Raw genomic sequence first — 56218 nt, 5'->3', positions numbered from 1 at the left:
TCGCGGGCGTCCAGCGCCCGGCCCGCGGCCCGGCCGGCCAGGCTCTGCGGAGTCAGCTGCCGGGTCATCCGGGTGACCTTGCGGGTGACCCACACTCCGGTGCCGGCGCCGACGGCGAGCCAGAACATGCGTCTCACCGGCGCCCCCTGCCTTCGGCGGCGCGGCGGGCCGGCAGTTCGGCCCGGGAGGAGCGCCGGGTGGTGTCCCTGGTGTACCCCAGGGCCTTGCGCACCCCGTAGGAGAAGGCGGCGGCTTTGATCACCGGACCGCCGAACACCGAGGAGACCACCGTGGTGACCGCCGAGACGTTCTGGGTGATCCCGGCGGCCTGCCGGGTGATGACGTCGGTGCGGCCGAGCTGCTCGTTGGCGCGGCGCACCGCCACGGTCATGTCCTCCAGCAGCGGAGCGGCCCGATCGGTCAGGTCCGACACCAGCTCGCTGGTCTCCCTCAGCAGCCGGGCCAACCGCAGCAGCGCATAGGCCAGGAAGGAGACCAAGATGGCCCAGAACAGGGCCACGATCAGGCCTGCCAGCTGTTCTGCAGTAAGCATCCGGATTTTCCGTTCGCGTCGCCGTCCGTCTCCCGGCCAGGTGCGGTGTTGCAGACCCTACCGCGCTCCCGGACGGTGGCCGTACCGGGTTTCCCCGCCGCGCGGCGTGCCGCGCGCCCTGCGCGAAAGCCGCGTCACGTTCCTACCGGCAGGTTAGCCGGTCCGGGCGGCGTTCATGGCCCACCCGGGGGTGTTGCGGCGTGCCCGCGGGTGACGTTTCCGCGACGTTTTCCGCAAGGAACGGCCGTCACCTGCCGTCGCGGGGGCCGCGCAGCACCGCGCGGATGCGTTCCAGGACCTCTGAGAACCTGGCCTCGGCGCCGTGCCGGGTCGGCCGGTAGTAGCGCCGGTCGCGGACGGTGTCGGGGGCGTACTGCTGGCGCACCACGCCGCCGGGGAAGTCGTGGGCGTACTTGTAGCCCTCGCCGTGGCCGATGCGCGCGGCGCCCTTGTAGTGGGCGTCGCGCAGGTGCGGCGGCACCGGCCCGGCCAGTCCCTTGCGGACGTCGCCGATCGCCTGGTCGATGGCGGTGATGACGGCGTTGGACTTGGGGGCCAGCGCCAGGTGGATCACCGCCTGGGCCAAGTTGATGCGGGCCTCGGGCAGTCCCACGAATTCCACGGCGTGGGCGGCGGCGACGGCGGTCTGCAGCGCGGTGGGGTCGGCCATGCCGACGTCCTCGCTGGCGTGGACGATCAGCCGCCGGGCGATGAAGCGGGGGTCTTCCCCCGCCTCCAGCATCCGGGCCAGGTAGTGCAGGGCGGCGTCCACGTCGCTGCCGCGGATGCTTTTGATGAACGCGCTGATGACGTCGTAGTGCTGGTCGCCGTCCCGGTCGTAGCGGACGGCGGCCCGGTCCACCGCCTTCTCCAGCACCGCCACATCGATGGTGGCCTTCGCCGCATCGGCCCGGCCGGCCCCGGCGACCAGCGCGGCGGCCTCCAGGTAGGTCAGGGCGCGGCGGGCGTCCCCGCCGGCCAGGCGGACCAGGTGGTCTGCGGCCTCGTCGGTGAGCGCCACGGCGCCGCCCAGCCCCCGTTCGTCGGTCAGCGCCCGCTCGATCACCCGGCGCAGGTCTTGTTCGCTCAGCGGCTGCAGCGTCAGCAGCAGGGAGCGGGACAGCAGCGGGCTGATCACCGAGAAGAAGGGGTTCTCGGTGGTGGCGCCGATGAAGGACACCCAGCGGTTCTCCACCGCCGGCAGCAGGGCGTCCTGCTGGGCCTTGTTGAAGCGGTGCACCTCGTCGACGAACAGGACGGTCTGCCGGCCGGTCATGCCCAGTTCGCGGCGGGCCGTCTCGATCTCGGCGCGGACTTTTTTGACCCCGTCGCTGACCGCCGAGATCTCCACGAAACGCCGCCGGGTGACGCCGGCGACGACGTAGGCCAGCGTGGTCTTGCCGGTGCCGGGCGGCCCCCACAGCACCAGCGACATCGGCGCGTCCCGGTCCACCAGCTGCCGGATGGGCGTGCCGGGGCCGAGCAGATGCTCCTGGCCGATCACCTCATCCAGGCCCCGCGGCCGCATCCGGACGGCCAGCGGCTGCCGCTCGGCGGGCAGGGCCGGGGCGGGATCGGCGGGCCGCTCGCCCGGCGCGTCGAAAAGGCTGTCCGGCTGTGCCGGGTCGACCCTGGACATGTGTTCGAGGCTAGCGGCCGGTGCCCCCTTTTTCGGTCATCGCCGGGTCTTGGGCGCAGTGGCCGGTGCCCTGCGACGGGGAGAGCCCGTTGGGCGAAGTCATGAATTTTCCCGTTTGACGAAGCTCTCCCGGCTGCGCCTGTGCTATCCAAAGGTTCCGGGAACGTCCTGTTTGCTCTGGACGTTGGGCAGCCCCGGAGGTGGAAGACCGGCGTGAGGGCGACAGGCATGAGAGGCCAGCGGGTCCCGCACGGCGTGGCGGGCCTGCTCGTGGTCCTCTTCGCGCTCACCGGGGTGGCGTTCAGCTACGGGCTGGGCGGGCACGCACCCCCGCCGACGCCGTGCGTCCTGCACGCCCTGTGGGCCGGGGACTCCGGCCCGGCCACCGTGGGCGTCCACGCGCCGGACGCCCAGGAGCAGGCGCAGACCCCGCCGCTGCAGCCGGGCCCGGCCGACTTCGACTCCTGCCTGTCGCTGGCGGTGCTGCTGACCCTGATGGTGCTGGGCCTGGCGGCCATGCCCAGGCCGCTGGGCACGCACCCGCGCCGGTTCGGATGGACGCTGAGCCCTCCGGTGTGGGCGCCGCCGCGCCCGCGTTCCCTGGCGGTTCTCCAGGTGTTGCGGCTGTAGGCCGACCCCAGGTGCGGCCGTGACGGCCGCGTGGTGTTCCGAGCCCGATCAGCCGTCTTTGAAGGGAATTTTCGTGTCCAAAAGCGCCAGGAACCGCCAAAAGAGGAACAACCCTCTCGTCCAGTCCGGCCCGCCCTGGGGTGCGATCGCCTTCTTCACCGTCATCGGCGTCATCGTCACCGCGGCCGTCGCCTTCGCCGCCTGGCAGGCGTTCAAGCCCGTCGAGCCCATCGCGGGGCTGATCGAACGGGACGGCCTGGAGCGCGGCCACGTGACGACCAAGATCGAATACGACACCAACCCGCCCATGGGCGGCAAGCACAACGCCGTCTGGCAGAACTGCGACGGCCGGGTCTACGACCAGCCGCTGCAGAACGAGCACGCGGTGCACTCGCTGGAGCACGGCGCCGTGTGGATCACCTACCGGCCCGGGCTGGACTCCAAGGCGCTCGGCAAGCTCAAGGACCGGGTGAGCAACACCGACTACACGATGCTGAGCCCGGTGCCGGACCAGGACTCCCCGATCGTGCTGACCGCCTGGGGCAAGCAGCTCAAGACCGACGACGCCGACGACGACCGCATCGACGCGTTCCTGCGGGCCTACGTCAAGGGCCCGCAGACCCCGGAGCCGGGCGCGGCGTGCATCGGCGGGAAGGACACGCCGTGAGCGGGGCCGCGCGGGCCGAGACGGCCGAGCACGAAGAGGGCGTGGAGAACGCCGCCCCCGCCGCGCCGCGCGGCCGGACCCTGTCGCTGGTGCTGGCGGGGCTGGTGGTCCTGATCGCGGTGGCGGTGGTCGCGGCGGCGGCGCTGCGGCCGTCCGTCCCCGGCCCCGACAGCCCCGAGGCGGGGTTCGCGCGGGACATGAGCACCCACCACGCCCAGGCGGTGCAGATGTCGTTCATGATCCGCGACGCCAGCGACGATGAGAAGATCCGGACGCTGGCCTACGACATCATCACCACCCAGTCCGCGCAGATCGGGATGATGACGGCCTGGCTGGACGCCTGGAAGGCGCCCAAGGTCGACCCCAAGGGGCCGATGCGGTGGATGTCCGGGCACGGCGGGCACGGCGGCGGCTCCGGCGCCGCGATGCCGGGGATGGCCACCGACCAGCAGCTGAAAGAGCTGGAGAGCGCCGAGGGCAAGGACGCCGAGGTGCTGTTTTTGAAGCTGATGATCGCCCACCACCGCGGCGGGGTGGAGATGGCCGAGGCGGTGCTGGCCCGCACCGACCGTGAGGAGGTGGAGCGGCTGGCCCGCACGATGGTCGAAGGGCAGAGCGCGGAGATCGAGCTGATGACCTCCATGCTCCGCGAGCGCGGGGCGGCCTGAGCCGCGGCGCGCCCGCAACACGGCGGCCTCGCCCTTTCCCAGGGCGAGGCCGCCGTCGCATGATCAGGACGTCGCGGCCTGCTCGGGCCGCACGTCGACCCCGGCCTCCTTGCGCTGCTGCTCGGTGATGCCGGTGGGCGCCCCGGTCAGCGGGTCGTAGCCGGAGGCGGCCTTGGGGAAGGCGATCACATCGCGGATGGACTCGCCGCCGGCCAGCAGCATGACGGTGCGGTCCCAGCCGAAGGCGATGCCGCCGTGCGGAGGCGGGCCGTACTTGAACGCCTCCAGCAGGAAGCCGAACTTGGCCTCGGCCTCCTCCTTGTTCAACCCCAGCACGTCGAAGACCCGCTGCTGCATCTCGGCGCGGTGGATACGGATGGAGCCGCCGCCGATCTCCATGCCGTTGCAGACCAGGTCGTAGGCGTCGGCCAGCGCGGTCTCCGGCTGCTCGTGGAAGGTGGCGGCGTACTCGGGCTTGGGCGCGGTGAACGGGTGGTGCACCGACGTCCAGCCGGTCTGGGCGCCGGAGTCGTCGCATTCGGGCTCGAAGATCGGCGGGTCCACGATCCACACGAACGACCAGGCCGACTCGTCGATCAGGCCGCAGCGGCGGCCGATCTCCAGCCGGGCGGCGCCCAGCAGCTCCCGGGAGGCGTGCGGCTGGCCGGCGGCGAAGAAGATCGCATCGCCCGGCTTCGCGCCGGCCGCCTTCGCCAGCCCGGCCCGCTCGGCGTCGGAGATGTTCTTGGCGACCGGCCCGGTCAGCGTCCCGTCGGGCTGGACGAGCACGTACGCCAGGCCGCGGGCACCGCGCGAGCGGGCCCACTCCTGCCAGGCGTCCAGCTCCTTGCGGGTCTGGGAGGCGCCGCCGGGCATCACCACCGCGCCCACGTAGGGGGCCTGGAAGACCCGGAAGGGGGTGGCGGAGAAGTAGGCGGTCATGTCGACCAGCTCGTTGCCGAACCGCAGGTCGGGCTTGTCGGAGCCGTAGCGGGCCATCGCGTCGGCGTAGGCCAGGCGCGGGATCGGCCGGGGCACCTCGTAGCCGACGATCTCCTTCCACAGCCGCGCCACCAGCTCCTCGCCGATGGCCATGACGTCCTCGGCCTCGACGAAGGACATCTCGATGTCGATCTGGGTGAACTCCGGCTGGCGGTCGGCGCGGAAGTCCTCATCCCGGTAGCAGCGGGCGATCTGGTAGTAGCGCTCCAGCCCGGAGACCATCAGCAGCTGCTTGAACAGCTGCGGGGACTGCGGCAGCGCGTACCAGTGGCCCGGCTGCAGCCGCACCGGCACCAGGAAGTCGCGGGCGCCCTCGGGGGTGGAGCGGGTCAGCGTCGGGGTCTCGACGTTGACGAACCCGTGCTCGCGCATCACCTCGTTCACCAGGTAGGCGGCCTGGGAGCGGATGCGCAGGGCGCGGGCGACGCGCTCGCGGCGGATGTCGAGGTAGCGGTACTTGAGCCGGACCTCTTCGTTGACGTTGACGTCCCCTTCGATGGGGAACGGCAGCGGCGCGGCCTCCGACAGCACCTCGATGTCGGTGGCGGCCACCTCGATCTCCCCGGTGGGCAGGTCGGGGTTCTCGTTGCCGGCCGGCCGCACCCGCACCTCGCCGGTGATCTTGACGCAGTACTCGGCGCGCAGGTCGTGCGCGGTGTCTTCTTCGCGGAAGACCACCTGGACGACGCCGGAGGCGTCGCGCAGGTCGATGAAGGTGACCCCGCCGTGGTCGCGGCGGCGGGCCACCCAGCCGGCGAGCACCACGCGTTCCCCGGCGTGCTCCTTGCGCAGCACGCCGGCGCCGTGCGTACGGATCATCTCGTGAGCGTCCTGATCAGCTTGACGACCTTGCGTCGGAAGGAGTTTCCGTCGCAAAGGTGTATGCCCATCGAAGCGGGTGGTATGGGTGTTCAGGCCACGCGCTCGCCGGGGCGAGGGTGTGTCGAAGGGGGCAGGCTCATGACTCGGGCCTTCATGCCGCGCAGGCCCTCAACGCGGATCATCCCCCGGTTTGCAGAGGCACCGGTCGTTCTTGGTGAGCACTCACCCGGCGCGGCCTGTCGTACGCGCCCCTTCTGATGTCGCCGAGAAGCCCCGCCCAGCCGTCGGGGGAGACGAACAGCTTGGCTCCCTCGGGGTTCTTGGAATCGCGCACCGCGACCGCCGGTCCCGCGCCGGCGTTCTCCACACCGGCACCGCCCATGTCGCTGCCGTGGCGGCTCTTGCGCCATACGGCGGCAACCTCCACGCACTCACCGCCCATCTCGTTGCTGCGTGTGCTCTTGCGCCATCGAGCGCTGGTAAGCGTGCCGCGTTCGCCTCGAATGCTCATGAGTCCTTCACCAGTCGGCGGATGGCCGTCACGGACGCCTCGGGGGACAGGGCCACTGCTTTGAGGCGGTCCAGCGTCAGCCTGGTCATCCGGATCTGAGCCGGCTCTTCCAAGTACATACTGCCGCCCACGCTGATGTCGACATGCACGACGGGTTGGTCTGTGCTCGCGAACTCCAGCATCGAGAAGCCGTTGCCCATGCTCGGGTAGGCGCCGACCTCGGTCGGTACAAGCTGAATCGTGACGTTGGGCATCGCCGCGCACTCCACCAGATGGCGGAGTTGAGCGTTCATGGTCTCCTCACCGCCGATGGGCCGAACGAGCGCCCTCTCATCCAAGATCGCCCAGAGCTTCGGAGGGTCGGCCTCCCGTTTGAGGATCTCCTGGCGCGCCATGCGCACCGACACCAGCCGATCGATCTCTGACTCGACATAGCCGATCGGGGCGGTACGGAACATGGCACGGGCGTAATCCGGGGTCTGCAGCAGACCTGGCACGAAGCTCGGGGAGAAGACGTGGATCACCGAAGCGGCCGACTCCAGGTCGATGTAGACGGTGAAGCCCTTCGGCAACACCTTGGTGAAGGGCTGCCACCAGCCACGTTGCCTGGACTTGCGAGCGGTTTCCTTCAAGGTCTCCCTCAGGTCCACATCCTCAACGCCGAGGTGATCGCACAACTGTTCGACCTCTGCGGCAGTGATGGTCGTCTGGCCGGTCTCAAGGCGACTCATCTTGGTCGTGGACCAGCCCATGAGCTCGGCCAGCTCGGCGTTGCGCAGCCCCGCCGCCTCACGCAGCTTGCGGAGCTGGATGCCGAGCTGGCGCTTACGGGCGGTGGGACTGTCAGGCATGGCTATGCCCCCAATATCCATTGGTTTTGCGAACGCACTTGCGCGCGGGATTGCTGGAGTACATGCTGACAGTGTGCCCTATGTCACGGTACGTGGCTGCGGAATCAAACCGATCGCGCCGCGCCGCCGTGGCGATCGCCCCACGCAGATAGTGAGGAACGATGACGATCACGCAGGAGAGTAGCGCCGCCATGGCCGATCAGGCCCAGGCGGTGATCGAGGCGGCCAAGAAGACCGTGGACGACCTCGACATGGAGACCGTGTGCGACATGAGCGAGGTCGAGATGGCCGCTGTGATCGGCCGACTCACGGCGACGCTCAGCATGCTCATCGCCGCAGTCGGGCAGCCGTCCACCTCATGAAACGCCGGAGCCCTGAGACCTGAGTCACTCCCTTCGAACCGCTCCTGTCTCAGGGCTCCGCTGCATGAGTGTCACGGAGTGAGGCGGTTGGGACCGCGGAACAAGAACGTCGCTTCGCGGATCGAGTCAAGGTTCAGCATGGCCACCAGCAGCCGGCCGAGCCCCATCCCGAGCCCGCCGTGCGGAGGGGTACCGAATCGGAAGATGTTCATGTAGTCCTGCATCGGCGCGGTGTCCAGGCCTTTTTCGGCCGCCTGCTTGCACAGCACGTCGTAGCGATGCTCACGCTGCGCGCCGGTGGTGACCTCCAGGCCCTTCCAGAGCAGGTCGAAGCTGAGGGTGAGATCCGGCCGATCCTTGGGACGCATGTGGTAGAAAGGCCGGATGCTGGCCGGGTAATGCGTGATGAACACGAACTCATGGCCGGTCTGCTCGGCGATATGAGCCGAGATCGCCCGCTCGCCCTCGGGGTCAAGATCCTCTTTCTCGCCTGCGGGGTCCCACCCCCTGGCACGGAGGATCTCCTGAGCCTCGGCCATCGTAAGGCGCGGGAAAGGCACAGTGGGGACCTTAAGGTCGACCCCGTAATGTTCTCGGATCGCCTCTCCGTGGACGTCGGCGACCTTCGCGATGGCGTGCGCCAGCATGCGCTCCTCGAAGGCCATCACATCCTCGACGTCGTCTATCCACGCCATCTCGACGTCCACGCCGGTGAACTCGGTGGCGTGGCGGGAGGTGAAGGAGGGCTCGGCACGGAAGACCGGGCCGATCTCGAAGACGCGCTCGATGCCCGCCGCGACCGCCATCTGCTTGTAGAACTGGGGTGACTGCGCCAGATAGGCGTCGCCGCCGAAGTAGCCGAGCTTGAAGACCTCGGCGCCCGACTCCGAGGCCGTGCCCATGAGCTTGGGCGTGTGCATCTCGGTGAAGCCCTCGGCGTAGGCATACTCCCGCAGGCCCGCCTCGAAGGTCGTCTGCACGTCGAACAGCAGACGTGAGCTCGGCCGGAGACGGATGTCGAGGAAGCGCCAGTCCAGCCTGTGCTCCATCCCCGACTTCTCGTCAATGGGGAGCGATGCCTCCGCCTTGCCGACGACCTCGACCCGCTCCGGCACGATCTCCAGTCCGCCGAGCTTGACGATGGGGTTGTCCACGACCCTGCCGGTGATGACCACGGCGGACTCAGTGGTCAGCGCCTCGATGGCCTGCTCAAGCTCATCCCCCTCGCCGCCCCGTTTGTGAGTGATCTGCACCATGCCCGTGGGATCGCGGAGGATCACGAACTGCATTTTGCGCTGCAACCGCAGTGCGTTGACCCAACCGCACACCGTGACGGTCTGGTCAAGGTGGTCACGCAGATCGCGTACCAGCGTCCTGGGCATCGTGGCGAACTCTTCTCCGCAGTCGAAGGTGATCGGAACGCCAACACGGTAGTGGCTTACCAGAGCTCTTGCCATCCGGTAACGGTGATGACACCGTGCGGCACCTTGGCCGGGACGAGCACCCCGCCGTAGCGTCAGCCATCATAGCCACCGAGCGAAGGCGAGGATCTATGACGCTCTGTGTCCACCTCCTCGGCTACCCGGAAGCCGTCCTGGCAACCGACACCATCACCCTCGACGCTCCCCCGGACGCGACCGCCGACTATGTGGTACGCCAGGTGGCGACGCTCGCCCCCGGACTCGACGAAGCGCTCCTGCACGAAGACGGCAGTCCCCGGCAGACCACCAAAGTCATGGTCCACGGCGTTCCCGTCGCCCACCGGACACCGATCGGCAGGGAACCCACGGTGACGGTACTGGCCTCCTTGCCTTGCGACGGTTGAACCGCCTGCCCGGAACGACCGCGGCGGCACGCACCGGAGATCGCGTGCCGCCGCGTACCGACGGAGGGAGCCCGGTGGATTTCGCTGACACCCGGTACAACCGTCAGGAGCTGATGCCCCAGATCGGCCCGGAGGGGCAGAAGAAGCTCGCCGAAGCGCACGTCGTGTCGATCGGTGCGGGCGGCGTCAAGTCTTCCCTGCTCTACTACCTGGTGGCAGCCGGAGTGGGCCGGATTCGCATCATCGACTTCGACCGCGTCGAGTTGAGCAATCTCAACCGGCAGATTCTCTACACTCGCGCCGACATCGGCAGGAACAAAGCGCTTGCCGCCGCCGACCGGCTGCGACGACTCAACGACGAGATCGACATCGAGGCGGTGGATTCCCGTGTCGATGAGGGGAACATCGCAGAGCTGACCGGTGGCTTCGATGTGATCGTGGAAGGCGGCGACTCCCTCGCGGCCCGGCTGCTCGTCAACGATCACTGTCTGCGGTCACGAACCCCCATGGTCCACGCCAGCGCCCAGTACAACTACGGTTATGTCCTGACATTGCCGCCCGGCCGGACCGCATGTTTTCAGTGCGCTTTCCCCGATCTTCCCCGAGGTCACGGTGGGAGCGTCCCCGTCCTGGGGGTCGCCACGGGCATAGCCGGATGCCTGGGTGCAGCCGAGGTGATCAAAATCATCACAGGGGCAGGGCGACCGATCGTGAACGGCTACCTCACCTGCAGCGCGTTCCAGGGGGCCTTCCAATTCGTCCCCGCCGCACGACGGCCCGGCTGCGCCGCCTGTGGCGAAGCGGCGCAGCCGGACTGATGCCGCGTATCCGGGGTCACCGCCCGATTCTCTCCAGCAACGTTGCCGTGAGGTCGGTGAGCGGGACGGCGATCTGCTCGCCGGTGGCCAGGTCCTTGACTTGGGCGGACCCGGCGGTGATATCTCGCTCGCCGATGATCACGGCGTAGGCGGCTCCGGAACGGTCGGCGCTCTTCATCGCGCTTTTCAGGCTCTTGCCGGCGGGGGCCATGTCGGCGGCGATCCCGGCGCGGCGCAGCTCGGCCACCAGCGTGAAGACCTTGTGCTCGGCGGTCTCCCCCAGCGGCACCCCGAACACCTGGCAGCGGGACGGCACCGGCAGCTGCACACCCTCGGCCTCCAGCGCCAGCAGGGTGCGGTCCAACCCCAGGCCGAAGCCGATGCCCGGCAGCGGCGGGCCGCCGATGTCCTCCGACAGCCCGTCGTAGCGTCCGCCCCCGCCGATGCCGGACTGGGCGCCCAGCAGCGGGTGCTCGAACTCATAGGTGGTGCGGGTGTAGTAGTCCAGGCCGCGCACCAGGCGGGGCTCGTCGGTCCAGGCGATGCCCACGTCGGCCAGCAGCGAGCGGACCTTGTCGTGGTGGGCCTTGCAGGCCGCGCACAGGTGGTCGGCCATCAGCGGCGCGTCGGTGAGCTGGGCCTTGACCTCCGGGCGCTTGTCGTCCAGCACCCGCAGCGGGTTGATCTCCACGCGGGCGCGGGTGGCCTCGTCCAGGTCCAGCCCGCGCAGGAACTCCTGCAGCCGGGTGCGGTAGGCGGGCCGGCACTCGCGGCAGCCCAGGGAGTTCAACAGCAGCCGCACCTGCCGCAGCCCCAGGCCCTGGTACCAGTTCCAGGCGATGGCGATGGTCTCGGCGTCGATCTGGGGGTCCTGGCTGCCGATGGCCTCCAGGTCGAGCTGGTAGAACTGCCGGTAGCGGCCCTTTTGCGGGCGCTCGGCGCGGAAGGCCGGGCCGGTGGTCCACACCTTGACCGGCAGGCCCTGCTTGTGCAGGCCGTATTCCAGGACGGCGCGCAGCACCCCGGCGGTGAACTCCGGGCGCAGCGTGATGGACCGGCCGCCGCGGTCTTCGAAGGTGTACATCTCCTTGGTGACCACGTCGGTGGACTCGCCCACGCCGCGCTTGAACAGCTGGGTGTCCTCGAAGACGGCCAGCTCCACATAGCCGTAGCCGGCCAGGCGCGCCTGCTCGGCGAACGCCTGCCGGACCGCCAGCAGCGCCTCGGCCTGCGGCGGCACGTATTCACTGACCCCCTTGGGGGCCTGGAAGCTCGAACTCATGATCGGTACTCAAAATCCCTTGCTGGGCCCGTCCGCGGGCGCCAGGTCCGCCAGGAACGGGTTGGTGGCGCGTTCGCGGCCGATGGTGGTCTGCGGGCCGTGGCCGGGCAGCACGATGGTCTCGTCGGCCAGCGGCAGGCACACCCGCGCCAGGCTCTGCAGGATCTGCTCATAGGAGCCGCCCGGCAGGTCGGTGCGCCCGATGGAGCCGGCGAACAGCAGGTCCCCGGTGAACAGCACCTCGGGCATGTCCCCGGTTTCCGGGGTGCGGAACGTCACCGACCCGGGCGTGTGCCCCGGCGCGTGGTTGACGGTGAAACGCAGCCCGGCCAGCTCCAGCACCATCCCATCGGACAGTTCGCGCACATCGTCGGGCTCGCTGAGCTTCAGTCCCCCGAACAGCTGCTGCCCGGGCCCCAGCGACAGGCCCTTGGCCGGGTCGGTGAGCAGATCGCGGTCGGCGGGATGGATGTAGGCCGGTATGTCCTTGGCGCCGCACACCGGGGCCACCGACCAGATGTGGTCCAGGTGGCCGTGGGTGGCGATCACCGCCACCGGCTTGAGCCGGTGCTCGCGGATGACCTCCTCGATCCCGGCCTCGGCGTCCTGGCCAGGGTCGATGATCACGCATTCCTCCCCGGCGGCCGGCGCCACGAGGTAGCAGTTCGCGGCGAACGATCCAGCGGGGAACCCGGCGACGAGCACGGTCGTCCTCTCCTGCAGACTCGGGTTTGATCCGCTAGGGGAACTCAAAGCGGCGCTTCGAGCGTACCGGCGAGGCCGCCGCCATCGCGAACGCGATACCCGGCCGTCGTGTCGGCATGGCGGGCAGAGCGGTGCACATGCACCGGACGACCGGTGCTCCCGTATGCCGGTACCATGCGCAGCACGTTTCCGATCTACTTTCCGACCTACTCCTTGATCTACAGCGGGGCACCGCGAGGAGGGCACGCGTGGCGGGGAAGGACCGCAAAAAGCAACTGGCCAGGCAGCGCTATGAACGCCAGCAGGCGCGTCGGGCGGCCGAGGCCAGGCGGGCACGCCGGCTGCAGATCATCGGTGCGATCGCGGCCGTCGCGGTGATCGCCGGCGGCACCGCCGGGATCGTCAAGCTGGCCGGCGGGGACGATGACGCCGCGGCCAACGCCGACGCCGCGCCGAGCACGCCGCCCCCGGAGGACGGCACCCCCAAGCAGGAGATCACGCTGCAGAAGGTCGCCGTCGAGACCGCGGCGGGCGGCGGCAGCGCCCGGTGCAAGTACCCCGACTCCGAAACCGACGAGGACCCGCCCAAGAACCTGGGCAAGCCGCCGGCCGTGGCCGCCTACTCGGGCAAGGTGAAGGCGACCATCAAGACCAACCTGGGGGACATCGGGCTGGAGCTGGACGCCGACAAGGCGCCGTGCGCCACCAACTCCTTCGCCTTCCTGGCCGGCAAGAAGTTCTTCGACAAGACCAAGTGCCACCGGCTGACCACCAGCGACTCCCTGAAGGTGCTGCAGTGCGGCGACCCGACCGGCACCGGCCTGGGCGGCCCCGGCTACAGTTTCGCCGACGAGAACACCAAGGGTGCCAAGTACACCAAGGGCGTGCTCGCCATGGCCAACAGCGGCCCCGACACCAACGGCAGCCAGTTCTTCATCGTCTACGACGACTCCGAACTGCCCCCCAGCTATACGATCTTCGGGAAGATCACCTCGGGGATGGAGGTCGTCGAGAAGGTGGCCAAGGCCGGAGTGGCAGCGGAATAGCACCCCATACGGCTATGGTTTGGAAGGTCCGGTCATAAGGTAAGAAAGACCGGACCATGATGGGAGGCAGATGGTGTCCAGCGCCACCGATCCCTACGGTCGTGTTGACGAGGACGGCACGGTCTATGTGAAGACGGCCGACGGCGAGCGGGTCGTCGGGTCGTGGCAGGCCGGTGCCCCGGAGGAGGCCCTGGCCTACTTCCGGCGCAAGTACGAGGCGCTGGTCACCGAGGTCGAGCTGCTGGAGCAGCGGGTCCGCACCACCGACCTGTCGCCGGCCCAGGCCGAGCAGTCCATCGCCCGGCTGCGCGAGTCGGTCACCAACGCCCACGCCGTCGGCGACCTGGACGCGCTGGCGCGCCGCTTGGACATGCTCAGCGAGCTGGTGGCCAAGCGGCGCGAGGAGCTGCGGGCGGCGCGCGAGCACGCCCGCAACGAGGCCCGCGCCATCAAGGAGCGCATCGTCGCCGAGGCCGAGCGGATCGCCGCCGAGGAGACCCACTGGAAGAACGGCGGGGAGCGGCTGCGCCAGCTGGTGGAGGAGTGGAAGGCCGCCGACCGCATCGACCGGCCGACCGAGGCGGCGCTGTGGAAGCGGCTGTCGGCGGCCCGCAACGCCTTCACCAAGCGCCGCAAGGCGTACTTCGCCTCCCTGGAGGACCAGCGCGAGCAGGCCCGCAAGGAAAAGGAGCGGCTGGTCGCCGAGGCCGAGGCGATGGTCGACTCCACCGACTGGAGCGAGACGGCCGCGGCCTACCGCGAGCTGATGCGCCGCTGGAAGGCGGTCGGGCGGGCCGGCCGGGAGGCCGAAGAGGAGCTGTGGGCGCGTTTCAAGGCCGCCCAGGACACCTTCTTCGCCGCCCGGGCCGCCGCCTACGCCGAGCGCGACCACGAGCTGCGCGGCAACGCCGAGATCAAGGAGCAGCTGCTGGTGGAGGCCGAGCGGCTGCTGCCGGTGCGCGACGTCCGCCAGGCCCGTCAGGCGCTGCGTTCCATCCAGGAGCGCTGGGATGCGGCCGGTCCGGTGCCGCGGGACATGCGGGACCGGCTGGAGAACCGGCTGCGCAAGGTCGAGGAGGCGGTCCGCGCGGCCGAGGAGGCCGAGTGGCAGCGCACCAACCCCGAGGCCCGCGCCCGCGCCGAGGCCACCGTCGCCCAGTTGCGCTCCTCCATCGAGCAGCTGGAAAAGCAGCTGGCCCAGGCCCGCGAGGCCGGACGCGACAAGGAGGCCAAGGACGCCGAGGAGGCGCTGACCGCCCGCCGCGCCTGGCTGGAGGAGGCCGAGCGCACCCTGGCCGAGTTCACGCGCTGAGCACGACCGCACTCGGGCGGGCCCGGCGTGGGGAGGACGCCGGGCCCGTTCGTTTGCGGCCCATGTCCGCAATCGGCCGGGCGGTCGCCGCTCGTCCCTAAGGGCCGCGCTACTTCTCTCCTGAGTGCGGAAACGGGTTCAATGAACCTCCTGCGGGAGAGCAGATCCCGTCGCCGGGCCGGACGAGTCGATCAAGCCGGCCAGTTCACAGGCCACCTGCGGGGAAAACCGCCCCAAGGCGGTTTCAGCGGGCCGTCGTTTCCGCGTGCTCGGGGGAAGCAGCCGGTGCGCTCGGGGCCGGCTCGGTGACGGGGCCGGTGCGCAGGCGGGCGACGGCGATGACCGTGGCGGCCAGGACCAGGAGGTTGCGGACGGCCAGCGTCCAGGTCTCCACGGGCCGGGCGGCCATCAGGTCGGGCCAGGCGATCGGGTAGAGGTACTGGCTGAGAGCGGTGGCCGCCAGGATCAGCCAGACGGCGGGCCGCTGCCGGGTACCGCCGTGGGCCAGGCAGACGGCGCCCAGCCCCAGCAGCCACAACATGTACTGGGGGGACAGCACCCGGCTGGTGGCCACGGCCGCCAGGACGGCGGCGAAGGCCACATCGCACGCCCAGGCGGCGTTCCAGGCGCGGCGGGTGCCGCGCCAGGCCAGGGCGGCGACGATGAGCAGCGCCACGGCCGTCACCGGCGGCAGCAGCGCGGCGGTGCGCTCGATGCCGGGACCGACCAGCTCCATGGACCCGTACTGGTAGACGATCGCACCGTCCCAGGAGGCCAGGCGGGCGAGCATGAACGGGGTGGCCGCCAGGGCCTCGCACTCCAGGCCCCGGGAGGCCTGGGCGTCCAGGAAACTCCAGGGCGCCCTTCCCTGGAGCAGGGCGAAGACCGCCGGCACCGCGGCGCAGACGGCCGCGAAGACCGCTGCGGCCTGCACTCCGCCGCGGGTGCGGGGCAGCGCCGCAAGCAGCAGCACCGGCCAGGCCTTCAGCATGGCGCCGACGGCGGCCAGCGCCCCGAAGATCCGGTGGCGGGCGGTCATCAGCAGCGCCGCCACGGCCGTGACCGTGACGATCAGGTCATAGCGCACATAGCTCATCGGGCCCAGCAGCACCGGCCCGGCCACCCACACCCAGGCCCCGGCCGGTGACCCGCCGCTGCGCCGGCGGGTCAGCAGCCACATGATCAGCAGGTCGGCGCCCAGCGCGACCAGCGCGAACGCGGTGGTGTAGGAGGTGGCCAGCCACGTGCTCAGCCACCGCGGCAGCAGCATCACGGGGGCGGCCAGCGGCGGGTACTGCCAGCGCACATCGTCTTCGGGGAACGCGCCCGCGGCCAGGATCCGGCTCCACTCGGCGTAGATGGCGGGGTCGCCGAGGATCTCCGTGCGCCGGGGATAGGGCAGGCGGTCGAGGATGATCAGCAGGCCGGCCAGGCGGGTGAGCAGCCAGCAGGCCCACGGGGCGGCCGTCCTCACCGGCCGCCGCCGCTGGTCACCCGGTAGACGTCATAGACACCGTCGACGGACCGGACGGCCTTGAGCACGTGCCCCAGGTGCTTGGGGTCGCCCATCTCGAAGGTGAAGCGGCTGACCGCCACCCGGTCGCGGGTGGTGGTGACCGAGGCCGACAGGATGTTGACGTGCTGATCCGACAGCACGCGGGTGACGTCCGACAGCAGGCGGGGCCTGTCCAGCGCCTCCATCTGGATGGAGACCAGGAACACCGAGTCCTCGCTCGGCGACCACTTGACGTCGATCAGCCGGTCGGGCTGGTTGCGCAGATTGGCGACGTTGCCGCAGTCGGTGCGGTGCACCGACACCCCGTGGCCGCGGGTGACGAACCCGACGATCTCATCGCCGGGCACCGGGGTGCAGCAGCGCGACAGCCGCACCCACACGTCCGGGTCGCCGCCGGCCACCACCACGCCCGGGTCGCCGGCCGGGCGGCTGCGGCGCCTGCGGCGGGTCGGCACGGCGACCTCGGCCATGTCCTCCTCGGCGCTCTCCACGCCGCCGAGGGCCTCCACCAGCCGTTGCACCACCGCCTGGGCGGAGACGTGCCCCTCCCCCACCGCGGCGTACAGCGCCGACACGTCCGGGTAGCGCATGTCGCGGGCCAGCGCCAGCAGCGCCTCGCCGGACATCATGCGCTGCAGCGGCATGTTCTGCTTGCGCATGGCGCGGGCGATGGACTCCTTGCCCGCTTCGATGGCGGTGTCGCGGCGCTCCTTGGTGAACCAGTGCTTGATCTTGTTGCGGGCGCGGGCGCTCTTGACGAAGTTCAGCCAGTCGCGGCTGGGACCGGCGTCCGGGGACTTGGAGGTGAACACCTCCACCAGGTCGCCGTTGTCGAGGGTGGACTCCAGCGGCACCAGCCGCCCGTTGACCCGGGCGCCGATGCAGCGGTGGCCGACCTCGGTGTGGATGGCGTAGGCGAAGTCCACGGGGGTGGCGCCCTGCGGCAGGGCGATCACATCGCCCTTGGGGGTGAAGACGAACACCTCCGACACCGACAGGTCGAAGCGCAGTCCCTCCAGGAACTCGGCCGGGTCGGCGGTCTCCTTCTGCCAGTCCAGCAGCTGCTTGAGCCACTGCATGTCGGCGGCCTTGCGCCCGCCGACCGTCTCCTCCTTGTACTTCCAGTGCGCGGCCACCCCGTACTCGGCCCGCCGGTGCATGCCCCAGGTGCGGATCTGCAGCTCCACCGGCTTGCCCTCGGGGCCGATCACGGTGGTGTGCAGCGACTGGTACATGTTGAACTTGGGCATCGCGATGTAGTCCTTGAACCGGCCGGGGACCGGGTTCCATCGCGCGTGAATGGTGCCCAAGGTGGCATAGCAGTCCCGGACGGTGTCCACCAGCACCCGGATGCCCACCAGGTCGTAGATCTCATCGAAGCCCACATTGCGGGCGATCATCTTCTGGTAGATCGAGTAGTAGTGCTTGGGCCGTCCGGTGACCGTGGCCTTGATCTTGGCCTCGCGCAGGTCGGCGGAGACCTTGTCGATCACCTCGGTCAGGTAGACGTCCCGGCGGGGGGCGCGTTCGGACACCAGGCGGGCGATCTCATCGAACCGCTTGGGGTAGAGGGTGGCGAACGCCAGGTCCTCCAGTTCCCATTTGAGGGTGTTCATGCCCAGCCGGTGCGCCAGCGGAGCGAAGACCTCCAGCGTCTCGCGGGCCTTCTTCTCCTGTTTGTGCCGGGGCATGTAGCGCAGGGTGCGCATGTTGTGCAGCCGGTCGGCGAGCTTGATCACCAGCACCCGGATGTCGCGGGCCATGGCCACGACCATCTTGCGGACGGTCTCGGCCTCGGCGGCGTCGCCGTATTTGACCTTGTCCAGCTTGGTGACCCCGTCGACCAGCGAGGCGATCTCCTCGCCGAACTCCTCGCGCAGCTCCTCGAGGGTGTACTCGGTGTCCTCGATGGTGTCGTGGAGCAGCGCCGCGCACAGCGTCTCGGTGTTCATGCCGAGCTCGGCGAGGATGGTGGTGACCGCCAGCGGGTGGGTGATGTAGGGGTCACCGCTTTTGCGCTTTTGGTCGCGGTGGTAGTAGGCGGCCACCTCGTAGGCCCGTTCGATGAGCCGGATGTCGGCCTTGGGATGGGTGTTGCGAACGGTCCTGATCAGTGGTTCGAGCACCGGGTTCATGGTGGTCCCCCGTTGCGCGCCCAGCCTGGCGAGGCGGCGCCGGACGCGGGCGGCCGACGGTGGGGCGGCGGACGGTGCAACCTGCTGGGGCGCCGCGGCTGAGGAGGGCGCGGCCGGTGGGCGCCCGGAGCGGTCCGGGGCCTCCTGCGGGCGCGCAGGATCGGACTTCGCGGTGGGCTCCGCCGGTCCGCCGCCGTGCGGGGCCTTGGCTACCGCGTCGGTCGAGACCACCTCACCTGGCACTCAGCCTCCTCGTCAACGCGGATCGCGCCCTGCCCGGGCTGCCCGCTCGGACCTTCCCGGCGGCCTGTCCGGTGCCGCCGCCGGTCCCGGGGACGGAACCGCCACTTTCCCCTTTGCGGTCAGTCTAACCGCCGGTTTTCCGGCACTAGACCGTAACCAGGGAGTGGACGTCCAGATTCCCCAGCCGCTCCCTTCCCCGCAGGAAGGACAGTTCGATGAGCACCGACAGCCCGACGACCTCGCCGCCGCCGCGCCGCACCAGCTCGGCCGCGGCCTGCGCGGTGCCCCCGGTGGCGAGCACGTCATCGACGATCAGCACGCGCTCGCCGGGACGCAGCGCGTCGGTGTGCATCTCGATCGTCTCGGTGCCGTACTCCAGATCATAGGTCTGCTCGTGGGTGCGCGCGGGCAGCTTTCCCTTCTTGCGGACGGGGACGAAGCCCGCACCGAAGTGGTAGGCCACCGGGGCGGCCAGGATGAAGCCGCGCGCCTCGATGCCGACGATCTTGTCGACGTTGCCGCGGCCGTGGTGGGCGACGATCGCGTCCACGACCCCGGCGAACGTCACATGGTCGGCCAGCAGCGGGGTGATGTCCTTGAACACCACGCCGGGCTTGGGATAGCCCGGGATGTCCCGGATCCGCTCGGTGATCAGCTTGCTGAGATCGATCATCGCCTCATCTTCCCCTGCGCCGCTGCCTGCGGGTGCCGCGTCTGGGCTGGCGGCGCGGTCCGGTCTGCACCACCTTGACCTTACGGACCGGCTCCTGCGGCGCCGCGGCCGGGTCGCCGGCGGCCGCCGGGTCCGTCTCGCCGCCCGTGCCGCCGCCTCCCACCGCGGCGGTGACGGGGGCCTTGGTCTTCTTGTCGGCCTGCCGCTTGGCGCTGCTCTCCCGGGCCTGCAGCCGCTGCCGCAGCTGCCGGTAGCGCGGCTCGCGTTCTTTGAGCTGGACCAGCAGCGGGGTCGCCACGCACAGCGAGGAGTAGGTCCCGACCACGATGCCCACGAACAGCGACAGCGACAGGTCCTTCAGCGCGCCGGCGCCCAGCAGGAACGTGCCGACGAACAGGATCGAGGCCACCGGCAGGATCGCCACCAGGGAGGTGTTCAGCGAGCGCACCAGGGTGCGGCTGAGGGCCTCGTCGGCGGCCTGGGTGTAGGTCTTCAGCTTGCCGGGGGCGCCCAGGTCGCGGGTGACCTCCTTGATCATGTCGAAGACCACGACCGCGTCATAGAGCGAGTAGCCCAAGATGGTCAAAAAGCCCAGCAGCGTGGCCGGGGTGACCTCGAAGCCGGACCAGGCGTAGACGCCCGCGGTGATCACCAGGTCGTGCACCAGCGCCACGACGGCGGCCAGCGCCATCCGCCACTCGAAGGCCACCGACAGGTAGCCCAGGATCAGCAGCAGGAAGATCAGTACCGCCTGCCAGGCCTTCTCGGTGATCTCATCGCCCCAGGTGGAGCCGACGATCTGGGAGCTGACCCGGTCGGCGGGCAGGCCGAACTCCTCGGCCAGGGCCTGCTGCACCTTGGCGGCCTCGGCGGTGTTCAGCGACTCGGTGGTCACCCGCCAGCCGCTGGTGGCGGTCTCCTGCACGATCACCTGGTGGGCCCCGGCCTCGGCGACCGTGGCGCGCACCTGCTCGATGGACGCCTGCGGCGCTTTGAAGGTGAACACCGAGCCGCCGGTGAACTCCACGCCGAAGGTCAGGCCCCGTACGAGGAGCCCGGCGATGGAGAACGCCAGCAGCAGCGCCGACAGCGAGTACCACAGTTTGGGGCGGCCGACGATGTCCGCGCTGACCTCGCCCTTGTAGATCCGTGACAGCACGGCGCGGATGGCAGGCATCAGGACTCCTCGGCCAGGGAGGGAGCGGGCCGGCTCTTGCGCAGCCGGTCGGGGTCCAGACCCGACCAGCGGTGGCCCCGGGCGAAGAAGCGGCGGCGGGCCAGCAAGGTCACCATCGGCTTGGTGAAGAAGAACACCACCACGACGTCGATCAGCGTGGTCAGCCCGATCGCGAACGCAAAGCCCTTCACACCGCCGACCGCCAGCACATACAGCACGGCGGCGCCGATGAACATCACCGCGTCGGCGACCAGGATGGTGCGCCGGGCCCGCACCCAGGCGCTCTCCACCGCAGAGCGCAGCGGGCGTCCTTCGCGCAGCTCGTCGCGCAGCCGCTCGAAGTAGACGATGAAGGAGTCGGCGGCGATGCCGATGGAGACGATCAGCCCGATGACGTGCGCCAGCGACAGGCGGAAGCCCAGGGTGCCCTCATATCCCAGCAGCACCACCGCCAGGTAGGTGATGGCCGCCGCGACCGCCAGGCTGGCCACCGACACCAGCCCCAGGCCCCGGTAGTACAGCAGCGAGTAGGCCACCACCAGCGCCAGGCCGAGCGCACCGGCCTGCATGCCCTTCTCCAGCTGGTCGGAGCCCAGCGTGGAGGAGACCGTCTCGGCCTGGCCCCGTTCGAACTTCAGCGGCAGCGCCCCGTACTTGAGCTTGTTGGCCAGGTCGATGGCGTAGGTCTGGGTGAAGGTCTCGGCCGGGCCGTCGATGCTGGCGGTGCCGCCGGTGATGGGCTCGTTGATCTGGGGGGCCGAGACCACCCGCCCGTCCAGGACGATGGCGATCTGCCGGCGCGGGCTGCTCACCGAGGCGCGGTAGGCCTCCTCGGTCAGCTCGGCGAACTGCCGGGCGCCCTGGGACTTGAACTTCAGCTGGACCGACCAGGTGGACCGGCCCTCCTGCATGTTGGGCGGTACGGCCTCGGCCTCGTCGATCTGCCGGCCCTCCACGCGTACCGGGCCGAGGATGTACTTGGCCGAGCCGTCCTCCCCGCAGGCGGCCACCCACTGCTTGGCCGGGTCGTCGGCGCCGGGCGCCTTCTTGTCCTGGGCGGTGCAGTCCAGCCGCTCGAACTGGGTGATGACGGCCTTGTCCCCGATGCCCGCGTAGTCGAGCTGCCCGTCCTGCCGGCGGATCAACTGGTCGAGCTGCTCTTGCAGGTCGGTGGGGAGGGACGCCGACGGTGTGGGGGTGGCCGAGGGGGACGGCTGAGCGGAAGGGTCGGTCAGCGCCCGGGACAGCGCCCGCGGCCGGGCGGTGGCCTGGGGCGCGGGCGTCGCGGAGGGCGACGGGCCCGGGCTCTGGCCGGCCTTGTCCTCCTTGCCGCTGGGCGAGGGGGACGGACCGGCCCCCGTCAGCGGGCCGGGGCCGGCGGACACCAGGACCTGGCGGAACTGCAGCTGGGCGGTGGTGCCGATGAGGTCGACCACTCTCCGCTGGTCGCCGGTGCCCGGCACTTGCACCACGATGTGGTCGGCGCCCTGCCGGCTGACCTCGGCCTCGGAGACGCCCAGGCCGTTGACCCGATTACGGATGATCTTGACGGCCTGCTGCATCTGCGCATCCGGCGGGCTGCCGCCGCCTTCGGTCTCGGCGGTGAGCGTGACGCTGGTGCCGCCCGCCAGATCGAGGGCGAGCCTGGGGGTGGTCTGTCCGTGCAGGAACATCACCCCGGTCAGCCCGGCCAGGACGGCAAAGAGCGCAAGGAGCGTCCGGCCGGGCCGCGAGGGGGTACGCGGCGCTGCCAATGTGGGGGTTCTCTTCCGCTTCCAGCTCGGTCAGGCAGAGGGCTCGTCCGCCTCAGTCGGTGCCGCCGGGCTTCTTGTCGCCGTCCTTGCTGAGCTCGACACCGGACCCGGCGTCCTCGCCGGTCTCATCCGCCTCGTCGTCCGCATCGCCGTCCGCGGCATCGTCGGAGACGACGTTCATCACGGCCTGCTTGACGAACCGGGCCTCGACGCCGGGGGCGATCTCCAGCACCACCCCGTCGTCGTCGACGGCGACCACATCGGCGAACATCCCGCTGGTGGTCATGACGCGCACGCCGGGCCGCAGCGAGTTCAGCATCTGCATCTGCTCACGGCGGCGCTTGTTCTGCGGCCGGATCAGCAGCAGGTAAAAGACGATCGGAATCGCCAGCAGCAGGATCAGGTTGAAAGCCCCGCTCCCGCTAGAAGTCTGTGCCAACAACATGCTGTCGCCCATTGAAGGGCATCCTTCCAATGTGGGTTGCCCCAGCCTCTCACCGGACTGGTGTCAACGCGCAGGACCGCCGGCTGGGGACGGCGAACAAGTCCCGGAGTGTAGAGACTACGCGAACACCCGGCAACGACAGGACGAGCCGGACGGGAAGGAAGTTCCCGAACGGTTATTCGGAGTCCGCCTCCTCCACCTCGAACAGGGTGTCGGCCAGCGGCGCCGACGGCGGCGGGGTGAGTCCCAGGTGCCGCCAGGCCGCCGGGGTGGCGATGCGGCCGCGGGGGGTGCGGGCCAGCAGGCCCTGGCGCACCAGGAACGGCTCGGCCACCACCTCCACGGTCTCCGGCTCCTCCCCCACCGACACCGCCAGCGTGGACAGCCCCACCGGGCCGCCGCCGAACTTGCGCAGCAGCGCTCCCAGCACCGCCCGGTCCAGCCGGTCCAGGCCGCGCTCGTCCACCTCGTACAGGGTCAGCGCGGCCCGCGCCAGCTCCCGGGTGATCACGCCGTCGGCGCGGACCTCGGCGTAGTCGCGGACGCGGCGCAGCAGCCGGTTGGCGATGCGGGGGGTGCCGCGGGAGCGCGCGGCGATCTCGGCGGCGCCGTCGTCTTCGATCCGCACGCCCAGCAGCCGGGCCGAGCGGCGGATGATGATCTCCAGTTCGGCCGGCTCGTAGAAGTCCATGTGCGCCACGAAGCCGAACCGGTCGCGCAGCGGGCCGGGCAGCATGCCGGCCCGGGTGGTGGCGCCCACCAGCGTGAAGGGGGCGATGTCCAAGGGGATGGCGGTGGCGCCGGGGCCCTTGCCGACCACCACGTCCACCCGGAAGTCCTCCATCGCCATGTAGAGCATCTCTTCGGCGGGGCGGGCCATCCGGTGGATCTCGTCCAGGAACAGCACCTCCCCCTCGGAGAGGGTGGACAGCACCGCCGCCAGGTCCCCGGCCCGTTCGATCGCCGGGCCGCTGGTGATGCGCAGCGGCTTGCCCAGCTCCTCTGCGATGATCATGGCGAGGGTGGTCTTGCCCAGCCCGGGGCCGCCCGACAGCAGCACATGGTCGGGGGTGCGGCCGCGCCGCAGCGCGCTGTGCAGCACCAGCGACAGCTGCTCGCGGACGCGCTGCTGGCCGACGAAGTCGTCCAGGCGCTTGGGGCGCAGCGCGGCCTCGATGGCGCGTTCCTCGCCGTCGGCTCCGGCGCGGGGCGAGACCAGGCGGTCGTGATCGCTCATGGCTTGCTGAGCTTACGCAGCGCGGACTTCAGCAGGGCGGACACCGGGGGGAGGGGGCCGCCGTCGAGCTCGGCGGCGACGGCCTCCACGGCGGCCTCGGCCTCCCTGGCCGACCAGCCGAGGTTGATCAGCCCGGTCTGGACCTGGGTGCGCCAGGGTTCGGCGCGGGCGGGGGCGGGCGCGGCGGCCTCCTCCTCCCCGCTGGGAGCGCCGAGCCGGTCTTTCAGTTCCAGCACGATGCGCTGGGCGCCTTTCTTGCCGATGCCGGGGACCTTGGTGAGAGCGGCCACGTCCCCGGCGGCCACCGCCCGGCGCAGCGCGTTGGGGCTGTGCACCGCCAGCATCGCCAGCGCCAGGCGGGGGCCGACGCCGCTGGCGGTCTGCAGCAGCTCGAAGACGGCGCGCTCGTCGTCGTCGGCGAAGCCGAACAGCGTCAGGGAGTCCTCCCGCACCACCAGGGAGGTGGGGACGGTGACCTGCTCGCCGACCCGCAGGCCGGCCAGCGTGGCGGGGGTGCACTGCAGGGTCAGCCCCACCCCGCCCACGTCCACGACGGCGTGGTCGGGCCCGGCGGCGGCCACCTTCCCGCTGACAAAGGCGATCATCGTCTGCCTCCCGTCCATCCCGCCGCCCGGCGGGCCGCCTCCAGCCGGGCCTGGGCGCCGCCCCGCCACACATGGCAGATCGCCAGGGCCAGGGCGTCGGCGGCGTCGGCGGGCCTCGGCGCCGCCGGCAGCCGCAGCAGCCTGGTGACCATCATGGTGACCTGGGCCTTGCCGGCGCTTCCGTTGCCGGTGACGGCGGCCTTGGCCTCGCTGGGGGTGTGCAGCGCGACCGGCAGGCCGCGGCGGGCGGCGGCCACGATGGCGATCGCCCCGGCCTGGGCGGTGCCCATCACGGTGCTCACGTTGTGCTGGGCGAACACCCGTTCCACGGCCACCGCGTCGGGGGCGTGCTCATCCAGCAGTGCCTCGATGCCGCGTTCGATGCCCAGCAGCCGTTCGGCGATGTCGGCGTCGGGGCTGGTGCGGATCACCTCGACGTGGACCAGGTGCAGCGGTTTGCCCGGGGCGCCGTCCACGACCCCGACACCGCACCGGGTGAGCCCGGGATCGACGCCCAGCACACGCACGCCATCACGCCTTTCGGTCGGCTCTTCGATCGTCTGTTCGACGATGCCACGTTACCGGCGGACACCGACGTTGCGCTCATCCCGCCGTGGGCGTGTCGCGCGGGGCGGTGCTGGCCCCGGCCGTCCGCCGGGGCGCCGGCCGGTGCCGCCGCGCGGCCTCAGCCGACGGCCTGCAGCACCTCGTCGGAGACGTCGAAGTTGGCGAAGACCTCCTGGACGTCGTCGCTGTCCTCCAGCGCCTCGATCAGGCGGAAGACCTTCTTGGCGGTCTCCTCATCCAGCGGGACCGAGACGCTGGGCACCCACTTGGCCTCGGCGGACTCGTAGTCGATGCCGGCCTCCTGCAGCGCGGTGCGCACCGCGACCAGGTCGCCGGGCTCGCTGACGACCTCGAAGCTCTCGCCGAGGTCGTTGACCTCCTCGGCGCCGGCGTCCAGCACGGCCATCATCACATCGTCCTCGGTGACGTCCTTCTTGGGGACGATGATGATGCCCTTGCGGTTGAACAGGTAGGACACCGAACCGGGCTCGGCCATGGAGCCGCCGTTGCGGGTGACGGCGGTGCGGACCTCCGAGGCGGCCCGGTTGCGGTTGTCGGTCAGGCACTCGATCAGCAGGGCCACCCCGCCGGGGGCGTAGCCCTCGTACATGACCGTCTGCCAGTCGGCGCCGCCGGCCTCCTCGCCGGCGCCCCGCCGGCGGGCGCGCTCGATGTTGTCGTTGGGGACGGAGTTCTTCTTGGCCTTGTAGATGGCGTCATAGAGCGTGGGGTTGGCGTCCGGGTCGCCGCCGCCGGTGCGCGCCGCCACCTCGATGTTCTTGATGAGCTTGGCGAACAGCTTGCCGCGCTTGGCGTCCAGTACGGCCTTCTTGTGCTTGGTCGTCGCCCATTTGGAATGGCCGGCCATTGTCTACCCCTCTTCCATCGCCTGACGCACCAGCTCGGCGAAGTACCGGTGCACGCGAAAGTCCCCGGTGAGCTCGGGATGGAACGCGGTCGCCACCAGGCGCCCCTGACGGACGGCGACGATCCTACCGGTCCGCTCACCCCCCTCGATGCGCCCGAGGATCTCAACTGAGTCACCGACCGACTCCACCCAGGGAGCGCGGATGAAGACCGCCCGGAACGGGCCGGGCGGCTGCAGGACCGGCAGCGTGACGTCGGTCTCGAAGGAGTCCACCTGGCGGCCGAAGGCGTTGCGGCGGACCGTCATGTCGATGCCGCCGACGGTCTCCTGGCCCGCGACCCCGTCCCGGATGCGGTCGGCGAGCATGATCATGCCGGCGCAGGAGCCGTAGGCCGGCATGCCCGCCTCCACGCGCTTGCGCAGCGGGTCCAGCAGGTCGAAGGCCCGGGCCAGCTTCCACATGGTGGTCGACTCCCCGCCCGGGATCACCAGCCCGTCCACCTGCTCCAGCTCCTGCGGCCGGCGCACGGGCACCGCCCGGGCGCCCGCCGAGCGCAGCGCGCGGGCGTGCTCACGCACATCCCCCTGCAGGGCGAGGACGCCGATCGTCGGCACCGGGCCGGTCACGGAATCGGTCACGGAACTGGTCACAGGATCGGTCACGGGCTGCCCTTCTGGGGACATGTGGACTGCTATGAGAGTAAACGCTCAGCGCCGCGCGGCGTGCACGGCGGGACCCGCCTCAGCCGATCTTGAAGCGGCGCAGCGGGAGCTCCAACGGCAAAAAGCCGTCCTCGCCGCGGTCGGCGATGCCCCGGCCCAGCATGTAGGTCTGGGCCAGCTCCAGGCCGAAGGACTCCTGGTCGAACGGCAGCGGCACGTCCTGGGCGCCTGCGTCGATGGCCTTCCAGTAGGGCCGCTCGGCCGGCAGGCGCTCGCCCTGGTCGATCACCACGCCGTCCTCGGCGGTCACGTACACCTCGCGGACCACCCGGCCGTGCTCGTAGCGGCGGAACCAGCAGCCGGAGATCACGCTGTGCAGCACCAGCACCCCGCCCTGGCCGCCGGGCAGCGCGGTGCCGACGGTGTCGGCGATGCGGCGGGCGTCCTCGTCCATGCCGAACAGGCGCCGGTCGCACACCAGCAGCGCCCGCTCGTAGGCGCCGACGAACAGCTCGTCCTCATACGGCCACAGCGCGAAGTCCAGGACGGTCTCGCCGGTCTCCACGAGCCTGGCCGCCGGGTAGAGGCCACGGGCCACCCGTGCCGCGGCGTCCGGGTCCAGGCTCAGCCCCGGCCGGAACACCTCGGCCGGTGGTCCGGCGCTGGCACAGGCGAGCGCAACCGACCAGGCCATTGTCTCCCCTCCTGGAGGTCGCCCGGGCCGCCGACGATCGGCGTTTGCGATAGCCGCGCCCAGCCTAACCCGCCCGCAGGCGAGCGGCGAGGGCCGATCGGCCCTCGCCGTGCGGCCGGGGTTACCAGCCGCGGTTGGCCAGCCGCTCGCGCTCGCTCAGCGTGTCGACGTTGATGCCGACCATGGCCTCACCGAGGCCGCGCGAGACCTTGGCGATCACATCGGGGTCGTCGTAGAAGGTGGTGGCCTTGACGATCGCCTCGGCGCGGCGGACCGGGTCGCCGGACTTGAAGATGCCCGAGCCGACGAACACGCCGTCGGCGCCCAGCTGCATCATCATGGCCGCATCGGCCGGGGTGGCGATGCCGCCGGCGGTGAACAGCACCACCGGCAGCTTGCCGGTCTCGGCGACCTCCTTGACCAGCTCGTAGGGGGCCTGCAGCTCCTTGGCCGCCACGTACAGCTCATCTTCGGGCAGCGCCGACAGCCGCCGGATCTCCGAGCGGATGCGGCGCATGTGGGTGACGGCGTTGGAGACGTCACCGGTGCCGGCCTCGCCCTTGGAGCGGATCATGGCCGCGCCCTCGTTGATGCGGCGCAGCGCCTCGCCCAAGTTGGTGGCGCCGCACACGAACGGCACCGTGAAGGCCCACTTGTCGATGTGGTTTTCGTAGTCGGCGGGGGTGAGGACCTCGGATTCGTCGATGTAGTCCACCCCGAGCGCCTGCAGTACCTGGGCCTCGACGAAGTGCCCGATGCGGGCCTTGGCCATGACGGGGATGGACACGGCGTTGATGATGCCCTCGATCATCTCCGGGTCGCTCATCCGGGACACGCCGCCTTCGGCGCGGATGTCGGCGGGCACCCTCTCCAAGGCCATCACGGCGACCGCACCGGCATCCTCGGCGATCTTGGCCTGCTCGGGTGTGACCACGTCCATGATCACACCGCCCTTGAGCATCTCGGCCATGCCCCGCTTGACCCGGGCGGTACCGGTCTCGGGGGTGGGCTGAGCGGGGGCGGGAGTGGAAGCGGACACCGGCTTACCTCACGAAACGGACGACTGTGACGTTATCCATGGTATTGCCTGGCGGCGACCTGCTTGACCCGCCGCGACCGGGCGGCGCCGGGAGATCCGCATCACGTCGCGGGAAACAGAGCCTCCCGAAGGCCGGCACCGGTCAGGGAATCACGGGCTTGCCGTCGTTGACCAGGACGATCCAGACCTGGCCCGGCGCGAAGGTCATCGGCTCGCCGCCGGCGGTGGTGAAGGTGGTGCCCTGTGCGGGGCCGGGCCGCGACCAGCGGGCCTCATAGGACATGCCGTCGCGCAGCACCAGGGCCCGTCCGCTGCCGACGGTGTGCACGACGGGGGTGTAGGCGCCCAGGACGTCCCGGAAGCGGGAGCGGGTCGTCTTGACGTACTGGATGACGACGGTCTGCCCGCCCAGCACACCGCCCTCGGCGGCGGTGTCGGGGCGCCCGTCGTGGGTCACCAGCCACCGTTTCTCCTTGTCCGACCAGGTGAAGCCCATGCGGGCGGCGGGCCAGCGGGCGGTGTGGCTCTTGGTGGGCTTGCCGCCGGCCGGAGCGGGGCCGAAACGGAAGCCGATGTCGCGGGGCAGGTCGGCCTTGGGCGCCGCTTTCAGCAGCTTTTCGGGGTCGGCATAGAGGTTGTAGGGGATGCGCCGGTCACGGGAGCGGTAGTAGGCCGGCTCGCTGGTCTCGTGGGAGACCTCATAGAGGGGGGCGCGGCGCAGCTGGGGCTTGAACTCCGGGTGCGCCCCGGAGAAGGCGAAGGCCGGTTTCCCGTACTGGCGCAGGATCTGCAGGTCGGAGATGCGGGCGCTGCGCACCGGGCCCACTCGCTTGGGGAGCTTGGAGGAGTAGACGGCCATCAGGCGGGTCTCCCCGCCCTCGATCTGCTCGACGTAGACGATGTCGGCTTCGCGGACGCCCGACTGCGGCAGCGCCGGCCGGGTGTTTTCGATCTTGACGGCCAGAACGGGGTTGCGCAGCCCGCTGGTCCCCCCGGTGAAGGGGTGGTAAGGGGGAGCCGGCGCGGTGGTGGCGGGGGCCGCCGAGGAGGGGGACGGCTTGGGGTCGCCGCCCGAGCAGGCGGCCAGGGCCGCCCCCAGGGCACAGATCCCGAGCACGGCGGTGGCCCGGCTCATCACCAATCGCACGTTCGGCCCTTTCTCCGGTGTTCGCGGCGCGATGTGCCGAGCGTAACCGACCGGTGAGCCCTTTCCGCGCCCCAAAGAGCCCTCCGCCGGGCTTTGGGGAGGCCCGGATCCGGCCAAGTGCCGCCCCCCGCAGCCGAGCCCCGTCCTCGACGGCACCGGCCACGGGCCGGGCGCGCCGGAAGCGTGCTCAGATCCGCGGGGCGGCGTCGTCGATTTCGAAGAAGTCCGGCAACGGCGCCCGGCCGGCCAGCGGGATCAGCCGGACCAGCAGTTTGCGGCGGGCCAGCCGGGCGGCGGCGACGGCGTCGTTGTAAAAGCGCCGGGCGTAGATGACCTTCTGGGCGGCGGCGTCCAGCTCGTCCAGCAGCGCCGTGCCCTCCTCCCCGGAGCCGCCCTGGGCGGCCAGCAAGGTGGCGCGGAAGTCGGGCTGGCCGACCACCGCCCGCAGGGCGCGCGACAGGTCGCTTTCGGCGAACTCGCGGCCTTCGGCGTCGGCGGTGCGCGCCCGGTGGGCGGCGGTGGCCAGCACCAGGCTGGTGGCCGGGTCCAGCAGCCGGGAGGCGGCCAGCTCCAAGGCCACGGCCGAGCGGCGCACCAGCGCGGCGTCCAGTGCCGCGCGGGCGGTCTCCACCCGCACATGCAGCCGGTCCAGCCTGGTGGCCCGCCAGGAGACGTACATGCCGACCAGGACCAGGAACGCCACGCCCAGCAGGACGTCCAGCAGCCAGGAAGGCGGCATCAGGCGGTGACTCCGGACTCGACGACGCTCATGCCGTCCACCGCGACGGTCTCATAGACGCGTACCACTTCGCGGGCCACGGTGGACCAGTCGTAGGCGCGCACGGCGGCGCGGGCCTCGGCCGACAGCTGCTTGCGGCGCGCCGGGTCGTCCAGCAGCTCGGCGGCGGCCGCGGCCAGCGCCTCATGGTCGCCGACCGGGAACAGCACGCCGGCCTTGCCGTCCAGCAGCACCCGGCGGAAGGCCTCGATGTCGCTGGCGATGATGGGGGCGCCGGCGGACATGGCCTCGGCCAGCACGATGCCGAAGCTCTCCCCGCCCAGGTTGGGGGCGACGAACACGTCCACCGAGTGGTAGGCGCGGATCTTGTCCTCTTCGCTGACCATGCCCAGCAGCACCACCCGGTCGCGCAGGTCGGCGGGGACCTCCTTGGCGATCATGTCGTCGGCGTCGCCGGGGCCGGCCACCAGCAGCCGGAGCTTGGGACGCTGCCGGCCCAAGATGGCGAAGGCCTTCAGCAGCACCTGCAGCCCCTTGCGGGGCTCGTCGATGCGGCCCAGGAAGCCGAGGGTGCCGCCGCCGGGGCGGGGCTGGGCGCCGTCGCCGCGGCCGGGCCAGCCCGGCAGCGGGTCGGCCATGGCGTAGCGTTCGGTGGCCACCCCGTTGGGGATCAGCACCGCATCGCCCCCCAGGTGCTCCACCAGCGTCTTGCGGGCGGCCTCCGACACCGCGATCCGCCCGGTGATCTTCTCCAGGGCGCTCTGCAGGATCGGCGCGGTCACCGAGACCACCCGGGACTTTTCATAGGAGGCGTGGAAGGTGCCCACGATGGGGCCGTCGGCGGCCCAGCAGGCCAGGATGCCCAGCGAGGGGGCGGCCGGTTCGTGGACGTGCAGCACATCGAAGCCGCCCTCGCGGATCCAGCGCCGCACCCGGCTGGCCGACAGGAACCCGAACGCCAGGCGGGCCACCGACCCGTTGTAGGGGACCGGCACCGCGCGTCCGGCGCCCACCACGTAGTGGGGCAGGGGGGCGTCGTCGTCGGCGGGGGCGAGCACGGAGACCTGGTGGCCGGCGGCGATGAGGGCCTCGGCCAGGTCCCGGATGTGCTGCTGCACCCCGCCGGGGACGTTCCAGGTGTAGGGGCAGACGATGCCGATCTTCACGCCAGGTCCTCCACCCAGATCTTCTGGAGCATGTGCCAGTCCTCGGGGTGCTGGGCGATGCCTTCTTGGAAGACCAGGGCGAGGCTCTGGGTCATCGCGCGGACCTTGTCCTTGCGGGAGCCGGCGTCCGGCACGGGGATCTCCTCATGGACCTTCGCGGCCCAGCGGGGACCGTCGTACCAGAGCGTGACGGGATAAAGCGGGGTCCCGGTCTGCAGCGCCAGGGCGGCCGGGCCGCCGGGCATGCGGGCGGGTTTGCCGAAGAAGTCCACCTCCACCCCGCCGGAGGTCAGGTCGCGGTCGGCGACCAGGCAGACCAGCCGTCCGGCGCGCAGCCGGCGGGCCAGGGTGCCGAACACGGTGGCGCCGTTGCCGCCGCCCAGCGGCAGCACCTCAAAGCCCAGGCTCTGCCGGAAGGCGACGAACCGGTCGAACAGCGACTGCGGCCGCAGCCGTTCGGCGACGGTGGTGATCGGGTAGCCCTGGAGCCCGACCCAGGCGCCTGCCTGCTCGTAGTTGCCCATGTGCGGCAGGGCCAGCACGGCGCCGCGGCCGGAGTCGAGGGTGGCGAACAGCTTCTCGTGGCCGCTGACGCGCATGTCGCCCAGGATGCGCTCGCGGCTGATCTCCGGCAGCCGGAAGACCTCCAGCCAGTACCGCATGTAGGAGCGCAGCGCCCGCTTGCTGAGGATGCGGACCTCGTCGTCGACGGCGTCCTTGCCCAGCACCCGGCACAGGTTCTTCTCCAGTTGCCGCACTCCCTTGCCGTGCCGCTGCCAGGTCTGGTCGGCCAGCGCGGCGAACAGCAGCCGCGCGCTTCGCTCGGGCATCTTGCGCACCACCCGCCAGCCCAGTGCGTAGGCGGCGTCGGTGGCCTCCTCCCGCAGGCGCGCGGTGGCGGAAAGGGTCATGGATGCGGCTCCGGGACGCGAGAGCCGGCCTCGGGAGAGGCCCCTGAAGACGGGGCCAGGGCCTGGCGGCGGACGGCGGCCAGGCGCTGGCCGACGGTGAACGTGGCCAGCACGGCCAGCACCCACAGGGCGACGGCCAGCGCATAGGGGACGCCCAGCCCGTCCAGCCCGGCCGCCACCAGCACGATGATCAGCCGTTCGGAGCGCTCGGCGATCCCGACGTTGCAGGTGTAGCCCAGCCCTTCGGCGCGGGCCTTGGCGTAAGAGACCACCACTCCGGCCACCAGGCAGTACAGCGCCACGAAGGCCAGCGAACGCTCACCGCGGTCGATCAGGCCGATCATCAGCCCGGAGAAGATGGCCGCATCGGCGACCCGGTCGCAGGTGGAGTCCAGGAAGGCACCCCACTTGCTGATCTTGCCGGTGACCCGGGCGACCGCCCCGTCCAGCATGTCGAACAGCACGAACGCGGTGATCACCACTGTCCCCCAGAAGAACTCGCCGCGGGGGAACAGACCGAGCGCGCCGGCCACCGTGCCGACCGTGCCGATAACGGTGATCACGTTGGGTGAGGCTCCGGTGCGCGCCACGGCCTGGCCGATCGGGGTCAGCACCCGCCCCAGCGCGGGCCGCAGTTTGTTGAGCATCGCCGTCCGATTCACCTGCCGTCTGTCAAGGGGGCTTCCCGGTCATGACGCCGGGGTCGCCCATCGTAGTGGCTGATCTACCGGGAGGCTTGTCGGACGGGTGGGACGACGATCTTCCCGGCCGGCTCTCCTCTCCGGCAATTCTCATTAGCTCATACAAGAGTGCTGCATCCGGTCATGCCCCTTGTCTTCGGCGCCGAGTCGGGAAATTGTGGTGCAACGGGTGTGACGCCGGTCACCCCCAGGCGCCGCACTCGGCAGCGGCCCGATCCGGCCGGACCGGGCCGGTATCCACGCGGGCCTTCCGGGGAAGGCTCGCCGCGTGAGGGAGGATGCCATGGCGGAAAAGACCGGTCACCCCGGAGCCGCGGGCAGGGCCCCGGAGGCCGCCCGGCCCGGTGAGATCCGTAACGTGGTGCTGGTCGGCCATTCCGGGGCCGGCAAGACCACGCTCGTCGAGGCGCTGCTCGCTGCGACCGGTACGATCCAGCGGCCCGGTCGCATCGAGGACGGCTCGACGGTCAGCGACCACGACGAGGTCGAGATACGCCAGCGCCGCTCGGTCAATCTCACGCTGACGCCGCTGGTGCACGAGGGCATCAAGGTCAACCTGCTGGACACCCCCGGCTACCCCGACTTCGTGGGGGATCTGCGGGCCGGGCTGCGGGCCGCCGACGCGGCGCTGTTCGTGGTGTCGGCGGTGGACGGCGTCGACGGCCTGACCCGGATGCTGTGGGAGGAGTGCGGCGCCGTCGGCATGCCCCGGGCGGTGGTGATCACCAAGATCGACCAGCAGCGGGGCGACTACGACGAGGTGGTCGCGGCCTGCCAGGAGGCCTTCGGCGACGGGGTGATGCCCTGTTACTTCCCGGTCGGCGACCGGCTGTATGGGCTGCTGTCGCGGACCTGTTTCGACTACGCCTCGGGCAGGCGGGTGGAGTGCGAGGTGGACCCCGCCTACGCCGACCGCATCGAAGAGCAGCGGGCGAGCCTGATCGAGGGGATCATCACCGAAAGCGAGGACGAGGGTCTGATGGACCGCTACCTCGCCGGCGAGGAGATCGACCCCGAGACGCTGATCACGGACCTGGAGAAGGCGGTCGCCCGCGGCAGCTTCCACCCGGTGCTGGCCACCTCGGTGCCGCACGGCGACCGTCCCGGGCCGGTCATCGGCATGACCGAGCTGCTGGAGGTCATCACCCGGGCGTTCCCGTCCCCCCTGGAGCACGGCCTGCCGCCGGTGACCACGGTGGACGGCAAACCGGTCGAGGGGCTGGAGTGCGACCCGGACGGCCCGCTGGTGGCCGAGGTGGTCAAGACCACCTCCGACCCGTACGTGGGGCGGATCTCGCTGGTGCGGGTGTTCTCCGGCACGCTGCGCCCGGACACCGTGGTGCACGTCTCCGGGCACGGCCTGGCCGACCGCGGTCACGCCGACCACGATGTGGACGAGCGCATCGGCGCCCTGTCGTCCCCGCTGGGCAAGACCCAGCGCCCGATCGGGGCGTGCATCGCCGGGGACATCTGCACGATCGCCAAGCTGTCGCAGGCCGAGACCGGCGACACCATCTCCGCCAAGGACGCCCCGATGCTGATGACGCCCTGGCAGATGCCCGACCCGCTGCTGCCGGTGGCGATCCAGGCCAAGTCCAAGGCCGATGAGGACAAGCTCAGCCAGGCCCTCGGCCGGCTGGTCGCCGAGGACCCCACGCTGCGGCTGGAGAACAACGCCGAGACCCGCCAGCTGGTGCTGTGGTGCATGGGCGAGGCGCACGCCGACGTCTTGCTGGACCGGCTGGCCTCCCGGTACGGGGTCGCGGTGGAGACCGTGGAGCTGCGGGTGCCGCTGCGGGAGACCTTCGGCGGCAAGGCCAAGGGCATGGGCCGGCACGTCAAGCAGAGCGGCGGGCACGGCCAGTACGGCATCTGCCACATCGAGGTCGAGCCGCTGGGCTCGGGAGCGGGTTTTGAGTTCGTCGACAAGATCGTCGGCGGGGTGATCCCGCGGCAGTTCATCCCGTCGGTGGAAAAGGGCGTCAAGGCCCAGATGAGCCGGGGCGTGCTGGCCGGCTACCCGGTGGTGGACATCCGGGTGACGTTGTATGACGGCAAGGCCCACTCGGTGGACTCCTCCGACGTGGCCTTCCAGACCGCCGGGGCGCTGGCCCTCAAGGACGCCGCGAGCAGGGCCCCGATCCTGCTGCTGGAGCCGGTGGACGAGGTGGAGGTGCTGATCCCCGACGAGTATGTGGGCGCGGTGATGTCGGACCTGTCGGCGCGGCGCGGCCGGGTGCTGGGCAGCGAGTCGGTGCCGGGCGGCCGGACGCTGGTCAAGGCGGAGATCCCGCAGCTGGAGATCATCCGCTACGCCATCGACCTGCGGTCGATGACGCAGGGCACCGGCACCTTCCGCCGCTCCTTCCTGCGGTATGAGCCGCTGCCGTCGCACCTGGCCGACAAGGTGACCGCCGACAAGCTGGCCGCCGTCGCCAGGTAGCGCCCGGCCGGGCGGCCCGGCGGGAAGCGGGCCGCCCGGCGCCGCGGGCCCGGCTGAGCCTTCGCCCCCACGGCGCCGAAGTCCCGGCTCACTCGTGCGGCCAGGCCTCGACCAGCAGCTGCCGGGTCTCGCGCAGCAGCTGCGGCAGCACCTTGGTGCGGCCGATCACCGGCATGAAGTTGGTGTCGCCGCCCCAGCGCGGCACGATGTGCTGGTGCAGGTGCGCGGCGATGCCGGCGCCGGCCACCAGGCCGAGGTTGAGCCCGACGTTGAAGCCCTGGGCCCCGCTGGCCTTGCGCAGCGCCAGCAGCGCCCGCTTGGTGAAGTCGGCCAGCTCCGCGGTCTCGGCGGTCTCCAGCTCGGTGTAGTCGGCGATGTGCCGGTACGGGACGACCATGAGGTGCCCGGAGTTGTAGGGGTAGAGGTTGAGAACGGCGAACACCACCTCGCCCCGGGCCACGATGAGCCCTTCTGCGTCGTCCATCTTGGGGATCTCGCAAAAAGGGCAGCCGTCATCGGGGCCGGTTCCGGTGGGCTTGCCCTCCCCCTTGATATAGGCCATCCGATGCGGGGTCCACAGCCGCTGGAAGTTGTCGGGAACCCCCACGCCCGCCTGCTCCTCCTCCACCTCGCACACCCCCTGACCAGCGGATTCGGGCGCGTCGAAGCGCGCCTTCGGCACCCGGGGCTCCCTCGGCTCTACGCTCAAGACGGCGCTCTCCTTCTGCTCGCCTGTTCAGCAGCATAGAGAGCGCCTCCCACCTGCCTGAAGCCGGGCCATGCGGCACCGGCGGCTCCCCTACCGGCGGAATCACCGCTTTTCCGGCGTCATCGCGGTCATATCCGACACGATGGACGCAGCATTCCGACCTGTGGGGGATTTTCATGACCGACCTGGACAACAGCCGCGCCTCGGGCAACGGAACGGCGGAGGGCGCATCGCCCGCCGAAGGCGGCCGCCCGCCGTTCTTCCCGGCGCCGCCGGGGCGGCATGCCACACCGCCCGCGGGCGTCCCGCTGTCGGGCACGGCGGGGGCCGGCACGGTGGCGCCGACGCTGCTGCCGCCCGGACGCCACCAGCGCTCCCCCCAGGAACCCCAGCGGCCCGAGGAGGCCCGGCGAGAGAAGACGGCCGGGAGCGAGCAGGCCGCCGAGGCGCGTCCTCAGGCCGCCGCCGTGGTCAAGGGCCGGATCACGATCGAGGACGAGGTGGTCGAGAAGATCGCCGCGCTGGCCGCCGGGGAGGTGGACGGCGTGGCCGCGCTGAGCGAACGCGCCCAGGCGGTGCGGGTGCACCGGGGTGAGGGCGAGATGTCGCTGGACCTGACCGTGGTGGTCGAGTACGGCTGCGTGATCATGGACGTCGCCAAGGCGGTCAAGGCCAACGTGGCGCGGGTGGTCGGCCTGATGCTGGGCGCCCGGGTCTCCGCGGTCAACGTGGTGATCGACGACGTGCGCCCGCCCGCCGGGGCGCAACGCGGCCGGGCCTAGTTCAGGCGCAGGTCGCAGCTTTGCGGGATGGTCGCGCCCACCGACTTGACCTGGACCCGCTCGACCTGGTCGGGCGTGACCGTCTCGAAGACGAAGGTGTGCGGCCGGCGCGCCTGGACCTGGGTGGTCTGCTCCAGGCTGCGCAGCCCCACCAGGTGGACCACCACCTGGACGAACGCGGCGCCGCTGAACTGAACGGTCACCTCCAGGCCGGTCATGCCGTAGCGCACCGCGCCGAGCCCTCGCGGGCAGTAGTCGGGGGTGGTGCCGCCGCGCGGGGCCAGGGGGTCGCCCTGGCCGCCTCCGCCTCCTCCGCCGCCGCCGTCACCGCCCGGGTTCAGCGGATCTCCCTGGCCGAGGGGGTCCCCCTGGGGAGTGGTGCTCCGGGCGGGGGGCCGCTGCGGGTCGGCGGCGGACGGCCCGGTGGTGAAGCCCGGCGACCCGAGGGGCTGCGGAGCGGCGTTCTGCGAGGGGCCGGCGGAGCGGGCGCCCGCTGCGGCCCCGGCGTCGCCGCCCTGGCCGAGCAGCGGCAGCAACAGCACCGCGACGGCGGCCAGCACCAGCAGCACCGAGCCGCCGTAGCCGAGGAAGCGCAGCCACCCGGCGCCGTGCCGGGCGGCCGGTCTCCTGGTCTTCATCGCTGCTGTCCCTGGTCGTGACGGTCGATGGCGGCCCGCCGGGCTGTGCGGCCGCGCCCGGTGGGCGTGGCCGCACAGCCCGGGCCGTCAGATCTGGATGCGCTCTTCGACGGCCCGGACGATCTCTTCGACCGCCTCCGGGATCGGCACGCCGTTCTTCTGCTCGCCGCTGCGGTAGCGGAAGGAGACCGCGTCCTTGGAGACGTCGTCGTCGCCGGCCAGCAGCATGTAGGGGATCTTGGCCTTCTGGGCGTTGCGGATCTTCTTTTGCATCCGGTCGTCGGAGGCGTCCACCTCGGCCCGGATCCCGCGGGCGCGCAGCTGGGCCACCACCTTCTCCAGGTGCGGCACGTGGGAGGCCCCGATGGGGATGCCGACCACCTGCACCGGAGCCAGCCACGGCGGCAGCGCCCCGGCGTAATGCTCCAGCAGGATGGCGAAGAACCGCTCCACCGAGCCGAACAGCGCCCGGTGGATCATGTAGGGCCGCTGCCGGGTGCCGTCGGCGGCCTGGAACTCCAGGTCGAAGCGCTGCGGCAGCTGCAGGTCCACCTGCAGGGTGGACAGCTGCCAGCGGCGGCCGATGGCGTCCCGGATGTGCACGTCGATCTTGGGGGCGTAGAAGGCGCCCTCGCCCTCGGCGATGACGTAGGGCAGGCCGGCCTCCTGGAGGGCGTGCTCCAGCGCGGCCTGGGCCTTCTCCCAGTCGGCGATCTCACCGACGTACTTTTCCGGGCGGGTGGCCAGCTCGGCCTCGAACTCGGTCAGCCCGTAGTCGCGCAGCAGCCCCACCACGAACTTCAGCAGGCTGGCCAGCTCCTCGGCGAGCTGGTCGGGGGCGACGAAGATGTGCGCGTCGTCCTGGGTGAAGCCGCGGGCCCGGGTCAACCCGTGCAGCACCCCGGACTTTTCGTACCGGTAGACGGTGCCCAGCTCGAACATCCGCAGCGGCAGCTCCCGGTACGACCTGCCCCGCGCCTTGAAGATCATGATGTGCATGGGGCAGTTCATCGGCTTGGGGTAGTAGGTCGCCCCGTCCAGCTCCATGGGCGGGTACATGCCCTCGGCGTACCAGTCCAGGTGCCCGGAGGTCTCGAACAGGGTGGACTTGCTCAGGTGCGGGGTGACGACGAACTCGTAGCCGGCCTCCAGGTGCCGCTTGCGGGAGTAGTCCTCCATCACCTTGCGGACGATGCCGCCCTTGGGGTGCCAGACGGCCAGGCCGCCGCCGATCGCGCTGGGGAAGGAGAACAGGTCCAGCTCGACCCCGAGCTTGCGGTGGTCGCGCTTTTCGGCCTCCTCCAGCATCTTCAGGTACGCATCCTGGCGCTCGCGCGACTCCCAGGCGGTGCCGTAGATGCGCTGCAGCTGCGGGTTCTTCTCGCTGCCGCGCCAGTAGGCGCCGCCGGAGCGCATCAGCTTGAAGGCCGGGATGTGCCGGGTGGTCGGCAGGTGCGGGCCGCGGCACAGGTCCTTCCAGCACACCTCGCCGGTCTTGGCGTCCAGGTTGTCGTAGATGGTCAGCTGCCCGGCGCCGACCTCCACGCTGGAGCCGTCGTCGGCCGAGGCGCCGCCCTTGAGGTCGATCAGCTCCAGCTTGTAGGGCTCGTCGGCCAGCTCGGCGCGGGCCTGCTCGTCGGAGACCGGGCGGCGGGAGAACCGCTGGCCCTGCTTGATGATCTCGCGCATCCGCTTCTCGATGCGCTTGAGGTCTTCGGGGGTGAACGGCCTGGCGACGTCGAAGTCGTAGTAGAAGCCGTTCTCCACCGGCGGGCCGATGCCCAGTTTGGCCTCGGGGAACAGCTCCTGGACCGCCTGGGCCATCACGTGCGCGGTGGAGTGCCGCAAGATGGCGCGCCCGTCTTCGGTGTCGATCGCCACCGGCTCGACCTCGTCCCCGTCACGGACCTCATAATCCAGGTCGCGCAGCTCGCCGTTGACGCGGGCGGCGATGACGGTCTTGCCGTCGGCTTCCAGCGCCTGGCCCGCGGTGGTGCCGGCCGCCACCATCCGCTCGTCGCCGTCGAGGGTGATGCGCAGCTTCGACACGGTGGACACGGGTACTCCTTGGTCGGACGGGTTCGGGTTGCCGGCGTTAGATGCTATCGAGCCGCCGCCGTTACCGGGGTCGACCGGCTTCATGATCGATTTCCTTTCGGCTGGCGGGAGCGGCCCAGGGGAAACGCAAGGCCCCGGGATCGCTCCCGGGGCCTGCAGATGGCTCGCTGGTCAGCGCATGCGCGGGTGCCGCCGGGAGGTGCCCGGCGTCGTCGTCGGCCGATGCATGCGCGCCATAGGGTCATGGTAGCGGGTCACGCGTGCCGGGCGGTGCGATCTTCGGGAACCCCGTACAGCTGGTCCATGTCCTCCAGCTCGCGTCCCTTGGTCTCGCGGACGGCCTTGTAGACGAACAGGAAGGCCACGCCCGCCGACAGGGTGTAGAAGCCGTAGGCGAAGCCCAGGCCGAGGGCGGCCATGGCCGGGAAGGTCATGGTGATCAGCCAGTTGGCGATCCACTGGGCGGCGGCGGCCACCGCCAGCGCGGCGGCCCGGATGAAGTTGTTGAACATCTCCCCCAGCAGCACCCACACCACCGGGCCCCAGGTGGCGCCGAAGGAGAACACATACAGGTTGGCGGCGATCAGCGCGATGGGGCCGGCCGTCGGTCCCAGCACCGGCTCGCCGTCCACCAGCGGCGCGGTGGCGAACGCCACGGTCAGCGTCGCCAGGGTGAGCGTCATCCCGGCGGCGCCGGCCAGCAGCAGCCGGCGGCGGCCGATCCGGTCGATCAGGGCGATGGCCACCAGGGTGGTGACGATGTTGGTGATCGAGGTGATCACCGAGGTGAGCATGGCGTCGCTCTCACTGAAACCGACAGCCTGCCACAAAGAGGATGAGTAGTAGAAAATGACGTTAATCCCCACAAACTGCTGGAACACCGACAGCAGGATGCCCACCCACACGATCGGCAGCAGGCCCAGCCGCGGGCCGCGCAGGTCGCGCACCCGGACGGGGCGGTCCTCGCGCAGCGTGCGGGCGATGTCGCGGACCTTGGCGTCCACGTCGGTCCCGGCCCCCAGCACCCGGGCCAGCACCCGGCGGGCCCGTGCCTCCTGGTGCCGTTTGACCAGGAAGCGCGGGGACTCGGGGATGCTCATCGCGATCGCCCCGTAGATCACCGCCGGCACCACGGCGCTGGCGAACATCCACCGCCAGGCGGTGCCGCCCAGCGGGAACTCCCCGGAGGCGCCGCCGGCGGAGACGCGGGCGATGAAGTAGTCGGCCAGCAGCGCCGTGAAGATCCCGGTGACGATCGCCAGCTGCTGCAGCGAGCCCAGCCGCCCCCGCAGGCGGGCGGGGGCGATCTCGGCGATGTAGGCGGGGGCGATCACCGAGGCGGCGCCGATGGCCAGCCCGCCCACCAGGCGCCACAGCGTCAGGTCGACGGCGGAGAAGGCCAGCGCCGAGCCCAGCGCGCTGAGCACGAACAGCAGGGCGGCCAGCAGCATCACCCGCACCCGGCCGATCCGGTCGGCCAGCTCCCCGGCGAACCAGGCGCCGGCCGCGCAGCCCAGCAGCGCCGAGGCCACCACCAGCCCGACGACGAACGAGCCCAGCCCGAACTCGGCGCGCAGCGCCTCGACCGTCCCGTTGATCACCGAAGTGTCGTAGCCGAACAGGAACCCGCCCACCGCCGCCGCTCCCGCGATCATGGTGGCCGTGGCGGTGGCGTGTGACGGCGGTTCCTGCGCGGCCGGTTCGCCTTCGGTGCCCATGCCCCGCCACTCCCCTTTTCGGGGCGTGTTATGCCAGGTCGCGGACGTTTTCCGGGCGGCGCGGGGGCGGATCGGCGCGCTGCGGGGGGATCCGGAGGGCGAGCGCTAGGAGAACACTTCGGCCGGATCGTCGGGCGGCGACTGCGCCTGGATGGCGGTGATGGCCACCGCGTTGACGATGTCCTGGACGGTGGCGCGCGGCGGCAGGGTGTTGACCGGCCGGCGCAGACCCTGCAGCACCGGCCCGATCACCGTGGCCCCGGCGGCGCGGTGCTCCTGGACCAGGGCGTCGCCGATGTCCAGGTCCGGCACGATGTAGACGGTGCTCCCCTCGCCGATCGCCTCCTCATGGGTGAGCGGGCCGTCGACCTGCAGCTCCGGCAGGCGGGAGCGGACCAGGGAGGTGGCGGCGCGGGCCTGCTCGCCGCCGCCGCGGGTGCCGGCCGGGTGGGACAGCAGCGCCAGGCGCGGCTCGATGCCGAAGCGGCGGGCGGTGGCGGCGGCCGACAGCGCGATGCCGGTCAGCCGCGCGGCGTCCGGCTCGGGCACCACCAGGCAGTCCCCGTACAGCAGCACCCGGTCCGGCAGGCACACGAAATGCACGCTGGAGACGATCTTGGCGTCGGGGGCGGTCTTGACGATCTCCAGCGCCGGGCGGACGGTGTGCGCGGGGGTGTGCACGGCGCCGGAGACCATGCCGTCGGCCAGCCCCAGGTGCACCATGAGCGCCCCGAAGTACTGCACGTCGGTGACCAGGTCGCGGGCCAGCCGGTGGGTGACGCCGCGGTGCGCCCGCAGCCGGGCGTACTCGGCGGCGAACCGCTCGCGCAGCCTGCGGTCGAAGGGGCTGACGACCTTGGCGGCCGACACGTCCAGCCCCAGCTCGGCCGCCTCGGTGCGGATGGCCTCCTCATCGCCCAGCAGCGTCAGGTCGGCCACGCCGCGGCGCAGCAGGATGTCGGCGGCGTGCAGCACGCGCGAGTCGGAGCCCTCGGGCAGCACGATGCGGCGCCGGTCGGCGCGGGCCCGCTCCAGCAGGGAGTACTCGAACATCAAGGGGGTGGTGCACCGGCTGCGGCGCACCCCCAGCCGCTCGGCCAGCGCGGCGCCGTCGACGTGCTCGGCGAACAGCCCCAGCGCCGTTTCGATCTTGCCGTGCGCATCGGGGGTGAAGCGGCGGCCGGTGGCGGCCGACAGCCGGGTGGCGGTCTCGAAGGTGTCGCCCTCGGTGATGATCACCGGCAGCCGCACCGACATGCCGTCCAGCAGCCGGGCCACCGACTCCGGCAGCTCCATGCCGCCGGTCATGATGATCCCCGACAGCGCGGGGAAGGTGGGGGCGGCGTGCGCGGCCATCAGGCCCGGCAGCAATGCGGCGGCCCGGTCGGAGGCGATGAGCACGGCCACGCCCTCGGTGAGCCGGTTGAGGATGTTGGGCAGCGACATCGCCCCCACCATCAGGCCGGAGACCTCCCGGCCGAGCTGGTGCTCCTCCCCCAGGATCAGGTAGCCCTCGCAGGCCTCCATCAGCCCGCTGACCGTGGGCGCCGCCAGGCGGGGCACCTCGGGCAGCGCGTAGACGGGCGGGCCGTCGGGGCGGCGGGCGGCGCGCAGCACCTCCTCCCGCCGCTTGGGGTCGACCCGGGTGATCGCCACGGCCAGCACCGCGGCCCGCTCCCCCTCGGCCTCCTTGACCGCCAGGGCGGCGGCCTCGGCGGCCTGCTGGGGGGTGCGCTCCAGCCCGTTGACCACCAGCAGCACCGGCAGGCCCAGCCGGGCGGCCATGGCCGCGTCGAATCCCTGGCGGGCGGAAACGCCGACGTCGGTGTGGTCGGTGCCGACGACGACCACGCCCTCGCACCGCTCGGCCAGCCGCCGGTAGCGGGCGGCTATCTCGGCGACGGCGGCGTCGGGGTCGGCGGCCAGCTCCTCGTAGGTGACCCCGACGCAGTCGGCGTACCGGCAGCCCAGCTTGAACCGGGCCCGCAGCGTCTCCACCAGGTCGTCGCGGTCGCCCGCACGGACCACCGGGCGGAAGACGCCGACCGTGCCGACCTGCCGGCACAGCAGTTCGGTCAGGCCGAGGGCGAGCGTGGCCTTCAGGCTGGCGGCGTCACCGGCCGCGACGTAGACCCCACACGTCATAGGGCGATCGTCCCAGAATCGGGGGGAAAGCTCCCTATCCCCGCAACGACAACTCACAGACGACCGGGCCCGGGGAGGTCCCCGATGCCCGGATCGTCCGCCGCCAGGGTACGCGCTGGAAGTGGTCCTCCTCACATAAAGGTGCTCAACTCGGGAACGCCGGCCGCCTGGTCATCGCCGGAGCGCTAGCGAGAGGGGTCCAGTACGAGCTTGCCGGTGGTGCGGCGGGCCCGCAGGTCCTCGTGGGCCTTGCGGGCCTGGCTCAGCGGGTACTCGCCGCCGGCGATCACCTGCAGCCGGCCCGCGGCGGCCAGCGCATACAGCTCCTCCAGGGCGGTGCGCGCCAGATCGCCGGACTGGCGGAAGACGTGCGCCAGCCACATGCCCGCGACGGTGGTCGAGTGCGCCATCAGCGCCTCGGGCCGGACGGGCGAGGGCGGTTTGCGCGAGGCCATGCCGTAGAAGGCCAGCCGCCCGAACGGGGCCAGGGCCCGCAGGCTCTGGTCGGTGACCGGGCCGCCGGTCATCTCCAGCACCGCATCGACGCGCCTGCCTTCGTTGGCCTCGATGAGGGCGGCGGTCAGGTCCTCGGCCGCCGGGTCCACGGCCGCGTCGGCGCCCAGCCGCAGGGCCAGCTCCCGCTTGGCGGGCGAGGAGGCGGTGGCGATGACGCGCCCGGCGCCCCAGATCTTGGCCAGCTGCACGGCCAGGGAGCCGACGCCGCCGGCGGCGGCGTGCACGACCACGCTCTCCCCCGCTTCCATGCGGACGCTGCGGCGCAGCAGCACCCACGCGGAGACGCCCTGCACAAGCAGGCCGAGCGCGGTGACGTCGTCGACCTCTTCGGGCACGTCCCAGACCATGTGCTCGGGGGCGACGGCCTTCTCGGCGTACCCGCCGGAACTGGCCATGGCGACGACGCGGCGCCCGTCGGGGGTGCGTCCCACCACCTCGCCGCCGGGCACCATGGGCAGCGCGGCGGGGCTGAGGTAGCTGTTTTCGGCCTGGTGGGTGTCGGCGTAGTTGACCCCGGCGCGGGAGACCTCGATGAGCACCTCTCCGGGGCCGGGCACGGGGTCGGGCAGCTCCACGAGGCGCAGCACCTCGGGGCCGCCGAACTCGGTGATCTGGATGGCGCGCATGTTCCTCCTCGGGTTCCCTCGTGTTCCGTCCCACCGGTCAGCGAGGGCCGGGCACGCGGCGGAACTGGAACGGCTCAGAAGGACGGCCCGGCACCACGTACCAGGCCTGGCCGGCGCCGCGCGCCTCCAGGAGCCTCATGAACGCCGTCACCACATCGGCCACGTCCAGGACCGGCAGACCGAGCTTGTCCAGCTCGTCCTTCATTCCCTCGATGATGGGGGTGTCGGCGAACGACGGGCACAGCGCGTTGATCCGGATGCCCTCGGGCTCGTGGTTGGGGCCCAGCCCGCGCACCAGCCCGACCACCGCGGCCTTGTTGGCGCCGTAGACGGGGTCGAAGGGGGTGGCGGTCAGCGCGGCCATGCTGGCGGTGGCGACGATGTCCCCGCCGCCGCGGGCCCGCAGCGCCGGCAGCGCCGCCACGATGCCGTAGACCACGCCGTCGAGGTTGACGGCCATGGCCCGGCGGTAGGCCTCCAGGTCGAAGTCGCCGCCCAGGCCGCAGCGGGAGGCCACCCCGGCGTTGAGGAAGGCGATGTCCAGCCCGCCGAAGGTCTCCACGGCGGTGGCCACGGCGGCGTTGTTGTCGGCGGGTTCGCGCACGTCGCAGCGCACGAACTTGCAGCCCAGCCCCTCGGCCAGCGCGTTGCCGGCCTCGACGTTGACGTCGGAGATCAGCACCTGGGCGCCCTCTTCGACCAGGCGGCGGGCGACGGCGGCGCCGATGCCGCTGGCCCCTCCGGTGATCCAGGCGACTTTCCCGGAGTAGTTCCCGGAGTAGTTCCCGCCGTTGCTGCCCGAGCGGCTCGCGGCGTCCATCCGAACCTCCAAGCGACCTCGACCCTCAAGGTGACTGACTAGTCAGTTACTATAGCCGCATGGATTTCGGTTTGAGCCCCCGGGCCGAGGAGTACCTGGCCCGGCTGCAGGAGTTCATGGATTCCCACGTCTACCCGGCCGAACCGGTCTATGAGACCCAGCGGGCCGAGCTGATCGCCGCGGGGAAGGAGAACGTCGTTCCCCCGGTGGTCGAGGAACTCAAGGCCGAGGCGCGCAAGCGCGGATTGTGGAACCTGTTCCTGCCCGACTGCCAGGAGCCGGCGCACGGGCTGACGGTCACCGACTACGCCTCACTGGCGGAGGTCACCGGGCGCTCCCCGCACCTGGCCCCCGAGGCCACCAACTGCGCCGCGCCCGACACCGGCAACATGGAGGTGCTGCACATGTTCGGCACCCCCGAGCAGAAGGAGCGCTGGCTGCGCCCGCTGATGGAGGGCCAGATCCGCAGCGCGTTCGCGATGACCGAGCCGGACGTGGCCTCCTCCGATGCCCGGAACATCTCCACCCGGATCGAGCGGGACGGCGACCACTACGTCATCAACGGCCGCAAATGGTGGATCACCGGCGTGGCCGACCCGCGCTGCAAGATAATGATCGTCATGGGCAAGACCGACCCGCAGGGGCATCCCTATCGGCAGCAGTCGATGGTGCTGGTGCCGATGGACACCCCCGGGGTGGAGGTGATCCGGCCGCTGCCGGTGTTCGGCTACTACGACCAGCACGGGCACTGCGAGATCACCTTCACCGACGTGCGGGTCCCGGTCGAGAACCTGATCGGCAACGAGGGCGACGGCTTCATGATCGCCCAGGCCCGGCTGGGTCCCGGCCGCATCCACCACTGCATGCGCGCCCTCGGCGCCGCCGAGCGCGCCCTGGAGCTGATGTGCCAGCGGGCCGTCTCCCGGGTGGCCTTCGGCAAGACGCTGGCCGAGCAGGGCGTGGTGCAGCAGCAGATCGCCGAGTCCCGGATGGCCATCGAGCAGGCCCGGCTGCTGACCCTCAAGACCGCCTGGATGATCGACAAGTACGGGGTCAAGGCCGCCCGCAGCGAGGTCGCCGCGATCAAGGTGGTGGTGCCCCGGGTGGCGCTGCAGGTGGTGGACCGCGCCATCCAGGTGCACGGCGGCGCCGGCGTCAGCGACGACACCCCGCTGGCCCGCATGTACGCCTCGCTGCGCACCCTGCGGATCGCCGACGGGCCCGACGATGTGCACATCCGTTCCGTCGCCCGCGCCGAGCTGGGTAAGTACGTGAGCAAATGACCGATACCACGGGGGGGACCGGCCTGCGGCAGCGGATGCCGTACGCCCGCCGCCGCGAGCAGCTGCTCGCGGCGGCGCTCGGCGAGTTCGGGCGGCGCGGCTACCACCTGACCCAGATGGAGCACGTGGCCTCGGCGGCGGGGGTGTCCAAGGCCCTGCTCTACCAGCACTTCGCCTCCAAGGAAGAGCTGTTCGCCGAGGTCGCCGCCGCCATCGTGACGGAGCTGACCGGGCGGCTGCGCTCGGCGGTGCGGCCCGGGCGGTCCTCGGTGGACAACATCCGGGCGATGGTGCGGGCGTTGTTCGACTACGCCACCGAGGACCCGGCGGCCTGGGCGCTGGTCATCCGGCATCTGGACAAGCCGGAGGTGGGCGATGACCTGCGGGACATGCGCGAGCGGCTGGGCGAGGAGTTCGCCGGGCTGCTGCTGCGCCGCCGCCGCGCCGACCCGACGCTGACCCCCGCCCAGCTGGCCGTCAACGAGCGCCGCGCCCGGCTGCTGGTGCCGCTGATGTACGGGGCGATGCTGTCGATGGTGTCGTGGTGGCTGGAGCACCGCGACACCCCGCGGGACAAGGCCGAGACCATGGCGGTGGAGTTCATCTGGCTGGGGCTGGACCGCCTGCGTTCCGGCGAGCGCATCCGTTTCGAGGACTGAAAAGCCCGCCCGGGGAACGGCGGGTCGCCGAAGCTCCTTCAGCGTCCCCGGACGGGTCCCGTCGTCCCCCGGCCCTCCCCGACGAGGGCGCGCAGGGCGTCGCGGTCCAGCTTGTGGGAGCGCCCGGCGCGGGGAAGGCCGGGCAGCACCTCGATCCGGTCCGGCAGCGCCGCGGCGTCGATCACCTCCGGCAGGGCGCGGCGCAGCCGGGAGCGCAGCGCGGCGGGCGGCACGTCGCCGTCCGGCACCACCGCGAGCACGACCTCCTCATCGCCGGTCACCGGGTCGGCCAGCCCCACCATGGCGGCCTCGGCGACACCTGGCAGCGCGGCGATGGCCGGCTCATACAACCCCGGGTAGATGTTGGCCGAGCCGCGGATCAGCATGTCCTTCTTGCGGCCGATCAGGATCAGGCGGCCCCGGTCGTCCAGGCGGGCCAGGTCGCCGGTCTCCAGCCACTCCAGCGGCGGCTCGCCCAGGTAGCCCAGGCAGGTGTTGGGGCCGCGCAGCAGCAGTTCGTCATCGGCGGCGATCTTGGCCTCCACCCCGGGCAGGGGCGCGCCCAGCAGGTCCCCCCCACTGCCGGAGTCCCAGTGGGCGAACTTCTCGGCGGCGTCGGCGATGGCCACCGGCAGCATCTCGGTCAGCGCGTAGACCGACAGCACCTCGGTGCGCCCGCCGGCCGCCGCCACCGCGCGCCGCAGCACCGCCGGGGGGACGGGCGCCGAGCCCAGCAGCAGGTACCGCAGGCAGCCGGGCAGCCGGTCGCCGGACTCCTCCAGCATCTGCGCCAGGTGCACCGGGACGCAGAAGGCGTGGGTGACGCCGCGCCGCGCCACCTCGGCCAAAAAGCCGTCCACCGGGTCGCGGGCAGCGGGGATCGACCAGCGGGCACCGGCGATGAGCGCGGGCAGCCCCAGCATGAACCCCGCGTCGTGCACCACGTCGCCGGGCCCGAGGGGGAAGCGGTCGCGGCACAGCCGCAGCCCGGCCGCCAGCGAGGCCGCCGAGTGCACCACGCCGCGCGGGGCGTCGGTGGTCCCGGAGGTGAACACCACCACCGCCGGGGCGTGCGGGTCGCGCTCGCCGGCCGTCTCGGGGGCGGGGCCGCGCATCAGCTCGGCGAAGTCCAGCGCCCCGGCGGGCACGCCCGGCAGCCACGGGCCGACGCGGACGTGGCGCAGGGCGGGGTCGGTGACGCCGGGCAGCAGCAGTCCCGCCCGGCGGGCCGGGCCGCGCAGGACGCGCAGGCGGTTGAGGCTGTAGAGGGCGGATTCGGCGATGACCCAGCGGGGCCGGGCGCTCCGCAGCCGGGCGGCGAACATCTGCGGGCCCGCCCCCGGATCGACGATCACCAGGGTGCCGCCGGCGGCCACCACCGACAGCGCGATGATCACGGTTGCGGCCGAGTGCCGCACGCCCAGCAGCACCCGGTCGCCGGGCCGCAGTCCGGCCCGCCGCAGGCCGTGCGTCACCGCCAGGACCCGATGCCGCAGCTCCCCGTAGGTCATCTGGCGGTCGCCGGGGCCGTGCACCAGCGCCACCGCCCCGGGGGTGCGTTCGGCCTGCGCCAGCACCCGTCCCACCAGGTCGGCCTCGTCGACGCGGCGGGGCCTGCGCGGCGGGCCGGCCGGAGGGCGGCGCGGCCGGGGCCGGGGCAGGCGGACGTCCACCTCCTTGGCCATCTCCTTGTCCCGGCGGCCGGGACGGGCGTACCAGGCCAGGGTGCCGCGCAGCCCGTAGGCGCGGGCGCGGCGCATCGACCAGTACACCCACACGTCCCGGCGCCGCCCGTAGGCGGTGGTCACCTTGCGGACGCGGTTGACCAGTTCGCGGTCGTCGTGCACCTCCTCGATGGGGGCGCGGGGGAAGCCGCCGCACCGCTCATACAGCTCGGCGGTGATGCCCAGCGTGCAGGCCGGGCTCATCACGTACGGCCCCAGATAGTCCGGGCCCTGGTTACCGGGGCGGATCCGGCCGAAGGCGGCGGCCAGCGGCTGCAGCACCGGCAGCAGCCAGCGTTCCTTCCAGTTCAGCGGGAACTCGTCGGTGCGCGGGCGCAGCCGGCCGGCCACCAGTTCCAGCCCTTCGTCGAAGGCCCGCATGATCGCGGCCGTCCAGTGCGGCGGCGGCAGGCAGTCGGCGTCGGTGCGGGCCAGGTGGGTGGCGCCGCGGGCGATGGCGTGCCGCATGCCGGTGTCGGCGGCCGCGCCGGTGCCCTTTTGGGATTCGTGCAGCAGCTCCAGGTTCAGCTCCGGGTGCGCGGCGGCGTAGGCCCGCACCACTTCGGCGGTGTCGTCGGTGCTGGCGTTGTCGACCACGACCACCCCGGCGGGGGGCAGGCACTGGGCCGACAGCGCCCGCAGCGTCGCGGTGATGCCCGCCCCCTCGTTGTAGGCGGGCACGACGACCCACAGCGACTCCTTCCCGGCTCCGCTGCGCCGTGGCGGGTTCGCGCTCATCGGCCTCACAGCTCCAGGAAGATCACGCCGAGGCTGACGCCGCCGGCCAGGCCGAGCAGGGCCACCCGGTCGCCGGGGCCGCAGCGGCCCTCCTCGAGCGCGGTGGCCAGTTGCAGGGGCAGCGTCACCGAGGCCAGGTTGCCGTGCTCGGGCAGCGTCACCACCAGGCGGTCGGCGGGGATGCCGGTCTGCTCGCGCAATAGCTCCAGGTAGGGCATGGCCACCTGGTGCACGCAGATCACGGCGAAGTCGTCCCAGCTCAGGCCGGTGTCGGCGAGGGCCTTGTCAAAAAGCCCCGAGCCCAGCGCCAAGAAGGCGTCCTTGAGGCGGCGTCCGTCGGCGTGGAAGTAGGTGTACTCGGGGTCGCGGGGGTGCATGGTGCCCCCGCCGGGCAGCGTGCCGACGTTCCAGGCGGTGGAGTCGGCCTCGAAGGCGCGGTGGAAGATCCCGCCGCGCGGGACCGGCTCCAGCAGCGCCGCGGCGCCGCCGTCGGAGAGGGTGTAGCCGGGGAACGACTCGACGAACTGTTTGAAGTCGCGCACCTTCCAGCGGATCGCCCGGGAGGGGATCTCACCGGTGCACACCAGCGCCCGGGCGTGCTGCCCGGTCCGGATGAGGGCCTCGGCGACCTGGAGGGCGTTGAGGAAGCTGTTGCAGGCGTTGGTCACGTCGAACACCGGGCAGGTGGTGCCCAGTTTGGCCGACACGATGTGCGCGGTGGCCGGTTCGACCAGGTCCTGGCTGGCCGAGCCGAAGATCAGCAGGTCCACATCGCCCGGGGTCAGGCCGCGCCGCTCCAGCAGCGACCGGGCGGCCGCCGCCGCCAGGTCGGAGGCCTGCTGGTCGTCGGCGGCCAGGTGGCGGGAGCGGATCCCGGTCATGCGGGTGACGATCCCCGCCAGCGGCCGGTAGCCGTCGCTGTGGCGGGCGATGCGGTCTTCCACCTCGCGGCTGGTGAGCGTCCGCTCGGGCAGGAACGCGGTCACGCCGGTGAGGCCGACCCGGACCGTCGGGTCCCCTGCGGTCATGGGCGTTCCCCCTCTCCCGGCGCCCTTCCCGGCGGGCGGCCCCGCCCCGGCAGGCATCGTGGCCGATACCGGCGACGACGATAAAGAGCATGATCGTTACTTCTGAGTAAATACCAGATCACAGCGTCCGGTCGCCCCGCAAGTCGGTCGCGTGTCCGGGCATAGCACCACTTCCCGCAAGATCCGCCAGGCGCTCCGCAATGGCCGCCCGTCTCTTTGCCCGGGCGGTGGCGGCCCCGGGCGTTCTTGTCACCGCGGCGAGGAAGGACATGGCGGCGGTCCGGGGCGGTGGCCCGTCCGTCCGCACCGGGGTGAGCGGATCGCGGCCACGGGCGCGGCGGGCCGGCCGTGCCGCCAAGCCCTTTTGGAATTCCCGGGAATCGGCAACCTCGTGACCGCGATAGTGGCGGAATAACTTTCCGAAGGCGTTCTATGGAATCTCATGTCAGCGTCGGTCCGATTCCGCCGCGGGCCCGCCGGTGGCGGCGGGCCGGCCTCCCCGGCGCCGCCGGGCCGCCTTACCGGATCATGCCGCCCCACCACCGGTCAAACCGAGAAGAAAATTTTACGAATTTTACTCGGATGACACATCTGCCCAATACTTCACCCTGGGTGGCCGGCCCCACCGACTGCTCCTACTGCCATTGTCAAACCGCTGACAACAAGCGCTCACCTGCTTTTCGGTGCGTCTCAAGCTTTGCCACCGGGCTTCGTGGTCGGATGAACGGGCCGGTCAGATGCCCGAGGGCCGCCGAGGCGGCACCGGGTGCGCAGGGAGCGTCCGGTCGGCGGGAAGGCGGGTGCGTCACCATGGTGGGTCAAGTCGAGCAGCGGACACGGCCACGCCATGGTGCCTGCCCCGAGCCGCACGGGGAGGTCACGATGCCGGCAGGCAGAACGGGACCCGCAGGCACCGTCCGCGGGATCCTCACCTTCGAAGGCAACACCGAGGACGTGGCGCGGGCGCGCAGATTCGTCCAGGACGTCTTGCGAGATCACCCCGACTGTGCGACCGCGGTCCTGCTCACCAGCGAGTTCGTCACCAACGGCATCGTGCACGGCTCGGGCGCCATCACGGTGGCGGTGCTGGAGACCGAGTGGGGCGTGCGGGTCGAGGTGACCGACGCCGGTTCCGGGACGCGGCCCCGCCTGCGCGAGTCCGGCCTGGAGGACGAGGGAGGCCGGGGCCTGCTCCTGGTGGACCGGCTGGCCTCCCGGTGGGACCACGTACGCACCCCCGCCGGCCTCACCGCCTGGTTCGAGCTGGACACCGCCCCCGCCGGCTGAATCCTCTTCAACACGCGGTCTCGGGCACCGGACCCCGGACGGTATCCGGGGTCATGGCATCGCAGGTCACGGCAGCGGACCTGACTATGAGCCCTCGTCCCCGCCCGCGGAAACCTCGTGCTGAAAAAGGTTCACCGAACCGCAGGCAGCACCCCGGACCGCTTGACGCCGGTCACCAGGCTGCCCAGCCGTGGACGGAGTCAACACCGGACGACTGTTTTCACACTCTCCTCTCAAGACCCGGCCGCTTGCTCTGATCAGCCTCCGGCAAGCGCACCCCCACATGACCCAAAACCCCAAAAGTGACATCCGCAAACAGATCGCCAACATTCGGGTATTCATGCGATGTCCGGAATCAGGCGGCAGGTATAACGATTCCGACTCAAGCAGTTCCCCGCCGCCCGCCCTGGCGGCGAACATCGAGGCGTGGCAGCCATGGAGAGCGGCGGGGCCGCCTTCGCCGAGCGGCTGTTGAGCCGATTTCGCACCTGGCCCGCGGTGCGCGTGGCCCCGGCCGATTGCGGAGCCGGTGTCGGTCTCGACGCGGGCACATGCCAGGTTCTCCATCTGCACTCGGCCGACACGGCCGAATTGCTGCTGACCCGGCCGGTCATCGAACGGCTCGGTAAGGCGCTGCGGGAATCGGGACGGGTGACCGTGCGCCCCGGCGAGGACTGGGTGCAGGTCCGCCTGGCCACCGATTCGGACGTGGCCCTGGCCGTCTCGCTGACCAGCGTGGCCCTCAAAGCGGCCGGCGACGGCGTTGGAACGCGCCAAACAACCCCCTGCAGCGCCGCCGGGCCGGTCCCGGCCGCACTGAGCCGCTGCGGCCCGCCATAGCGCGCACCCGACGCGACCGGGCCGCCGGGCACCGCCTCGGCGGCCCGCCTCATCGTCGCGGGCAGATCACGGCTGGGAGGCGAATCCCCGCCCGGCACCGCGACGGCCGCCGACCGCACTAACATCTGCGAAGTGCCAAGATCCCTGTTGGCACGATCTGCACCGAAACGGCCCGAGATGGATGATCACGAGCGTCGGCTCACCCGGCCGGCAGAGCTGCACCCCCCTGCTCTGCGGCACCTGTTCAGCGACGGGGGCGTGGGACGCTCCCTGTCGGTGGAGCTGCCCCCGGGGACCGTGGTGTGGCCGGACCCCGGCTATCCGCAGCGCCACCCGGTGCGCCGCCCGGCCTTCTGGGTGAGCGACGGCCCCGTCCCGCCGGGGTTGTGGAGCGCGCTGCGCGACGAGCACCCCCGCTCGGGGCTGTGGCCGGTGCTGCTGGACGACTCCACCCAGCCCTGGACGGCCGGCCAGGTGGCGCCCGAGCCGGTGTCGGAGATCGACAACTACGACCCGGCGGCGTTCATGGCCGAGGTATGGGCGGACTGGTGCGCCAGCCAGACCGACGGCGACTACTCCGAGCTGGAGCCCTACGGCAAGAACTGCCCCGGCCTGGCGCCGCCCGGCACGCTCGTCCACGACCCCGACGAACTCGCCGACCAGTACGCCGACAAACTGGCCCGGCGCGGCATGTCGCTGGGGCTGGCGGCCGTGGACCGCGGCGCCGACACACTGGCCGCGATGGGCTGGCAGGGGGCGCTCAACCACAACGAGTGGACGGCGCCGCTGGCGGCCGTGGTCCGCGGCTGGGAGGACCGGTTCGGGGTCCGGGTGGTGGGCATGGGCTTCAACACCCTGGACCTGAGCGTGGCCGCGCCGCCGCTGACCTCCCGGCACGCCCTGCAGGTCGCCGCCGAGCACTGGGCGTTCTGCCCCGACACGATGTTCCAGGGGCCGGGCACGCTGGCCGGCTACGCCGAGGAGATCCGCGGCAAGACCTCCTGGTCGTTCTGGTGGGATTGACGCCCTATCCCTCTGCTCGCGGCCGCCCCGGGCCGGCGCGGCCGCGAGCGGAGGCGGCCGCTCAGTGCACCGGCTCGGCGTCCTCGGCGAAGACCAGGTCGAGCAGTCCCGGGAAACGCTCGTTCAGATCGTCGCGGCGCAACGTCAGATAGAGGCGGCGGCCCTCGGGGCGCTGCCGGATCACGCCGCTTTCCCGCAGCACCCGCCAGTGCGTGGTGAGAGTGGACTTGGGAGCCCGCACGTCGATGGCCCCGCAGGGGGTCTCCTCACCGGAGGCCAGGGCTCGCACGATGTCGAGCCGTATGGGGTGGCCCAAGGCGTGCAAAACGTCCACGAGCCGGATCTGCTCGCGATCGGGGTGGTGCAATGCCGCCATGACGCCACCCTAAAACACCGAATGTGGGCCAGGACACATCGAATTCTTCCGCGCCGGGACGCTCGCCGCCGGGCGACACTCGGTGTAAGTCCCCGTTGTTGCCGATCAGTGCCGGTGGTGGCATCCTCGCCTCGTCCGGCGACTCCTGTAGGAGAAACACCATCAGGCGCAACAGACATCCGGCTGCACACCGGTCCCGCCGCTGGCCGCTCGCCCTCCTGGCAACACTGGTGGCGGGCGTGCTGACCGCCGATGTATGCGTACTGGCCTTCGGTGACCTGGGCGGGCCGGCCGAGCACGCGCTCGACGACGACCGGCTGGTGTCCATCTCCGGCGACGCGGTGCGCCCGGCCGTCCCGGTGGTGGCGCCGCTGGGCAAACGGCACACCCCCCACCTGCTGCTGGCCCACAGCGGCCCGCTGCCGGCCAAGGCGGTGGAGCGCGCCCGGCGGGTCAAGGGGGTGGCCGCGGTGGAGGTGGTGGACGCCGCCCAGACGCTGGTGGCCGGACGGCGGGTCGGGCTGCTGGGGGTCGATCCGTCGACCTTCCGGGCCTTCACCCCGCCGGCGTCGGCGGCCTCCGACCAGCTGTGGCAGGCGGTGGCCGGCGGTGACCTGGTGGTCTCTTTCGAGCTGGGCCGCTCCCAAGGGCTGACACTGGGCGGCACCGTGCCGGCGGGCCGCAGCGAATCCCCCGGCCAGGTCCGGGTCGGGGCGTACGCCAGCCTGGGCATCAGCGACGTGCACGCCGTCGTCTCCCGGCAGCGGGCCAGGGAACTGGGCCTGCCCGACGGCAACGCGCTCATCGTCAGCACCCGCAAAACCGACCCGCGCACCCTGAGCAAGAAGCTGCGGAAGGTGATGCCCCGCGGCACCAAGGTCGCCGTCCTGACCGCCGCACAGCAGCGCACCCCGGCCCGGCAGGCCCCCCAGGTGACCGGACGCCCCGACGGAGTGCGCGGCCGGGCCACCCCGATCGCCGGCAACCGGATGACCCCGCGAATGCGAGCGGTGGTCCTGGAGATCAACAACCGCTTCGGCCCGTTCCCGGTGATCGGCTGCTACCGGACCGGCGCCGACGCCCAGGACCACGCCCTGGGGAAGGCCTGCGACTTCATGGAGAGCACGGCCGGCCGAATGCCCAGCGCCCAGGCGCTACGGCACGGCGACCAGGTGGCCGCCTACGCGATCAGCAACGCCACACGCCTGGGCATCCACTACGTGATCTGGAAGCAGCACATCTGGAACGTACGCGGCGGCGGCTGGCGCAAGATGGCCGACCGCGGCAGCCTCACCCAGAACCACTTCGACCACGTCCACATTTCGGTGTTCTAAGGGAACCGCCCGGGTCAGGGCCGCAGCTCATGTGCCCTGTATGGAGGGCACATCCGGGGCGCTCGGTGTCCTGATCGCCTTCCAGGCCTGTCGATCGCCTGATGCATGCGGTCGCGGCCGGAGGGCATCAGGTGCATGAAGTGCGCAGGGTGAAGCCAGGGTCGGCATGCCCGAAAAACTCGGCCGGGCGCGGACGGCCTCTCTTCGGCCAGCAGGACACTGGCGACTTGAACTTATGTGGGGATGAAGGTGTCGCATCCGGTCATTAGGACCGCCTGATCACTCGACAGCACGAGCGTTTTGGACTGCCCCGACTCCACCCCCGAGCAACCAGCCCACTCCGACACCACACCAGAACACGCCCTCGGTGCTGGACGGTCAGCCGTGGCTGTGAGGAGTCAGAACGAACCCTGCCGCGATCAGTGCCGTGGTGATCTCCCCGATCCGCCGCGGCCCCAACCCACGAACGTGTTGGAGTTCGTTGTCTTCCCACAGCCG

At 71.4% G+C, this 56218-nt stretch carries 53 protein-coding genes (1 of these 53 cut by a window edge); 16 read left to right on the top strand and 37 right to left on the bottom strand.

Annotated elements, in window-relative coordinates; all coding sequences use genetic code 11:
- The 3 genes from BUE48_RS10570 to BUE48_RS10560 form a co-directional block, all read right to left on the bottom strand.
- Window positions 1-128: the 5' end (the start) of a hypothetical protein gene (locus tag BUE48_RS10570; RefSeq protein WP_286989730.1), read on the bottom strand. It extends 166 nt beyond the left edge of the window; the window shows 128 of its 294 coding nt (coding positions 1-128); the start codon lies at window positions 126-128; the stop codon falls past the left edge of the window.
- 5 nt (window positions 129-133) lie between these two features.
- A complete protein-coding gene (locus BUE48_RS10565) occupies window positions 134-553 on the bottom strand; it encodes a DUF948 domain-containing protein (RefSeq protein WP_012852483.1) in 420 nt (139 codons plus the stop codon).
- Window positions 554-800: 247 nt separating this feature from the next.
- Complete coding sequence (locus BUE48_RS10560) at window positions 801-2192, bottom strand: replication-associated recombination protein A (protein ID WP_502694605.1); 1392 nt, start codon at window positions 2190-2192, stop codon at window positions 801-803.
- A 228-nt stretch (window positions 2193-2420) separates the two neighbouring features.
- Between BUE48_RS10560 and BUE48_RS10555 the strand changes: the two genes are divergently transcribed.
- The 3 genes from BUE48_RS10555 to BUE48_RS10545 all read left to right on the top strand — a co-directional run bounded on the left by BUE48_RS10555 (window position 2421) and on the right by BUE48_RS10545 (window position 4157).
- Entirely contained in the window at window positions 2421-2822 is a 402-nt protein-coding gene (locus tag BUE48_RS10555) for a hypothetical protein (RefSeq protein ID WP_286989729.1), read from the top strand.
- A 73-nt stretch (window positions 2823-2895) separates the two neighbouring features.
- Window positions 2896-3489, top strand: a complete 594-nt coding sequence (locus BUE48_RS10550) for a thioredoxin-like domain-containing protein (RefSeq protein WP_286989728.1) — start codon at window positions 2896-2898, stop codon at window positions 3487-3489.
- On the top strand, window positions 3486-4157 hold the full coding sequence (locus BUE48_RS10545) for a DUF305 domain-containing protein (RefSeq protein ID WP_012852479.1): 672 nt from the start codon (window positions 3486-3488) through the stop codon (window positions 4155-4157). Before BUE48_RS10550 ends, BUE48_RS10545 begins: the two co-directional genes overlap by 4 nt.
- 63 nt (window positions 4158-4220) lie before the next feature.
- Here BUE48_RS10545 and aspS (BUE48_RS10540) read toward each other — a convergent pair whose 3' ends face one another.
- The 3 genes from aspS (BUE48_RS10540) to BUE48_RS10530 all read right to left on the bottom strand — a co-directional run bounded on the left by aspS (BUE48_RS10540) (window position 4221) and on the right by BUE48_RS10530 (window position 7343).
- Window positions 4221-5978 (bottom strand): aspartate--tRNA ligase, encoded by a 1758-nt coding sequence (aspS, locus tag BUE48_RS10540; protein ID WP_012852478.1) that lies wholly within the window; start codon window positions 5976-5978, stop codon window positions 4221-4223.
- 181 nt (window positions 5979-6159) lie between these two features.
- Complete coding sequence (locus BUE48_RS10535) at window positions 6160-6492, bottom strand: DUF397 domain-containing protein (RefSeq protein WP_012852477.1); 333 nt, start codon at window positions 6490-6492, stop codon at window positions 6160-6162.
- Window positions 6489-7343 carry a helix-turn-helix domain-containing protein gene (locus tag BUE48_RS10530; protein WP_012852476.1) on the bottom strand — a complete coding sequence of 285 codons (855 nt, stop codon included), beginning with the start codon at window positions 7341-7343 and terminating at the stop codon, window positions 6489-6491. Before BUE48_RS10530 ends, BUE48_RS10535 begins: the two co-directional genes overlap by 4 nt.
- Before the next feature lie 161 nt (window positions 7344-7504).
- On the opposite strand from BUE48_RS10530, the gene BUE48_RS10525 reads away from it, so the two are divergent.
- Window positions 7505-7705, top strand: a complete 201-nt coding sequence (locus BUE48_RS10525) for a hypothetical protein (protein ID WP_012852475.1) — start codon at window positions 7505-7507, stop codon at window positions 7703-7705.
- A 71-nt stretch (window positions 7706-7776) separates the two neighbouring features.
- Here the strand turns inward: BUE48_RS10525 and aspS (BUE48_RS10520) are convergent, their stop codons facing one another.
- Window positions 7777-9162, bottom strand: a complete 1386-nt coding sequence (gene aspS, locus BUE48_RS10520) for an aspartate--tRNA(Asn) ligase (protein WP_206664192.1) — start codon at window positions 9160-9162, stop codon at window positions 7777-7779.
- Between the two features lie 95 nt (window positions 9163-9257).
- On the opposite strand from aspS (BUE48_RS10520), the gene BUE48_RS10515 reads away from it, so the two are divergent.
- Both BUE48_RS10515 and BUE48_RS10510 read left to right on the top strand, forming a co-directional pair.
- Complete coding sequence (locus tag BUE48_RS10515; protein ID WP_012852473.1) at window positions 9258-9530, top strand: hypothetical protein; 273 nt, start codon at window positions 9258-9260, stop codon at window positions 9528-9530.
- A gap of 74 nt (window positions 9531-9604) precedes the next feature.
- Entirely contained in the window at window positions 9605-10348 is a 744-nt protein-coding gene (locus BUE48_RS10510) for a HesA/MoeB/ThiF family protein (RefSeq protein WP_012852472.1), read from the top strand.
- 16 nt (window positions 10349-10364) lie between these two features.
- On the opposite strand, the gene hisS is transcribed toward BUE48_RS10510, so the two are convergent.
- Together hisS and BUE48_RS10500 are read right to left on the bottom strand one after the other, a co-directional pair.
- Window positions 10365-11630 (bottom strand): histidine--tRNA ligase, encoded by a 1266-nt coding sequence (gene hisS, locus BUE48_RS10505; protein WP_012852471.1) that lies wholly within the window; start codon window positions 11628-11630, stop codon window positions 10365-10367.
- Between the two features lie 9 nt (window positions 11631-11639).
- Complete coding sequence (locus BUE48_RS10500) at window positions 11640-12335, bottom strand: MBL fold metallo-hydrolase (protein ID WP_012852470.1); 696 nt, start codon at window positions 12333-12335, stop codon at window positions 11640-11642.
- Window positions 12336-12583: 248 nt separating this feature from the next.
- Here BUE48_RS10500 and BUE48_RS10495 point away from each other — a divergent pair, with 248 nt between their 5' ends.
- On the top strand, window positions 12584-13381 hold the full coding sequence (locus tag BUE48_RS10495) for a peptidylprolyl isomerase (protein WP_012852469.1): 798 nt from the start codon (window positions 12584-12586) through the stop codon (window positions 13379-13381).
- Between the two features lie 70 nt (window positions 13382-13451).
- A complete protein-coding gene (locus BUE48_RS10490; RefSeq protein WP_041439513.1) occupies window positions 13452-14693 on the top strand; it encodes a DUF349 domain-containing protein in 1242 nt (413 codons plus the stop codon).
- 244 nt (window positions 14694-14937) lie between these two features.
- Here BUE48_RS10490 and BUE48_RS10485 read toward each other — a convergent pair whose 3' ends face one another.
- From BUE48_RS10485 to pgsA, 18 genes are all read right to left on the bottom strand, one after another.
- Window positions 14938-16167 carry a glycosyltransferase 87 family protein gene (locus BUE48_RS10485; protein ID WP_286989727.1) on the bottom strand — a complete coding sequence of 410 codons (1230 nt, stop codon included), beginning with the start codon at window positions 16165-16167 and terminating at the stop codon, window positions 14938-14940.
- A complete protein-coding gene (locus tag BUE48_RS10480) occupies window positions 16164-18344 on the bottom strand; it encodes a RelA/SpoT family protein (protein WP_041439511.1) in 2181 nt (726 codons plus the stop codon). Before BUE48_RS10480 ends, BUE48_RS10485 begins: the two co-directional genes overlap by 4 nt.
- 388 nt (window positions 18345-18732) lie before the next feature.
- Window positions 18733-19260, bottom strand: a complete 528-nt coding sequence (locus BUE48_RS10475; RefSeq protein WP_012852465.1) for an adenine phosphoribosyltransferase — start codon at window positions 19258-19260, stop codon at window positions 18733-18735.
- 4 nt (window positions 19261-19264) lie between these two features.
- On the bottom strand, window positions 19265-20437 hold the full coding sequence (gene secF / locus BUE48_RS10470; RefSeq protein ID WP_012852464.1) for a protein translocase subunit SecF: 1173 nt from the start codon (window positions 20435-20437) through the stop codon (window positions 19265-19267).
- The gene (gene secD / locus BUE48_RS10465; protein WP_012852463.1) at window positions 20437-22191 is read right to left on the bottom strand and encodes a protein translocase subunit SecD; all 1755 of its coding nucleotides are present in this window, start codon (window positions 22189-22191) and stop codon (window positions 20437-20439) included. The genes secF and secD overlap by 1 nt, the downstream gene beginning before the upstream one ends.
- Window positions 22192-22243: 52 nt before the next feature.
- Entirely contained in the window at window positions 22244-22648 is a 405-nt protein-coding gene (yajC, locus tag BUE48_RS10460; protein WP_012852462.1) for a preprotein translocase subunit YajC, read from the bottom strand.
- A gap of 163 nt (window positions 22649-22811) precedes the next feature.
- Window positions 22812-23873, bottom strand: coding sequence for a Holliday junction branch migration DNA helicase RuvB (gene ruvB, locus BUE48_RS10455; RefSeq protein WP_012852461.1), 1062 nt, complete (start codon window positions 23871-23873; stop codon window positions 22812-22814).
- The gene (ruvA, locus tag BUE48_RS10450; protein WP_012852460.1) at window positions 23870-24478 is read right to left on the bottom strand and encodes a Holliday junction branch migration protein RuvA; all 609 of its coding nucleotides are present in this window, start codon (window positions 24476-24478) and stop codon (window positions 23870-23872) included. The genes ruvB and ruvA overlap by 4 nt, the downstream gene beginning before the upstream one ends.
- Complete coding sequence (gene ruvC, locus BUE48_RS10445) at window positions 24475-25005, bottom strand: crossover junction endodeoxyribonuclease RuvC (RefSeq protein ID WP_012852459.1); 531 nt, start codon at window positions 25003-25005, stop codon at window positions 24475-24477. The genes ruvA and ruvC overlap by 4 nt, the downstream gene beginning before the upstream one ends.
- Window positions 25006-25163: 158 nt before the next feature.
- Window positions 25164-25913: a YebC/PmpR family DNA-binding transcriptional regulator gene (locus BUE48_RS10440; protein ID WP_286989726.1), complete on the bottom strand. Its 750-nt coding sequence runs from the start codon at window positions 25911-25913 to the stop codon at window positions 25164-25166.
- A 3-nt stretch (window positions 25914-25916) separates the two neighbouring features.
- Entirely contained in the window at window positions 25917-26576 is a 660-nt protein-coding gene (gene pdxT / locus BUE48_RS10435; protein WP_012852457.1) for a pyridoxal 5'-phosphate synthase glutaminase subunit PdxT, read from the bottom strand.
- A gap of 79 nt (window positions 26577-26655) precedes the next feature.
- On the bottom strand, window positions 26656-27270 hold the full coding sequence (locus tag BUE48_RS10430; protein ID WP_012852456.1) for a DUF6928 family protein: 615 nt from the start codon (window positions 27268-27270) through the stop codon (window positions 26656-26658).
- A 121-nt stretch (window positions 27271-27391) separates the two neighbouring features.
- A complete protein-coding gene (gene pdxS, locus BUE48_RS10425; protein ID WP_012852455.1) occupies window positions 27392-28309 on the bottom strand; it encodes a pyridoxal 5'-phosphate synthase lyase subunit PdxS in 918 nt (305 codons plus the stop codon).
- 142 nt (window positions 28310-28451) lie between these two features.
- Window positions 28452-29456 (bottom strand): DUF3048 domain-containing protein, encoded by a 1005-nt coding sequence (locus BUE48_RS10420; RefSeq protein WP_041439508.1) that lies wholly within the window; start codon window positions 29454-29456, stop codon window positions 28452-28454.
- A 187-nt stretch (window positions 29457-29643) separates the two neighbouring features.
- A complete protein-coding gene (locus BUE48_RS10415) occupies window positions 29644-30195 on the bottom strand; it encodes a hypothetical protein (RefSeq protein ID WP_012852453.1) in 552 nt (183 codons plus the stop codon).
- The gene (locus tag BUE48_RS10410; RefSeq protein WP_012852452.1) at window positions 30195-31361 is read right to left on the bottom strand and encodes a glycosyltransferase family 4 protein; all 1167 of its coding nucleotides are present in this window, start codon (window positions 31359-31361) and stop codon (window positions 30195-30197) included. Before BUE48_RS10410 ends, BUE48_RS10415 begins: the two co-directional genes overlap by 1 nt.
- The gene (locus BUE48_RS10405; protein ID WP_012852451.1) at window positions 31358-32272 is read right to left on the bottom strand and encodes a phosphatidylinositol mannoside acyltransferase; all 915 of its coding nucleotides are present in this window, start codon (window positions 32270-32272) and stop codon (window positions 31358-31360) included. Before BUE48_RS10405 ends, BUE48_RS10410 begins: the two co-directional genes overlap by 4 nt.
- Window positions 32269-32919, bottom strand: coding sequence for a phosphatidylinositol phosphate synthase (gene pgsA, locus BUE48_RS10400; RefSeq protein WP_012852450.1), 651 nt, complete (start codon window positions 32917-32919; stop codon window positions 32269-32271). Before pgsA ends, BUE48_RS10405 begins: the two co-directional genes overlap by 4 nt.
- Before the next feature lie 337 nt (window positions 32920-33256).
- On the opposite strand from pgsA, the gene BUE48_RS10395 reads away from it, so the two are divergent.
- Window positions 33257-35416, top strand: a complete 2160-nt coding sequence (locus BUE48_RS10395) for an elongation factor G-like protein EF-G2 (RefSeq protein ID WP_286989725.1) — start codon at window positions 33257-33259, stop codon at window positions 35414-35416.
- 88 nt (window positions 35417-35504) lie between these two features.
- Here the strand turns inward: BUE48_RS10395 and BUE48_RS10390 are convergent, their stop codons facing one another.
- Window positions 35505-36053: an HIT family protein gene (locus BUE48_RS10390; protein WP_041441499.1), complete on the bottom strand. Its 549-nt coding sequence runs from the start codon at window positions 36051-36053 to the stop codon at window positions 35505-35507.
- Between the two features lie 248 nt (window positions 36054-36301).
- On the opposite strand from BUE48_RS10390, the gene BUE48_RS10385 reads away from it, so the two are divergent.
- On the top strand, window positions 36302-36907 hold the full coding sequence (locus tag BUE48_RS10385) for an Asp23/Gls24 family envelope stress response protein (protein WP_286989724.1): 606 nt from the start codon (window positions 36302-36304) through the stop codon (window positions 36905-36907).
- On the opposite strand, the gene BUE48_RS10380 is transcribed toward BUE48_RS10385, so the two are convergent.
- The 6 genes from BUE48_RS10380 to BUE48_RS10355 all read right to left on the bottom strand — a co-directional run bounded on the left by BUE48_RS10380 (window position 36904) and on the right by BUE48_RS10355 (window position 45428).
- Window positions 36904-37545, bottom strand: a complete 642-nt coding sequence (locus BUE48_RS10380) for a hypothetical protein (RefSeq protein ID WP_286989723.1) — start codon at window positions 37543-37545, stop codon at window positions 36904-36906. The genes BUE48_RS10385 and BUE48_RS10380 overlap by 4 nt on opposite strands.
- Before the next feature lie 87 nt (window positions 37546-37632).
- Window positions 37633-39603, bottom strand: coding sequence for a threonine--tRNA ligase (gene thrS / locus BUE48_RS10375; RefSeq protein ID WP_041439505.1), 1971 nt, complete (start codon window positions 39601-39603; stop codon window positions 37633-37635).
- A gap of 254 nt (window positions 39604-39857) precedes the next feature.
- Window positions 39858-41321 (bottom strand): sugar porter family MFS transporter, encoded by a 1464-nt coding sequence (locus tag BUE48_RS10370; protein ID WP_012852444.1) that lies wholly within the window; start codon window positions 41319-41321, stop codon window positions 39858-39860.
- Between the two features lie 105 nt (window positions 41322-41426).
- Window positions 41427-43466, bottom strand: a complete 2040-nt coding sequence (gene pta / locus BUE48_RS10365; protein ID WP_286989722.1) for a phosphate acetyltransferase — start codon at window positions 43464-43466, stop codon at window positions 41427-41429.
- Between the two features lie 185 nt (window positions 43467-43651).
- A complete protein-coding gene (locus BUE48_RS10360) occupies window positions 43652-44608 on the bottom strand; it encodes a quinone oxidoreductase family protein (RefSeq protein ID WP_012852442.1) in 957 nt (318 codons plus the stop codon).
- A 37-nt stretch (window positions 44609-44645) separates the two neighbouring features.
- Window positions 44646-45428: an SDR family oxidoreductase gene (locus BUE48_RS10355; protein WP_286989721.1), complete on the bottom strand. Its 783-nt coding sequence runs from the start codon at window positions 45426-45428 to the stop codon at window positions 44646-44648.
- Between the two features lie 59 nt (window positions 45429-45487).
- On the opposite strand from BUE48_RS10355, the gene BUE48_RS10350 reads away from it, so the two are divergent.
- A complete protein-coding gene (locus BUE48_RS10350; protein WP_012852440.1) occupies window positions 45488-46711 on the top strand; it encodes an acyl-CoA dehydrogenase family protein in 1224 nt (407 codons plus the stop codon).
- Window positions 46708-47370: a TetR/AcrR family transcriptional regulator gene (locus BUE48_RS10345; RefSeq protein WP_012852439.1), complete on the top strand. Its 663-nt coding sequence runs from the start codon at window positions 46708-46710 to the stop codon at window positions 47368-47370. The genes BUE48_RS10350 and BUE48_RS10345 overlap by 4 nt, the downstream gene beginning before the upstream one ends.
- Before the next feature lie 38 nt (window positions 47371-47408).
- Here BUE48_RS10345 and BUE48_RS10340 read toward each other — a convergent pair whose 3' ends face one another.
- Together BUE48_RS10340 and BUE48_RS10335 are read right to left on the bottom strand one after the other, a co-directional pair.
- Window positions 47409-49832, bottom strand: a complete 2424-nt coding sequence (locus BUE48_RS10340; protein WP_286989720.1) for an AMP-binding protein — start codon at window positions 49830-49832, stop codon at window positions 47409-47411.
- 5 nt (window positions 49833-49837) lie between these two features.
- Entirely contained in the window at window positions 49838-50860 is a 1023-nt protein-coding gene (locus BUE48_RS10335) for a 3-oxoacyl-ACP synthase III family protein (protein ID WP_012852437.1), read from the bottom strand.
- An 882-nt stretch (window positions 50861-51742) separates the two neighbouring features.
- Between BUE48_RS10335 and BUE48_RS10330 the strand changes: the two genes are divergently transcribed.
- The 3 genes from BUE48_RS10330 to BUE48_RS10320 all read left to right on the top strand — a co-directional run bounded on the left by BUE48_RS10330 (window position 51743) and on the right by BUE48_RS10320 (window position 54010).
- The gene (locus BUE48_RS10330; RefSeq protein ID WP_012852436.1) at window positions 51743-52147 is read left to right on the top strand and encodes an ATP-binding protein; all 405 of its coding nucleotides are present in this window, start codon (window positions 51743-51745) and stop codon (window positions 52145-52147) included.
- 435 nt (window positions 52148-52582) lie between these two features.
- Window positions 52583-52987: a luciferase domain-containing protein gene (locus tag BUE48_RS10325; protein ID WP_286989738.1), complete on the top strand. Its 405-nt coding sequence runs from the start codon at window positions 52583-52585 to the stop codon at window positions 52985-52987.
- 177 nt (window positions 52988-53164) lie between these two features.
- On the top strand, window positions 53165-54010 hold the full coding sequence (locus BUE48_RS10320) for a DUF4253 domain-containing protein (RefSeq protein ID WP_012852434.1): 846 nt from the start codon (window positions 53165-53167) through the stop codon (window positions 54008-54010).
- A 61-nt stretch (window positions 54011-54071) separates the two neighbouring features.
- Here BUE48_RS10320 and BUE48_RS10315 read toward each other — a convergent pair whose 3' ends face one another.
- Window positions 54072-54386 (bottom strand): ArsR/SmtB family transcription factor, encoded by a 315-nt coding sequence (locus tag BUE48_RS10315; RefSeq protein ID WP_286989719.1) that lies wholly within the window; start codon window positions 54384-54386, stop codon window positions 54072-54074.
- A 239-nt stretch (window positions 54387-54625) separates the two neighbouring features.
- Between BUE48_RS10315 and BUE48_RS10310 the strand changes: the two genes are divergently transcribed.
- A complete protein-coding gene (locus BUE48_RS10310; RefSeq protein WP_012852432.1) occupies window positions 54626-55720 on the top strand; it encodes a VldE C-terminal domain-containing protein in 1095 nt (364 codons plus the stop codon).
- The last annotated feature ends 498 nt before the right edge of the window (window positions 55721-56218 follow it).

This window comes from Thermomonospora sp. CIF 1 (assembly GCF_001896795.1).
GTDB lineage: Bacteria > Actinomycetota > Actinomycetes > Streptosporangiales > Streptosporangiaceae > Thermomonospora > Thermomonospora curvata.
Note: the sequence above shows the minus strand (reverse complement) of the source record. Positions and strands in the feature narration are given on the sequence as shown.

What these genes read in the sequence shown, in the direction of transcription:
- ruvA (WP_012852460.1), bottom strand. Translation starts at nt 24,478, where the DNA reads ATGATCGCCTTTGTCAGCGGGAAGGTGGCCGCCGCCGGGCCCGACCAC.
- BUE48_RS10515 (WP_012852473.1), top strand. Translation starts at nt 9,258, where the DNA reads ATGACGCTCTGTGTCCACCTCCTCGGCTACCCGGAAGCCGTCCTGGCA.
- BUE48_RS10430 (WP_012852456.1), bottom strand. Translation starts at nt 27,270, where the DNA reads ATGGCCTGGTCGGTTGCGCTCGCCTGTGCCAGCGCCGGACCACCGGCC.
- BUE48_RS10415 (WP_012852453.1), bottom strand. Translation starts at nt 30,195, where the DNA reads ATGCCGCCTTCCTGGCTGCTGGACGTCCTGCTGGGCGTGGCGTTCCTG.
- BUE48_RS10475 (WP_012852465.1), bottom strand. Translation starts at nt 19,260, where the DNA reads ATGATCGATCTCAGCAAGCTGATCACCGAGCGGATCCGGGACATCCCG.
- yajC (WP_012852462.1), bottom strand. Translation starts at nt 22,648, where the DNA reads ATGGGCGACAGCATGTTGTTGGCACAGACTTCTAGCGGGAGCGGGGCT.
- BUE48_RS10330 (WP_012852436.1), top strand. Translation starts at nt 51,743, where the DNA reads ATGCCGGCAGGCAGAACGGGACCCGCAGGCACCGTCCGCGGGATCCTC.
- BUE48_RS10325 (WP_286989738.1), top strand. Translation starts at nt 52,583, where the DNA reads ATGGAGAGCGGCGGGGCCGCCTTCGCCGAGCGGCTGTTGAGCCGATTT.
- aspS (WP_206664192.1), bottom strand. Translation starts at nt 9,162, where the DNA reads ATGGCAAGAGCTCTGGTAAGCCACTACCGTGTTGGCGTTCCGATCACC.
- hisS (WP_012852471.1), bottom strand. Translation starts at nt 11,630, where the DNA reads ATGAGTTCGAGCTTCCAGGCCCCCAAGGGGGTCAGTGAATACGTGCCG.
- BUE48_RS10370 (WP_012852444.1), bottom strand. Translation starts at nt 41,321, where the DNA reads ATGGGCACCGAAGGCGAACCGGCCGCGCAGGAACCGCCGTCACACGCC.
- secF (WP_012852464.1), bottom strand. Translation starts at nt 20,437, where the DNA reads ATGCCTGCCATCCGCGCCGTGCTGTCACGGATCTACAAGGGCGAGGTC.
- BUE48_RS10565 (WP_012852483.1), bottom strand. Translation starts at nt 553, where the DNA reads ATGCTTACTGCAGAACAGCTGGCAGGCCTGATCGTGGCCCTGTTCTGG.
- BUE48_RS10480 (WP_041439511.1), bottom strand. Translation starts at nt 18,344, where the DNA reads ATGAACCCGGTGCTCGAACCACTGATCAGGACCGTTCGCAACACCCAT.
- BUE48_RS10440 (WP_286989726.1), bottom strand. Translation starts at nt 25,913, where the DNA reads ATGGCCGGCCATTCCAAATGGGCGACGACCAAGCACAAGAAGGCCGTA.
- BUE48_RS10335 (WP_012852437.1), bottom strand. Translation starts at nt 50,860, where the DNA reads ATGACCGCAGGGGACCCGACGGTCCGGGTCGGCCTCACCGGCGTGACC.
- BUE48_RS10525 (WP_012852475.1), top strand. Translation starts at nt 7,505, where the DNA reads ATGACGATCACGCAGGAGAGTAGCGCCGCCATGGCCGATCAGGCCCAG.
- BUE48_RS10355 (WP_286989721.1), bottom strand. Translation starts at nt 45,428, where the DNA reads ATGGACGCCGCGAGCCGCTCGGGCAGCAACGGCGGGAACTACTCCGGG.
- BUE48_RS10380 (WP_286989723.1), bottom strand. Translation starts at nt 37,545, where the DNA reads ATGAAGACCAGGAGACCGGCCGCCCGGCACGGCGCCGGGTGGCTGCGC.
- BUE48_RS10395 (WP_286989725.1), top strand. Translation starts at nt 33,257, where the DNA reads ATGGCGGAAAAGACCGGTCACCCCGGAGCCGCGGGCAGGGCCCCGGAG.
- BUE48_RS10405 (WP_012852451.1), bottom strand. Translation starts at nt 32,272, where the DNA reads ATGACCCTTTCCGCCACCGCGCGCCTGCGGGAGGAGGCCACCGACGCC.
- BUE48_RS10360 (WP_012852442.1), bottom strand. Translation starts at nt 44,608, where the DNA reads ATGCGCGCCATCCAGATCACCGAGTTCGGCGGCCCCGAGGTGCTGCGC.
- pgsA (WP_012852450.1), bottom strand. Translation starts at nt 32,919, where the DNA reads ATGCTCAACAAACTGCGGCCCGCGCTGGGGCGGGTGCTGACCCCGATC.
- BUE48_RS10530 (WP_012852476.1), bottom strand. Translation starts at nt 7,343, where the DNA reads ATGCCTGACAGTCCCACCGCCCGTAAGCGCCAGCTCGGCATCCAGCTC.
- aspS (WP_012852478.1), bottom strand. Translation starts at nt 5,978, where the DNA reads ATGATCCGTACGCACGGCGCCGGCGTGCTGCGCAAGGAGCACGCCGGG.
- BUE48_RS10340 (WP_286989720.1), bottom strand. Translation starts at nt 49,832, where the DNA reads ATGAGCGCGAACCCGCCACGGCGCAGCGGAGCCGGGAAGGAGTCGCTG.
- BUE48_RS10320 (WP_012852434.1), top strand. Translation starts at nt 53,165, where the DNA reads ATGGATGATCACGAGCGTCGGCTCACCCGGCCGGCAGAGCTGCACCCC.
- BUE48_RS10345 (WP_012852439.1), top strand. Translation starts at nt 46,708, where the DNA reads ATGACCGATACCACGGGGGGGACCGGCCTGCGGCAGCGGATGCCGTAC.
- BUE48_RS10385 (WP_286989724.1), top strand. Translation starts at nt 36,302, where the DNA reads ATGACCGACCTGGACAACAGCCGCGCCTCGGGCAACGGAACGGCGGAG.
- BUE48_RS10535 (WP_012852477.1), bottom strand. Translation starts at nt 6,492, where the DNA reads ATGAGCATTCGAGGCGAACGCGGCACGCTTACCAGCGCTCGATGGCGC.
- BUE48_RS10490 (WP_041439513.1), top strand. Translation starts at nt 13,452, where the DNA reads ATGGTGTCCAGCGCCACCGATCCCTACGGTCGTGTTGACGAGGACGGC.
- BUE48_RS10350 (WP_012852440.1), top strand. Translation starts at nt 45,488, where the DNA reads ATGGATTTCGGTTTGAGCCCCCGGGCCGAGGAGTACCTGGCCCGGCTG.
- BUE48_RS10315 (WP_286989719.1), bottom strand. Translation starts at nt 54,386, where the DNA reads ATGGCGGCATTGCACCACCCCGATCGCGAGCAGATCCGGCTCGTGGAC.
- BUE48_RS10555 (WP_286989729.1), top strand. Translation starts at nt 2,421, where the DNA reads ATGAGAGGCCAGCGGGTCCCGCACGGCGTGGCGGGCCTGCTCGTGGTC.
- BUE48_RS10560 (WP_502694605.1), bottom strand. Translation starts at nt 2,192, where the DNA reads ATGTCCAGGGTCGACCCGGCACAGCCGGACAGCCTTTTCGACGCGCCG.
- pta (WP_286989722.1), bottom strand. Translation starts at nt 43,466, where the DNA reads ATGACGTGTGGGGTCTACGTCGCGGCCGGTGACGCCGCCAGCCTGAAG.
- ruvB (WP_012852461.1), bottom strand. Translation starts at nt 23,873, where the DNA reads ATGAGCGATCACGACCGCCTGGTCTCGCCCCGCGCCGGAGCCGACGGC.